Source organism: Latilactobacillus graminis DSM 20719, from assembly GCF_001436415.1.
GTDB lineage: Bacteria > Bacillota > Bacilli > Lactobacillales > Lactobacillaceae > Latilactobacillus > Latilactobacillus graminis.
This window is the reverse complement of record NZ_AYZB01000035.1, coordinates 1-57,671: the sequence shown is the minus strand read 5'-3', so window position 1 is coordinate 57,671 and position 57,671 is coordinate 1. Positions and strand designations below refer to the sequence as shown.

53 protein-coding genes and 1 other RNA gene (1 of these 54 running past the window's edge) are annotated in these 57,671 nt (G+C 41.6%); 36 read left to right on the top strand and 18 right to left on the bottom strand.

The genetic code is table 11. The features are described from left to right. Positions 1 to 91, top strand: partial view of a 2-hydroxymuconate tautomerase gene (locus tag FC90_RS05335; protein WP_319016963.1) — the 3' end only. The gene continues 122 nt to the left of window position 1, outside the view; the window shows 91 of its 213 coding nt (coding positions 123–213); the start codon falls outside the window, past its left edge; it ends in the stop codon at positions 89 to 91. An 83-nt stretch (positions 92 to 174) separates the two neighbouring features. Here FC90_RS05335 and FC90_RS05330 read toward each other — a convergent pair whose 3' ends face one another. Beyond that, positions 175 to 981: a Cof-type HAD-IIB family hydrolase gene (locus FC90_RS05330; protein WP_057908238.1), complete on the bottom strand. Its 807-nt coding sequence runs from the start codon at positions 979 to 981 to the stop codon at positions 175 to 177. 148 nt (positions 982 to 1,129) lie between these two features. Here FC90_RS05330 and FC90_RS05325 point away from each other — a divergent pair, with 148 nt between their 5' ends. From FC90_RS05325 to FC90_RS05315, 3 genes are all read left to right on the top strand, one after another. Then, positions 1,130 to 1,465 carry a metal-sulfur cluster assembly factor gene (locus tag FC90_RS05325; RefSeq protein ID WP_057908237.1) on the top strand — a complete coding sequence of 112 codons (336 nt, stop codon included), beginning with the start codon at positions 1,130 to 1,132 and terminating at the stop codon, positions 1,463 to 1,465. Positions 1,466 to 1,546: 81 nt separating this feature from the next. Next, positions 1,547 to 2,329, top strand: coding sequence for a hypothetical protein (locus FC90_RS05320; protein WP_057908464.1), 783 nt, complete (start codon positions 1,547 to 1,549; stop codon positions 2,327 to 2,329). A 23-nt stretch (positions 2,330 to 2,352) separates the two neighbouring features. Continuing rightward, positions 2,353 to 3,336, top strand: a complete 984-nt coding sequence (locus FC90_RS05315; protein WP_057908236.1) for a hypothetical protein — start codon at positions 2,353 to 2,355, stop codon at positions 3,334 to 3,336. An 82-nt stretch (positions 3,337 to 3,418) separates the two neighbouring features. Here FC90_RS05315 and fni read toward each other — a convergent pair whose 3' ends face one another. The 4 genes from fni to mvk are packed head-to-tail and all read right to left on the bottom strand — an operon-like array spanning position 3,419 to position 7,526. After that, positions 3,419 to 4,468 carry a type 2 isopentenyl-diphosphate Delta-isomerase gene (fni, locus tag FC90_RS05310; RefSeq protein ID WP_057908235.1) on the bottom strand — a complete coding sequence of 350 codons (1,050 nt, stop codon included), beginning with the start codon at positions 4,466 to 4,468 and terminating at the stop codon, positions 3,419 to 3,421. 10 nt (positions 4,469 to 4,478) lie between these two features. Next, positions 4,479 to 5,549: a phosphomevalonate kinase gene (locus tag FC90_RS05305; protein WP_057908463.1), complete on the bottom strand. Its 1,071-nt coding sequence runs from the start codon at positions 5,547 to 5,549 to the stop codon at positions 4,479 to 4,481. Between the two features lie 36 nt (positions 5,550 to 5,585). Then, positions 5,586 to 6,560 carry a diphosphomevalonate decarboxylase gene (gene mvaD, locus FC90_RS05300; protein WP_057908234.1) on the bottom strand — a complete coding sequence of 325 codons (975 nt, stop codon included), beginning with the start codon at positions 6,558 to 6,560 and terminating at the stop codon, positions 5,586 to 5,588. 27 nt (positions 6,561 to 6,587) lie between these two features. Further along, positions 6,588 to 7,526 carry a mevalonate kinase gene (gene mvk / locus FC90_RS05295; RefSeq protein WP_057908233.1) on the bottom strand — a complete coding sequence of 313 codons (939 nt, stop codon included), beginning with the start codon at positions 7,524 to 7,526 and terminating at the stop codon, positions 6,588 to 6,590. 182 nt (positions 7,527 to 7,708) lie between these two features. On the opposite strand from mvk, the gene FC90_RS05290 reads away from it, so the two are divergent. The 7 genes from FC90_RS05290 (at position 7,709) to nth (ending at position 21,221) form a co-directional block, all read left to right on the top strand. Beyond that, positions 7,709 to 11,248, top strand: a complete 3,540-nt coding sequence (locus FC90_RS05290; protein ID WP_057908232.1) for a PD-(D/E)XK nuclease family protein — start codon at positions 7,709 to 7,711, stop codon at positions 11,246 to 11,248. After that, complete coding sequence (addA, locus tag FC90_RS05285; RefSeq protein ID WP_057908231.1) at positions 11,241 to 14,957, top strand: helicase-exonuclease AddAB subunit AddA; 3,717 nt, start codon at positions 11,241 to 11,243, stop codon at positions 14,955 to 14,957. Before FC90_RS05290 ends, addA begins: the two co-directional genes overlap by 8 nt. 64 nt (positions 14,958 to 15,021) lie before the next feature. After that, entirely contained in the window at positions 15,022 to 17,859 is a 2,838-nt protein-coding gene (locus FC90_RS05280) for a helicase C-terminal domain-containing protein (RefSeq protein WP_057908230.1), read from the top strand. A 77-nt stretch (positions 17,860 to 17,936) separates the two neighbouring features. Next, the gene (locus FC90_RS05275) at positions 17,937 to 18,413 is read left to right on the top strand and encodes a cell wall elongation regulator TseB-like domain-containing protein (RefSeq protein ID WP_057908229.1); all 477 of its coding nucleotides are present in this window, start codon (positions 17,937 to 17,939) and stop codon (positions 18,411 to 18,413) included. Between the two features lie 108 nt (positions 18,414 to 18,521). Continuing rightward, positions 18,522 to 19,820 carry an asparagine--tRNA ligase gene (gene asnS / locus FC90_RS05270; RefSeq protein WP_057908228.1) on the top strand — a complete coding sequence of 433 codons (1,299 nt, stop codon included), beginning with the start codon at positions 18,522 to 18,524 and terminating at the stop codon, positions 19,818 to 19,820. Between the two features lie 111 nt (positions 19,821 to 19,931). Further along, positions 19,932 to 20,555: a DnaD domain protein gene (locus tag FC90_RS05265; protein ID WP_057908227.1), complete on the top strand. Its 624-nt coding sequence runs from the start codon at positions 19,932 to 19,934 to the stop codon at positions 20,553 to 20,555. Positions 20,556 to 20,570: 15 nt separating this feature from the next. Then, a complete protein-coding gene (gene nth, locus FC90_RS05260) occupies positions 20,571 to 21,221 on the top strand; it encodes an endonuclease III (RefSeq protein ID WP_057908226.1) in 651 nt (216 codons plus the stop codon). Between the two features lie 51 nt (positions 21,222 to 21,272). Here the strand turns inward: nth and FC90_RS05255 are convergent, their stop codons facing one another. Together FC90_RS05255 and recU are read right to left on the bottom strand one after the other, a co-directional pair. After that, a complete protein-coding gene (locus FC90_RS05255; RefSeq protein ID WP_057908225.1) occupies positions 21,273 to 23,549 on the bottom strand; it encodes a transglycosylase domain-containing protein in 2,277 nt (758 codons plus the stop codon). A gap of 6 nt (positions 23,550 to 23,555) precedes the next feature. Then, a complete protein-coding gene (recU, locus tag FC90_RS05250) occupies positions 23,556 to 24,188 on the bottom strand; it encodes a Holliday junction resolvase RecU (RefSeq protein WP_057908224.1) in 633 nt (210 codons plus the stop codon). A 73-nt stretch (positions 24,189 to 24,261) separates the two neighbouring features. On the opposite strand from recU, the gene FC90_RS05245 reads away from it, so the two are divergent. The 7 genes from FC90_RS05245 (at position 24,262) to FC90_RS05220 (ending at position 29,992) form a co-directional block, all read left to right on the top strand. Beyond that, positions 24,262 to 24,822 carry an SLOG family protein gene (locus tag FC90_RS05245; protein WP_057908223.1) on the top strand — a complete coding sequence of 187 codons (561 nt, stop codon included), beginning with the start codon at positions 24,262 to 24,264 and terminating at the stop codon, positions 24,820 to 24,822. A 61-nt stretch (positions 24,823 to 24,883) separates the two neighbouring features. Then, a complete protein-coding gene (gene gpsB, locus FC90_RS05240) occupies positions 24,884 to 25,276 on the top strand; it encodes a cell division regulator GpsB (RefSeq protein WP_057908222.1) in 393 nt (130 codons plus the stop codon). A 39-nt stretch (positions 25,277 to 25,315) separates the two neighbouring features. Continuing rightward, an RNA gene (rnpB, locus tag FC90_RS09100) (RNase P RNA component class B) lies at positions 25,316 to 25,677 on the top strand. 80 nt (positions 25,678 to 25,757) lie between these two features. Beyond that, the gene (locus tag FC90_RS05235; RefSeq protein WP_057908221.1) at positions 25,758 to 26,906 is read left to right on the top strand and encodes a THUMP domain-containing class I SAM-dependent RNA methyltransferase; all 1,149 of its coding nucleotides are present in this window, start codon (positions 25,758 to 25,760) and stop codon (positions 26,904 to 26,906) included. Between the two features lie 100 nt (positions 26,907 to 27,006). Further along, positions 27,007 to 27,960, top strand: coding sequence for an NAD(P)-dependent oxidoreductase (locus tag FC90_RS05230; RefSeq protein WP_057908220.1), 954 nt, complete (start codon positions 27,007 to 27,009; stop codon positions 27,958 to 27,960). A gap of 333 nt (positions 27,961 to 28,293) precedes the next feature. Beyond that, positions 28,294 to 28,878: a tyrosine-type recombinase/integrase gene (locus FC90_RS05225; protein ID WP_057908219.1), complete on the top strand. Its 585-nt coding sequence runs from the start codon at positions 28,294 to 28,296 to the stop codon at positions 28,876 to 28,878. 76 nt (positions 28,879 to 28,954) lie between these two features. Next, the gene (locus tag FC90_RS05220) at positions 28,955 to 29,992 is read left to right on the top strand and encodes a zinc-dependent alcohol dehydrogenase family protein (protein ID WP_057908462.1); all 1,038 of its coding nucleotides are present in this window, start codon (positions 28,955 to 28,957) and stop codon (positions 29,990 to 29,992) included. Positions 29,993 to 30,045: 53 nt separating this feature from the next. Here FC90_RS05220 and FC90_RS05215 read toward each other — a convergent pair whose 3' ends face one another. After that, on the bottom strand, positions 30,046 to 30,801 hold the full coding sequence (locus tag FC90_RS05215) for a DUF3307 domain-containing protein (protein ID WP_057908218.1): 756 nt from the start codon (positions 30,799 to 30,801) through the stop codon (positions 30,046 to 30,048). After that, positions 30,798 to 31,601, bottom strand: a complete 804-nt coding sequence (locus FC90_RS05210; RefSeq protein ID WP_057908217.1) for a hypothetical protein — start codon at positions 31,599 to 31,601, stop codon at positions 30,798 to 30,800. Before FC90_RS05210 ends, FC90_RS05215 begins: the two co-directional genes overlap by 4 nt. A 159-nt stretch (positions 31,602 to 31,760) precedes the next feature. Between FC90_RS05210 and FC90_RS05205 the strand changes: the two genes are divergently transcribed. From FC90_RS05205 to FC90_RS05195, 4 genes are read left to right on the top strand one after another with little or no spacing between them, the layout of a single operon-like run. Then, positions 31,761 to 32,132 carry a GntR family transcriptional regulator gene (locus tag FC90_RS05205; RefSeq protein ID WP_057908216.1) on the top strand — a complete coding sequence of 124 codons (372 nt, stop codon included), beginning with the start codon at positions 31,761 to 31,763 and terminating at the stop codon, positions 32,130 to 32,132. Further along, a complete protein-coding gene (locus tag FC90_RS09490) occupies positions 32,125 to 32,310 on the top strand; it encodes an ATP-binding cassette domain-containing protein (RefSeq protein ID WP_226789447.1) in 186 nt (61 codons plus the stop codon). Before FC90_RS05205 ends, FC90_RS09490 begins: the two co-directional genes overlap by 8 nt. A gap of 51 nt (positions 32,311 to 32,361) precedes the next feature. Beyond that, positions 32,362 to 32,997, top strand: coding sequence for an ATP-binding cassette domain-containing protein (locus FC90_RS05200; protein ID WP_226789448.1), 636 nt, complete (start codon positions 32,362 to 32,364; stop codon positions 32,995 to 32,997). Further along, entirely contained in the window at positions 32,990 to 33,736 is a 747-nt protein-coding gene (locus FC90_RS05195; RefSeq protein ID WP_057908215.1) for a hypothetical protein, read from the top strand. Before FC90_RS05200 ends, FC90_RS05195 begins: the two co-directional genes overlap by 8 nt. Before the next feature lie 161 nt (positions 33,737 to 33,897). On the opposite strand, the gene FC90_RS05190 is transcribed toward FC90_RS05195, so the two are convergent. From FC90_RS05190 to FC90_RS05155, 8 genes are all read right to left on the bottom strand, one after another. Then, on the bottom strand, positions 33,898 to 34,911 hold the full coding sequence (locus tag FC90_RS05190) for a lipoate--protein ligase (RefSeq protein ID WP_057908214.1): 1,014 nt from the start codon (positions 34,909 to 34,911) through the stop codon (positions 33,898 to 33,900). A 109-nt stretch (positions 34,912 to 35,020) separates the two neighbouring features. Next, a complete protein-coding gene (locus FC90_RS05185) occupies positions 35,021 to 35,227 on the bottom strand; it encodes a helix-turn-helix domain-containing protein (RefSeq protein ID WP_057908213.1) in 207 nt (68 codons plus the stop codon). Between the two features lie 11 nt (positions 35,228 to 35,238). Then, on the bottom strand, positions 35,239 to 35,706 hold the full coding sequence (locus tag FC90_RS05180) for a DUF2975 domain-containing protein (RefSeq protein ID WP_057908212.1): 468 nt from the start codon (positions 35,704 to 35,706) through the stop codon (positions 35,239 to 35,241). Between the two features lie 184 nt (positions 35,707 to 35,890). After that, entirely contained in the window at positions 35,891 to 36,847 is a 957-nt protein-coding gene (gene nrdF / locus FC90_RS05175; protein WP_057908211.1) for a class 1b ribonucleoside-diphosphate reductase subunit beta, read from the bottom strand. A gap of 134 nt (positions 36,848 to 36,981) precedes the next feature. Next, complete coding sequence (gene nrdE, locus FC90_RS05170; protein ID WP_057908210.1) at positions 36,982 to 39,153, bottom strand: class 1b ribonucleoside-diphosphate reductase subunit alpha; 2,172 nt, start codon at positions 39,151 to 39,153, stop codon at positions 36,982 to 36,984. Positions 39,154 to 39,266: 113 nt separating this feature from the next. After that, on the bottom strand, positions 39,267 to 39,497 hold the full coding sequence (gene nrdH / locus FC90_RS05165) for a glutaredoxin-like protein NrdH (protein WP_057908209.1): 231 nt from the start codon (positions 39,495 to 39,497) through the stop codon (positions 39,267 to 39,269). A 319-nt stretch (positions 39,498 to 39,816) separates the two neighbouring features. Next, positions 39,817 to 41,274, bottom strand: coding sequence for a cardiolipin synthase (gene cls, locus FC90_RS05160; protein WP_057908208.1), 1,458 nt, complete (start codon positions 41,272 to 41,274; stop codon positions 39,817 to 39,819). A 73-nt stretch (positions 41,275 to 41,347) separates the two neighbouring features. Beyond that, complete coding sequence (locus tag FC90_RS05155; RefSeq protein WP_057908207.1) at positions 41,348 to 41,743, bottom strand: ribonuclease HI family protein; 396 nt, start codon at positions 41,741 to 41,743, stop codon at positions 41,348 to 41,350. A gap of 77 nt (positions 41,744 to 41,820) precedes the next feature. Here FC90_RS05155 and FC90_RS05150 point away from each other — a divergent pair, with 77 nt between their 5' ends. Further along, complete coding sequence (locus FC90_RS05150; RefSeq protein ID WP_057908206.1) at positions 41,821 to 42,240, top strand: EbsA family protein; 420 nt, start codon at positions 41,821 to 41,823, stop codon at positions 42,238 to 42,240. Between the two features lie 42 nt (positions 42,241 to 42,282). Here FC90_RS05150 and FC90_RS05145 read toward each other — a convergent pair whose 3' ends face one another. Next, the gene (locus FC90_RS05145; protein ID WP_057908205.1) at positions 42,283 to 42,489 is read right to left on the bottom strand and encodes a cold-shock protein; all 207 of its coding nucleotides are present in this window, start codon (positions 42,487 to 42,489) and stop codon (positions 42,283 to 42,285) included. 155 nt (positions 42,490 to 42,644) lie between these two features. Between FC90_RS05145 and FC90_RS05140 the strand changes: the two genes are divergently transcribed. From FC90_RS05140 to pyrE, 13 genes are all read left to right on the top strand, one after another. Further along, a complete protein-coding gene (locus FC90_RS05140; protein WP_057908204.1) occupies positions 42,645 to 44,318 on the top strand; it encodes a formate--tetrahydrofolate ligase in 1,674 nt (557 codons plus the stop codon). A 107-nt stretch (positions 44,319 to 44,425) separates the two neighbouring features. Next, entirely contained in the window at positions 44,426 to 44,881 is a 456-nt protein-coding gene (gene lspA / locus FC90_RS05135) for a signal peptidase II (RefSeq protein WP_057908203.1), read from the top strand. Then, positions 44,874 to 45,779 carry an RluA family pseudouridine synthase gene (locus FC90_RS05130; protein WP_057908202.1) on the top strand — a complete coding sequence of 302 codons (906 nt, stop codon included), beginning with the start codon at positions 44,874 to 44,876 and terminating at the stop codon, positions 45,777 to 45,779. Before lspA ends, FC90_RS05130 begins: the two co-directional genes overlap by 8 nt. Before the next feature lie 168 nt (positions 45,780 to 45,947). Further along, positions 45,948 to 46,490, top strand: a complete 543-nt coding sequence (gene pyrR, locus FC90_RS05125; protein ID WP_057908201.1) for a bifunctional pyr operon transcriptional regulator/uracil phosphoribosyltransferase PyrR — start codon at positions 45,948 to 45,950, stop codon at positions 46,488 to 46,490. A 163-nt stretch (positions 46,491 to 46,653) separates the two neighbouring features. Then, entirely contained in the window at positions 46,654 to 47,958 is a 1,305-nt protein-coding gene (locus FC90_RS05120; protein WP_057908200.1) for a solute carrier family 23 protein, read from the top strand. Continuing rightward, positions 47,951 to 48,868, top strand: coding sequence for an aspartate carbamoyltransferase catalytic subunit (locus FC90_RS05115; RefSeq protein ID WP_057908199.1), 918 nt, complete (start codon positions 47,951 to 47,953; stop codon positions 48,866 to 48,868). Before FC90_RS05120 ends, FC90_RS05115 begins: the two co-directional genes overlap by 8 nt. A gap of 14 nt (positions 48,869 to 48,882) precedes the next feature. Beyond that, positions 48,883 to 50,169, top strand: a complete 1,287-nt coding sequence (locus tag FC90_RS05110; RefSeq protein ID WP_057908198.1) for a dihydroorotase — start codon at positions 48,883 to 48,885, stop codon at positions 50,167 to 50,169. A gap of 8 nt (positions 50,170 to 50,177) precedes the next feature. Next, positions 50,178 to 51,254: a carbamoyl phosphate synthase small subunit gene (locus tag FC90_RS05105; protein WP_057908197.1), complete on the top strand. Its 1,077-nt coding sequence runs from the start codon at positions 50,178 to 50,180 to the stop codon at positions 51,252 to 51,254. A gap of 16 nt (positions 51,255 to 51,270) precedes the next feature. Next, entirely contained in the window at positions 51,271 to 54,453 is a 3,183-nt protein-coding gene (gene carB / locus FC90_RS05100) for a carbamoyl-phosphate synthase large subunit (RefSeq protein ID WP_057908196.1), read from the top strand. A 73-nt stretch (positions 54,454 to 54,526) separates the two neighbouring features. Next, positions 54,527 to 55,312 (top strand): dihydroorotate dehydrogenase electron transfer subunit, encoded by a 786-nt coding sequence (locus FC90_RS05095; RefSeq protein ID WP_083482013.1) that lies wholly within the window; start codon positions 54,527 to 54,529, stop codon positions 55,310 to 55,312. Further along, positions 55,312 to 56,238: a dihydroorotate dehydrogenase gene (locus FC90_RS05090; protein ID WP_057908195.1), complete on the top strand. Its 927-nt coding sequence runs from the start codon at positions 55,312 to 55,314 to the stop codon at positions 56,236 to 56,238. The genes FC90_RS05095 and FC90_RS05090 overlap by 1 nt, the downstream gene beginning before the upstream one ends. Next, a complete protein-coding gene (gene pyrF / locus FC90_RS05085; RefSeq protein WP_057908194.1) occupies positions 56,231 to 56,947 on the top strand; it encodes an orotidine-5'-phosphate decarboxylase in 717 nt (238 codons plus the stop codon). The genes FC90_RS05090 and pyrF overlap by 8 nt, the downstream gene beginning before the upstream one ends. Beyond that, positions 56,947 to 57,585 (top strand): orotate phosphoribosyltransferase, encoded by a 639-nt coding sequence (pyrE, locus tag FC90_RS05080; protein WP_057908193.1) that lies wholly within the window; start codon positions 56,947 to 56,949, stop codon positions 57,583 to 57,585. The genes pyrF and pyrE overlap by 1 nt, the downstream gene beginning before the upstream one ends. The last annotated feature ends 86 nt before the right edge of the window (positions 57,586 to 57,671 follow it).

Genomic DNA, 57,671 nt, shown 5'->3' with positions numbered 1-57,671 from the left:
CGCACCTGCAGAACACGTGCACGTTGTCTTAAACGAAATGCAACCAGACCGCTACTCAGTAGGCGGCGTTCTAAAAAGCGACGAAAAATAGCGTGTGTTCGCCTGCTACAATCAAAAAGCACATTTAATCCAACGAAAAAGCGATTCGACACGTTTAGTCGAATCGCTTTTTGATTAATCCATTTTAAAATATTGGCGCAGGTAATTGGCGACGCCATCCTGAGCATTGGTCAGTGGTGTGATGTCGTCTGCAATCGCTTTGATCGGTGCAATTGCATTTTGCATCGCAACGCCAGTGCCAGCGTACGCCAACATTTCTAAATCATTGCTTTCATCACCAAACGCAATGATGTCAGATTGATCAATATCGTAATGTGCCGCTAATTTGGCGAGCCCAGTTGTTTTATGAATACCGCGATGGACAATTTCTAAAACACTAGCTGGACCGCCCCAAGTATTAACGGAAACATCAGGGAACTCACGCAGTATTTCAGCGCGAAGAGCATTTTGATCAGCACGTTCGACAAAAACCGTCACAGCAGCCGGCTCTTGTTTCAGCGACGCCTGGGTTAAGATTTCATCAGATTTTAAAGTAGTCGGAAAAAAAGATAAAGAATTAGCATAAGCTTGGTCAGCGAGAAACATTGTTTTACCTTCCGCTGCAATCATCTGAATTTTGAAGCGTTCTTTTAATTGAAAGAGCTGAAAAACAATGGCTTTATTAATTGTGTATTGATATTCACCGGCCCAGGTTTGACCAGGAATATGCATCAGTGCGCCGTTAAAATTGACCATTGGGGATGTCAGTCTTAATTGTTGATAGATCGACTCACTTAAGCGATTGGGGCGCCCGGTCACGATGCTAACAATATGACCAGCGTTTTGTAACTCGGTTAACGTTCGTTGGGTTTTAAGAGTAATTTGCGCATCCGGATTGAGGGTAGTTCCATCTAAATCCAGTGCGATTAATTTTTGATGCATAGCGACACCTCCTTTTAAAATCATGTTGCGTCAACACGATATTTTTTTATTCTAGGGGTTGCATGTCTAATTGTCAATGAGTGCCAGTTGTAACTGTTTGGTTGAACCAGTATAATAGAATTATCAAAACGACCAGGGGGCAGTGTATATGGTAGACCAACCGCAAGATGACGCAGTAATTGAAGATTTAAAAGAACGCATTTTAGCCGGACTGGAGAGCGTGATTGATCCTGAACTGGGGATTGATATTGTTAATCTCGGCTTAGTTTACGGTTTAAACCTCGATGAAAACGGCTTATGTACGATTGACATGACACTTACCACGATGGGCTGCCCACTAACTGACGTTTTAACAGATTCAATCCATCAAGCAATGGGGAAGGTTCCAGAAGTCAATGCAGTGAAGGTGAACCTAGTCTGGTACCCGGCTTGGGATACTAGTAAAATGTCTCGTTATGCACGTATTGCTTTAGGAATTCGTTAAACGGCTAACCTTCTCATACCAATTGGCGAGAAGGTTTTTCTAAGCATTTAAGTGAAACTTAATCTAGAAACGGAAACCATTATGATACAGTTAAGCTATCCCGAAAAATTACGCGAGAGTTATCTTTTTTTTGCATCCGTCCCGGCAATTCAAGTCCAGATTCAAGCTGTTTTGACCAGTTTAGCGCAGCTTGAGCAAGGTCGGTTGCCGATACACAATTTACCCATTTTAGGTATTGATACAGCCTTATATTTAGAAACATTATTACAAGCTGAACAAGGCGCTTTTAGCACTGTTCATCCCGCCCAAATGCAACATCAACTGCAGTTAATCGATCACTTACTCCGCAACTACCGTGAATACTTAGAAAATCACTTCGGCATGTGGGCCTATATTACCACCGATTTAACCGCAGCCTTTGTCCGTGAATTTCCCAAGTGGCGTTTTTTAGAAGTGATGGCGGGCAACGGTTATTTGAGTGCTGGATTAAGACAAGCCGGAGCATCCGTTATTTGCACTGACAATTTGGCGTGGACTGCCGAGAATGAAACTGGCCGCCAATTGGTCACGCCAATCATAACCCTTGATGCTAAACAAGCGGTCCAACAATATGCTACACAAGTTGATGCAATTCTAATGTCTTGGTCACCCAATGGGATCCCGATTGATTATGTACTACTGCAACAACTCCGCGAAATGGAACATGCCCCAGCTTTATTCTGTTTAGGTGAACGATTTGGCGCCACCAATAGTCATGCTTTTTGGCGGGCAGCGCGATATCACAATGATGCGCGCTTATCGCGCATTAACCGCCATTTACGGCCGTTTGATTTAATGCGGGATCGTTTTTACTGGATTCAATAGTCTGCTTTAAAGGAGGGCTCATCGTGCGCCTGAAAAAATTTTTATTAGATTGTTTATTAGTTGGCGTAACTGTTCTAGGCATGTTGATGATTAGTCAACGTGCCAAGGCTAATTATAGTCAACGGTTAAATCACAATAGTTTGTCAGAAAACGCCGTGATTTTTAACTCCCACAGTCGCCAATCACTGCAAAAAACGATTCAACGGATCGATGTCGCTCAATTGAATCACTTTCAAATTCAATTCAACGTCAATTCACGTTTTTCGTATATCTATGCGAAAGGGAAGTTATCGAGTGTCCCTTTAAAAGATGGGCGTTTCTTCTCAAGCTATGATTTTAAGTCACAGATTCCAGTCGTCGTTGCCGGTCAATCACGCCTTGATGAGCTCTATAAGCCAGCAAGTCAAACGTACTATCAAGACCACGGCCGTTATTTGTCAGTGATCGGTGTGGTTGGCACGAATCAGGCGACCTCGCTTGATCAACATATCTTTGTATCCACCTCACCGAAATTCGTATTGAACAACCGGCCACTCAATAAGGTGACCATTTTAGTCGACGATCCACAGATAAACGCTCATTTAAAAATATATCAAAAGATTTTTAAAACAGCTCAACACCATTTTTTAACGCCAAAAACAACGCCCTTAATTGGGGTCAATTGGGTTACTCAAAATGCTTGGGTGATTATTGTGATAATTCTCCTCATACTTGGGGCGGTTTACTTAACCTATTTATTTAGCCAAGTGGTAAATGGGTATCATACTCAAAAAGGACTCGGTGTAGGATTATACCGTAAATTTCGTACAGCACAAACCCAAATTTTTAGTTTACACCTAGTTGTCAGTTCTATGATTGGTTTTGCAATCGGCAGTTGGTTTTTCTACTTAATTGGTCGAACTGCAATTTTCTGCGGAATAGTAGGGGTTGACGTCGTGTTAATCAGTCTTTTTTATTATTTACTTCCTAAAAACCGACGAGCAGCACGAACACTCAAAAAAATATGATTAATTAGCAATCATCTAATAATTGTAAAAAAGGCAAATAAAGCCCGGTAGAAAGGTTGCTTTCTACCGGGCTTTTTGTTGTTTAAAATGTTAAATGCCGTTCATCCAAATAGTGACGCAGTTCCGGCGAAAAGATAATCGGTGCGTTCTGTAAGGCTTGAATGTCACGGGCGCCAAGCATTGCCATAATTGCTTGAATCTGTGCCTGCCAAGTGAGCAGATTTTCAGCCATTTGCGTTGGTCCTTCTTTTAAGACCATATGCAAGAATTGACCCGAAATTCCAACGGCACTGGCACCAAGTCGTAGTGCCTTTACGATATCAAGGGGGTTACGAATACCACCTGAAGCAAGAATATTAACCTCACCTTGGAAAGCACGCGATTCAAAAAGAGATTCAACAGTTGATTGACCCCAATCAGCTAAGTAATCATATGCTTTATCATGCCGGCGTTCATTTTCAATTGTGACGAAATTAGTGCCTCCACGTCCAGAAATATCGATAAACTGGACGCCAATTTGTTTTAACTGAGCAATTGTGTCAGCACTCATCCCAAAGCCAACTTCTTTTACAATGACAGGCACACCAATTTTAGCAACAATCGCCGCAATTTTATCTAACCAGTAAAAATCTTGGTCGCCTTCTGGCATAACAATTTCTTGCGGGGTATTAACATGGATTTCTAAAGCGTTTGCTTGCGTCATTGCAACAGCTGTCTTTGCTACGGTTAAATCGTTCCCAGCGCCAATATTAGCAAGTACAAACCCGTTTGGATTAAATTCACGAATAACACTAAAGGTATCCGCTAAAGAAGGATCTTTAATCGCAACGGATTGTGAGCCAGTCGCCATTGGTAAATTAGCAATCTGGGCCACTTGAGCCAATTGAGCGTTAATTTGCTTAGTTTGCTGACTACCACCTGTCATTCCATTAATGTAAAAGGGACTTGCCCAACTAGTCTCAGCAAAATTAGTACTGATATCAACTTCCGAAACATCAATCTCTGGTAAACTTTGATGAATAAATCGTACGCCATCAAAATCATTAGTAGCAGTATCATGGCGGAACTTTTCCGCTAAAAAGACATGTTCATCTTTCCGATGTGATTGAATGGATTGTTTGGCTCTGACCATAGCTAGACTCCTAATCTACGAGGTGAACTGCAAGGTTCAATCGTTCAATTTGATTAGCCCGCCATTTTTCAAAGAGGGCTTGGGTTTCAATACTTCGATCAATAATCACAATCCCACAATCACCGCCGCCAGCGCCAGATGTTTTGGCGGCACCACCAATCGCTTCAGCTAAGGCACCCATTTTTTGCAGGCTAGGGGTTTCAATGGCGACATGGCTAAATTGCGCGAGATTTTGTAAAATTGCCCGATTATGACGTAATTCAGTTTGGATTTGCTGCAAATCAGTATGCCGGAAGCCTTCAATCATTGCTTCTAAGCATGCCTTGCTAGCAGATAGAAAAGCCTGATAGTCATCTTGCCGTTCTTTTTTCGCTAAAGCAATTTTATCAACTAAATGGGAGGTAGACGCTGGCGAACCCGTCCAGCCAATTAAGAGTGATAATTCAACTGGCGGGGTTAATAATTCAATGGCAAGACTCGGCCATGGCATATCAAGTAACTCAGTCAGACTAACCGTGGGCCGAACAGCAGTAAGCCATTGCTTATCAAACGAGCGGTAAGCCACCCAGCCGCCAAAAACGCTTGCCGCGATATCGCCTAAAGAGCCATTGCCTTGCACATCTAAATGTGCGATTGCCGCGAGTTTATAAAGTTGATTATTTGACAGTGACAATTCATAAAAGGCACATAGCGCCTTGACTGTTGCAACGGTGACCGCTGCCGAACTGCCTAAACCGTATTTTTTACCATCGGCGGAATCTAAATCACTATTAACGCGCAAGTGATAGACGCGCAGTGTTTTGCCCGCTTGGCGAGCATATTGTTCGGTTAATTTAATTGCCGATAAAATATAATGGAAGGGATTATCACGATTATCAAAAACCATCTCATCACCTTGGCGTTGCCAATAGAGGGAATTTTCTTGATATTGTTTGGAGACAATACTACCATATTCGTGACTTTCTTCAATTGTGACCGTCACAAATTGATTTAAAGCCACAATAATAGCCGGAAAACCAGTTTCTACTACTGCGTATTCACCAGCAATATACAGCTTCCCGGGCGCTTTAGCCGTTATCAAACCATCAGAACCTTTCACGTTTAACTTAAATTTGTATTATCGATAACTGACACCGGGTCCCGATTGAGCAACAAGGAGTTGTTCAGGACTGAAATAGGGCGCAAGCGCCGCTAAAATCTGGGGTGTTTCTCGGCTGGTACAGATGACCTTCACGTTAGGACCAGCATCCATAGTATAATAGCAAGAAACACCCTGTTGGCGCAAGGTCTGGACAACTTTAATTGCTTGGAGTGTTTCCGGTTCAAAATAAGTGAAAGGCGGTACGGCACTAAGGGTTGTTGCGTGCATTTGCATCGCACTTTGCTCTGCTAATCGACCAACTAAATTTATATCTTTCTTAACGATTGCTGCTTTCATCTCAGGAATCATCGCTTGTGCTGTTTTAACCCAAGCAGAAAAGTAAGGCGATGTTGCGACCGTATTGGCCATGCCAGTTCGACTAGTAATCGATTTGGGGCGATCGTTAAGGACAATGGCGATCATCTGAATATCCCAATCAACGAATTCTTGTACCGGGATAGCGTATGAATCTATATCGTTAGTGCCCCGTTGCCACTCGACAAACCCCCCGTAAATTGATCGTGTTGCTGAACCAGAGCCGCGACGGGCTAATCTCGAGAGATCGCGCTTATTCAAGGTAAGACCGGCTGCTCGAGCGCCTGCAGCTGCTAATGCTGCATAGCCAGAAGCAGAAGAAGCTAATCCCGCCGCATTAGGGACATGATTCATGGTTTCAACCGCCGCGAAAAGGGGCAAGTGTGCTCGTTGTCGAATTAAATCGAGAAACTGACTCATCTGCTTAGCAGTTTTTGCATCGGCTGGTTGGTGATTAAACATAATTTGATCAGCAGTTAAGTCAGTTGAAAAGTGGACCGTCGTATCAGTATAAAAATGATCTAAAGTCATTGAAAGACTACTGTTATACGGAATAATTAAGGTCGGATTTTGTTTACCCCAATATTTCACCAGCGCGATATTTGTATGCGCTCTGGCAGTGACTGATTGTCCCATAATGATTACTCCTAATAAGCCTAATTTTTAAAAATCATGTAGTGGTTGAATCCAAGTTTTAATCGCACCCGCTGCTAATAAAGCTTGTGCTAACTCATTTGCAGCAGTTTGTGAGGCCGCTAGCGCAATAATACACCCACCACGACCGCCACCAGTTAACTTCGATCCCAAACTCCCGTTTTGATTAGCGACAGTAATTAATCGATCAAGCTGTGAATTGCTAACATTTAAAGCCTGTAAGTCAAGTTGGGCATGGTTCAAATTAGCACCCAATGCTGTTAATTTATTTTGTGCGATATTTTGTGCGACTTGCTGTGTAAGTTGGCCCAAATGTTCAATTAACGGTTGCGTTTTTTCAGGATTAGACATCATTTGATTCTGGACACTATTAACTGCTGCCCCTGTTTGGCCTTTTTGACCACTATCGGCAATCACTAGATAGCCCTGTAAGTTGATGGGCAGTGGTTGCAGTGGTTGCCCCTTCACAAACCATAACGGGGTCGTCGCTCCAGCTGTTGCAGCATCAACGCCGCTTGGATTCCCGTGAATTAAATTCTCAGAGAGCGCCGCTAATTTTAATAGCTCTTGTTGACTGAGTTCTTGATGATAAGTCGCAAAAAAAGCCCGAATAATGGCAATTGCAGTGGCTGCTGAAGAACCCATCCCACGCTCGGGGGGTAAATCACTATCAATCTGTAATTCAAAGGCGGTCTGATCTGAATCTAACTTCTGCCACAATTGTTCAATTAATCGCCGAATCCCTTGCATCTGTCCAACAGCCCGTGTCAATGCTCCATTATAATAGGCACTCTTAATCTGTGGTGTATGCAGTGCCGGATTGGGTGTCACGGTTACCTTCACTTGTACCGCAAACACAGGCAGCGCAATCGCTGGTTGTCCGTAAACAACAGCGTGTTCCCCAATTAAAATAATTTTAGCATGACTTTGGCCAACACCAGTCTGCATACAATCACCCTTAATCTCTTTTCTGATTTGAAGATACTCTTACTACTATACTGCAAAATAAAAAGGACTGCCACCTAAATCAAATTGGATTACGGTGAATTGCATCACAACAATCTACTGGGGTTTGACCCATTCAAGTGTCAATTTATGTTAAAATAATGCCAAAAGAGGGGGAAACAGTCATGAGTTTAAAGTTTATTGTTGGGACAGCTAGCTATGACCACCACCAAACACTTGTCAAACAACTTAAAACAGACATAACCACCACTAATCCGGGCCGTTTTTTCTATTTGGTTCCCAACCATATCAAATTTGAATCTGAAGTAGCGCTTCTTAAGGAATTAAAAGATCCGGCCAGCAAATACATTGCAACCACACAAGTCCAAGTGTTTTCCTTCAGTCGCTTAGCTTGGTATTTTATGAAAAATACGCCTTATTACCAGATTCCACGGATTTCAACAGCTGGGCTAAACATGCTCGTCTATCGGCTCTTACAAGAACACGCTGAACAGCTTACGTTATTTAGTGGGGAAGTGAACCAAACTGGATTTGTCGCTCAATTGACTAGCCAACTTTTAGAGCTGAAAGTTGGCTGCATAACCCCTGAAGATTTAATGCAAATTGCCAAACAGCTTGCCCCCGAGCAGGTCGAACTAACTGCTAAATTACACGATCTAACAATCATTGCAACAGCTTTTGAAGCAGCAATGCAAAAAAACTTTATTGAAAATACCGCTCTAATTGATGCTTTAACTGTTTTTTTAAAAGAACAAACTTTACAAGATTGTCACTTTTACATAGAAGGCTTTGCGCAATTTAGTGCACAGGAGCAGGAATTACTAACAGTCTTAATGCAACAAGCTAGCTTAACGGTTGCCTTGATTACCAATCATGTCGATTATCAACGGAAACCGGAAAAAAATAACTTCTTTTACCAAGCAGGGCGAACCTATTATCAGCTATATCAACAAGCTAAGCAAAAACACGTGCCAATCATGACTGATCAGATTGCAACTAAGCAACGTGTTTCACCAACTTTGCTAGCCCTTGATCAATATTGGATCGCTTCTGAAAGTCACGGAACACTGCCCATTGCGCCAACAATTGATTCCAACCAACTGCAAGTTATTGGCGTTGAAAATCGCTATGCAGAACTGCGGTTTGTCGCTCGTGAAATTCGCCGTTTAGTTCAAACTGGTCATTACCGATATCGTGATTTCTTGATTATGACGCGACACTTAGCGCCTTATGAGACGATGATGGCCCCCATCTTTATGGAATATGAAATTCCATATTTCAGTGATCTACCCACCACAATGGCAACTCATCCACTGGTTGCGATGTTGGCGGCCTTATTTAACGTTAAGGACCATTATTATCGTTATGAAGACGTAATGGCGCTCTTGAAGACGGAACTTTTAATTCCCGGTGACTATCAATCAAGTACCACATTTCGTGCCGACCTTGATTTATGTGAGAATTTAATTTTAAAAAGTGGCTATGAAGGCTACGATTGGTTGCGTGATGACGACTGGCAATACTATCGCTTTGGTTCTTTCCAAGATGGCGTGCGGACCACTGAAGATGAAGCCTTAACCAAACGGGTTAATCGTATTCGACATTATATTAAGACTGTACTACCACCATTTTATCAACATTTAGACGCTGCCAAGACAGGGCGTGATGCCGCCCAAGTACTCTATCAGTTTTTAATAGCTCAAGGTGTTGATCACCAACTCTTGAATTGGCGCGATCAAGCGCTAGCGGCCAATCAACTGACCTTGGCTGACCAACCAGAACAAACATGGCAGACGTTCATGCTAATGCTCGATGAATACGTAACATTATTAGGCGATCAGCCTTTTTCAATTATCGACTTTTGGGATTTATTAGCAGCTGGATTTGATACTGCTCAATATGCTAAAATTCCGTCTACACTTGATCAAGTCGTGATATCCGAATCCGGAATGGTTCAGACTAAAAATCGCAAAATAACGTTCATGATTGGAGCAACCGACCAAGTGATGCCCGATCAAATTGAAACAACCACTTTATTATCAGACCACGATCGTCAATTATTAGTCGATCATTTTAAGCCAGAACAAGCCTTAACTGACGACAGTGCAACGCAAATGAGTTTTGAACCTTATTTAAATTATTTAGCTTATTTGAGTAGTACAGAGGGATTATATTTTACCTATCCATTGAATAACGGTGAAGGGGGGAATTTTACATTATCCCCATACGTTGAGCGGATAAAGCAATATTTTCACCTAACTGAACAAACGGTCCTCGCCGACATTAGTCCTACGAGTACCGCACCAATCACCGGTTCTTGGCGCAGCCTGTTAAGTGACCTCATTCAAGTAGCGCGTCAAGCACAAGCCACTCAGATGATAATCCCTGAACGATGGCTCACGGTCTATCGTTTGTTGCAAAAATCGGCTCAAAGCCATTTTTTAACCAATCAACTCCTGCAAAGTCTGACATATCGTAATCAGCCAGTGCCACTAACGAACGAGATTGTGTACGGCCTTTATGGGACGGAAATTCATACTTCGATTTCAAAATTGGAAGAATTCTACCAGAATCAGTATGCGTATTTCTTAAAATATGGTTTAAAACTGAACGAACGACCTATTTTTGAATTGACACCGGCGAATACTGGCGATTTTTACCATCAAGTCTTAGACCAATTTATAAAGCTAATCCAGGCCCAAAGATTGGTTTTATCAAATTTAGATAATCATCAAATTGATGCTTTGACTGACGAAATTTTACAAAAAGCATATGAACAACCCGAATTTAAAATTTTAAATAAATCAGCGCGCATGGGCTACATCCGACAACAATTAAGTCAGACCATTAAACGCGTTAGTCAAACATTGCGTGATCAGAGTCAACGAACAAATTTACAACCACTGGCCACGGAAGTCTTATTCGGACAGGTTGGTGCCCAACAAGGTTTAGCTGGTTTAGAATTCGAATTGTCCAATCAACGACGAATTAAAGTACGGGGAAAAATCGATCGGATTGATCAGCTGATATTGAACAATCAGGCCTATTTAGGCATTGTCGATTATAAGTCAAGTCAACATAGCTTTAATTTTCGCGATGCTTATTACGGCTTAGCCTTGCAGATGCTGACTTACCTTGAGACTGTCTTGCAAGACCAGGCGGCAATTTTACCAACCCACCGTCAGATTAAACCGGCGGGAGCCTTTTATTTACACCTGCAAAACCCGACATTATCGTTGAAACAACTTAATAAGCAAAAACGTGCTCAACTTCAAAATGGGATGCTTGATAAACTATTGTTGGACCAGTTCAAATACGATGGCTTAATTCTTAACGATGAAACTTTACTTGAAAACCTTGACACCGCCATCGAAAGCGGGTATTCACCACTTTTTAATTTTAATCGCACTAAAAGCGGCACCTTTAATTCTAAACAATTGGTCACCCAGGCCGAATTAAACCAATTAATCGCCCATAACGACCAGTTAATCCAAGCAGCAGGGGAAGCTATTTTTGCCGGTGAAGACGCCTTAAACCCAATTATGCGTCCAGACCGTTCCAATGCGCTCACGATGTCCCCATACAAATCAATTTTTCAATTTGACGCTATGTTACCTGAAAATAATTATCGCCAATTAAAGGCCCTCAACAATCAAGAAGTATTAGCCAAATTAAGACACGAGGAGGAGGATTTTCATGAGTGATCGCCAATTTACACCCACCCAACAAGCAGCCGTTGATCATGCAGGCCATGATATTCTCGTCTCGGCTTCAGCCGGATCAGGGAAAACAACCGTTTTAGTGGAACGGGTGATTCAAAAAATTCTCAATGGAACCGACATTGATTCATTGTTAGTTGTCACGTTTACCGAAGCTGCGGCAGCCGAAATGCGGCAACGGATTCAAGCAGCCCTAAGAAAAAAGGCGAGCGAGGTAACTGATAAAGCTGTCCAACAGCGCCTCCGCCAACAATTAAGTCTTGTTCCGACTGCCCAAATTAGTACTTTACATGCATTTTGTTTACAAGTTATTAAACATTTCTATTACGTTATTAAACTTGATCCGGCGTTTCGCCTATTAAGTGATACTGCTGAGCGACTTTTATTAGAAGACCAGGTTTGGCAATTGGTCCGTGAAAAGCATTATCAATCAAATGATGCCATATTTTATGAGCTAGCACAAAACTTCTCTAACGATCGAAACGATGATGGTCTAACCAATATTGTTTTTGAGTTGTTTAATTTTTCAGGAGCTAATCCAGCTCCTGATGAGTGGTTACAGAATTTAGTAGCCCCATATGTAGTCCCCCAAGCTGGCCTGACAGCGAGTTCTTATTTTAAAACTGCTATTTTACCTAAATTAGAAGCAACGTTAGCAACTTGTCTGAAAGACTTAGCCCTAGCTAACACGCTCAGTCAGACTAACGTAAAATTTGCAGTTTATTTAGCCCCTATCGTAACTGCCCAAAAAACACTGGGCGCAATCCAAGCCAATGCGGCCGATTTAACATGGACCCAATGGCGGACAGCTTTATCTGATGCACAATTAGGACCTACCAAACGTACCAAAAAATTAGAGCCGGAAGAACAAGCGGATAAAGATCGAATTAAAACTGCTCTTGATAATGTAAAGGACGCGATTAATGATCTCCTAACAACCTACTTCGTTTTTGACGAAGCACATACTTCCGAAATTCAGCGTCACGCTGGCCAATTAGTGAACCAACTAGTCACTGTTACACGTGATTTTAAACAAGCCTTTCAAGCTGAGAAAAAACGCCGTCATTTACTAGATTTCGGCGATTTAGAACATTTTTGTTTGAGCATTTTGACCGGCCCAAGTCAGGAATCCCAGGCTGCTCGTTTGTTCTACCAAAATAAATTCAGCGAAATTCTCGTTGATGAATATCAAGATATCAACCAGTTGCAAGAAACCATCATTCAGACCATTGCCAGTCAAGAGCCACGTAATGTTTTCATGGTCGGGGATGTTAAGCAATCCATTTATGCCTTTCGCTTAGCAGACCCTAGTTTGTTTCTTCACAAATACCAACAATTTGCCGAACCAGATAATAACAGCGAACGCATCATCCTTGCTGAAAATTTCCGATCACGGCGCAATATCGATGATTTTGTCAATTTAATTTTCACACAAATTATGGATCGCCAATTAGGCCAATTAGATTACGATCGCAATGCCAAATTACAATATGGGGCAACGTATTATCCAGATGATGCACCAACAAGTCCTACAGAACTATTGTTATATGAAGCCAACCCAACGGATGAAGAAGTCACGGGTCGATTAGATAAAGCGGAGGGGCAAATTGCCACGGTTGCCCAACGCATTAAACACATGATCGACAATCATGAAACTATTTGGGATCGTAATACCCAAACGACAAGACCAATTCGTTATCAAGATATTGTCCTATTGACGCCCACTCGTAATAATAACTTAATCATTCTCGATTATTTCCAACGTTTCGGGTTGCCAATTGTGATTAGTGATGCGCAAAATTATTTTCAAACGACTGAAATTCAAATTATGTTGGCATTTTTGAAAATTATCGATAATCCTAATCAGGATATTCCATTAGTCAGCGTTCTCCGTTCACCAATTGTTGGCTTAAATGAAAATGAGCTAGCTCTCATTCGCATCAATGATAAAACAGATGATTATTATCAAGCGGTTTTCAACTACATTGAACATTTTCAAGCCCAAAAAGCCGGGCAACTCGGCCAACAAGTATTGGAGAAATTAACACATTTTCAAATCCTATTAAACGATTTACGGGCAATTGCTCGTAAACGACCACTTGTCGATTTAATTTGGACAATTTATCAAAAGACTGGCTTTTTAGATTATGCAGGGGGAATGCCAGCTGGGCGTCAACGGCAAGCAAATTTGCATGCACTATATGAACGGGCTGCAACCTATGAGGCAAATGGCTTTAAGGGGCTTTTCCAATTCATTCAATTCATCGAACGGTTGCAAAAGCAGGATAAAGACCTAGCCCAACCGACAAGTCTTGCTAATCAAGACGCCATTTCAGTAATGACCATTCATAGTAGTAAAGGTTTGGAATTTCCGGTCGTCTTCTTATTAGACGCCAGCCACCAATTCAATGAACAAGATTTACGGCGAAATTACGTGCTCGATGACCAATCTGGATTAGGCATTGTTTATCTAGACCCTAAAAGCCGCTTAAAAATTCCAACACTACCTGAATTAGCGATTACCACGCAAAAACGGCAAAAATTACGTGCCGAAGAAATGCGAAAGCTCTACGTTGCCTTAACACGAGCCGAACAACGTCTGATTATTGCCGGCAGTTGTGATAACCAAACTAAACTGCTAGCAACCTGGCAAAAAGGGCAGCAAAATACTGACATCCGTTTAGCAGCTTCCGTTCGTCAAGCTAGCACTAATTTGCTTGATTGGATTGGATTAAGTTTGATTCGGCATCCTAGAGCTCGCGATTGGACCGATACGGGAACGCCGTTTTTACCACTTAGTGATGATCCTACCGAATTTAAACTTACCTTTACTAGTGAAGCACGTCTTGGCGAATTACCAGGGACTTTACATCACGATCAAGATTGGGGTCACCAACAACAAGTTGCACTCAAAGCAATCGATTTAACAACGGATTTTGCCAAAGCACTTCAAGATCAATTAACTTTCAACTATCCGGCCAAAGGGGCTACTGAAACAACCGCTTATCAATCAGTTTCTGAGGTAAAACGTCTTTTTGACGATCCAGATAATGATCAATTGGGGCAGCTAAGCTTCAAGGCGGATTCGGCACAGCAAATACATCGGTATGTCACTGATACATTACCACAGCCCCAATTTATGCAAACAGTCCGCCAACCAAGCTCAACCGAAATTGGGACGGCGACCCATTTAGTCTTACAAGAAATTGACCTTCATCACCCCGTGACGGCCAATCAGGTCCAAAGTGTGATTGATCGTTTAATTTTACAGAAAAGTCTAGCACCAAACGTTGCCCAACAGATTAACATTGCTTCAATTACGACTTTTTTTGAAAGTAATTTAGGTCAGCAATTACTAGCTAATCCACAACAGGTTCAACGGGAAGTACCATTTTCCCTTTTATTACCTGCTGCATCCCTGTTTGCGGGACTCCGGTCTCAAGATGAAGATTCGCTTTTAATTCATGGTATTATGGATGGTTATTTGAGTACTGCCGACGAATGCCTTTTATTTGATTACAAAACCGACTTTGTTAATCCAGCTGATCCAAAAGCCGGAATCGCAGCCATCAAAGCCCGGTATACCGGCCAAATTAATCTGTATAGTGCCGCGTTAACCCAAATCACTAACCGACCAGTAACCGGCAAGTATCTGTATCTACTGTCAATTGGGCAACTAGTTGCCATTGACTAGACTGGTTTCTATGTACCATTCATAGTATGATTAATATAATAATGAGTAAAGTATTGGTGACAGTATGAACCAAGAGACAATTTACGCCGTCGTAGATTTAGAAACGACCGGCACAAACATTAAAGAGGGCGACCGTATAATTCAATTTGGTTGTGCGCTTGTTCAGAATGGCAAAATTATTCAAACAATTTCGCAAGATGTAAATCCACTTCGCGAAGTACCGACTAAAATTCAACATCTGACGCATATCACTGCTGATCAACTCGAATTGGCTCCGATATTCGAAGACTTAGCACCAACGCTAGTTGAACTCTTATCCGGTACTGTTTTCGTGGCCCATAATATCAACTTTGATTTACCTTTTTTAAACGGTGAATTAGAACGGGTCGGGCAAAAGCCCCTTAATTTGTCGGGAATTGACACTGTTGAACTCGCGCAGATTATCTTACCCGAAGCCCCCAGCTATCGGTTACAAGATTTAACCCAATTATTAGCAATTGAACACGATAATCCCCATCAAGCTGATAGCGATGCTCTAGTTACCGCCAAATTATTCTTAAAATTAATGGGTCGGCTTAAAGCGTTACCATTAGTAACGTTAGAACGGCTTAGCGACCTTGGTGCTGGTTTATTACGTCAAACTGGTGATTTTTTCACAGTAATTGCTAACCAAATGCACAATCAATCGAGACCGCTACCTAATAACCTCTTAATCCGTGAAAATATTGCGCTGCGTAAACCAGCAGCAGAATCGTTTGAAATCTACCCAGGAACTAGTTTTGCAGCCGATTATCCACTGAACGAATCAGCAAAAAAAAGCTTGTTAAAACCGCATTTAAAATGGCGTAAAGCACAAGCGACAATGATGGACATGATTCATAATAACTTTGAAGCTTCGACACCTGAACCATTGCTGATTGAAGCTGCCACTGGATTAGGTAAGACGATTGGTTATTTATTACCCTATAGCTACCGGATGACCCCTACGCATAAACTGGTTGTCGCAACGTCAACGACTCTATTACAAGACCAAATTTTAACGCAAGCTCGACCATTACTTGAGAAATTAGTGGGTCGTCAAATTAATGCGGAAGTCGTTAAAAGTCCCCGACATTATCTTGATTTACATCGATTTGAACTATCCTTGCGTCTACCACATAAGAATCGAATGGTTCGTTTGTTGCAAATGAAGATTTTAGTTTGGTTAACACAAACCACAACGGGTGATTTAGATGAACTCAACTTAACGAGTTACCAAACACCTTTTTTTAACAACGTTCAACACCGCGGTTTGGCAAGTCTTCAACCACAAGCACCGTTTTATCACGATGACTTCTTACGGCGATTACACAAACGACAACAACAAGCTGAATTACTCGTCACTAACCACGCCTATTTAGCAGAACATGCTGCTGACCACCAAACTTGGGGTGCAAAACCATATCTTGTGTTAGATGAAGCTCAAAATATGATTTTTAACGTTCAAAAAACGGCCCAACAAGCTTGGGAGCTTTCACATTGGCAACTGTGGACGCAAAAGGGGCTCCAATACACTGATTCCGATCAAACCAATAATAGTCTAGTACGGCTATTTCCCGTAAAATCTGAGCAGGCACGGTCACTCAAATTAGTTCACAAAAACTTGAAAAAACTCAATCGGACCGTCGCTGTATTACAAACATATTTAACTACAGCTTTTGTACTGCCACAGCCTAAGGCACACGAGACTTTCAGTGAACGCTATTTAAATCCGGATGAAGTTGTCCAATTTGTAACGGCCTGCCACCAAGACTTCAATCAACTTAATCGACAACTATTAACGATTCAAGATCATTTTCTAACATTGCGATTCTGGCTTGAACAACATCTCGAACAATATACAGAAAGTGATCTCAGTATTTGGCAATCATTTGAAAATGACATTAATCTTTTGCTAGCCGATATTGAAGCCTATCAACATTTTGAACAACTATTCATCACGACAATACCCCAAGAGCGACATGCGTTGATGATCCAGATGACCCAACCCAAACAGCCCAGTCAATTACCCCAATTTAAACTACAATGGCAATTACTATCGGCTGGCTCACAGACGCAACAAATTCTGTCCCATTTTGAACCAGTTACATTGACTGGAGCGACATTAGCGGTAAATGGTCGCTTCGATTATATACAACGTGAACTCGGATTTACCGCGGATCAACCTTTAATAACTAAGAAACTACGTAGTCCATTCCGATTTAAACAACAAGCGCGTTTCTTTATTGCTGAAGACGGTCCAAATCAAAAACAATTAATGCCAAACGAGTATCAACAGGCAATTGCCGAGCAACTACTGACTTTGTTGATCGGCAACTCACATCAAGCATTAGTCCTCTTTAACTCCAACCAGACTCTGGAACGAGTGTACTACGCTCTTAGTCGTGCTGGTCTATCACTTGATCGAGAAATTCTGGCACAAGGAATTACCGGAAGCGCTGAAAAGATTACTAAACGGTTTATGCTTGGTCATGATTCAATTTTATTAGCAACCAGTAGCTTCATTGCCGGAGTTGATTTCCCAGAATCAGCTTTAGAACTCGTAATCTTAGTCCAGTTACCGTTTGATGCACCGAATGCTTTGCAGACGCGGATTCGTTATGCCCAGCTATCAGCCCAAGGGATTAATCCCTTTAAAGCCGAGGCGCTACCAAAAGCAACCATTAAACTCCGCCAAGCCTTTGGTCGATTAATCAGGACGCCTAACGACCGAGGCGTCTTTATCTGCTTAGATGCCCGTTTATTGACGACGCAATACGGCCATCAAATGCGCCGGTCCTTACCAACTAGTTTGCCGCAAAAAGCAGCACCGGTTCAAACTATTCGCGAATTAACAGATTTATTTTGGTTAAATTCGCACTAAGATTGCTTTTTCAACGCCGATCCTAGTTATTTTTTGCTATAATAGGGCTTATTCAAGCAGCAAGGAGAGAAAACAGCGTGCGCAAATATAAGAGGTGGCTTTGGATATTCTTATTGGTGGTAATCATCGGTAGTATGTGGTTTATTTATCACCAAGCTAGAAACCCTGCAGCCACGGCTGAAACCAGAGCAATCAATATTGCTCAAAAATATGCGAAATTACAACATCCCGATGGTTTCTATACTTACCACCGAAATGCAACGTACTATACCGTTAGCGGAAAAGACGTTGACAATCATGGCATCTTCGTTTTAATCAATGAAAAAGGTAATCATGCAACAGTCTACCGACAAAGTAGTGGTATTTCTAAAAATGACGCATTGGAAAAGACTTGGTCAACCAAAAAGCCCCAAAAAGTTTTGAACATTAATTTTGGCTTATATCAGAGCAAACCAGTTTGGGAAATTGTCTATCGGAGTGTTAAGGGACGCCTTTGTTACCTAACACTTGATTTTAAAACCGGAAATACCATCCAACTGATTGAAAATATCTAGGTAGTCTAAATAGGGGGCTGTTGTTACTGACATTTTGTTATATAATACTAATTATCAGTTATTTTGAACTGTTACAAAATCAATAATGCACATAAGGAGACAGAGTTAATGGTTAAAAAAATCAATATTATCGATGCAAAAGACCATGTCGATGAAGAAGTTAAAATCGGCGTTTGGTTAACCGATAAACGTTCCAGTGGAAAAATTTCATTCCTCCAATTACGCGATGGGACTGCCTTTTTCCAGGGAGTAGTTGTTAAAAGCCAAGTCAGCGAAGCTGTTTTCCAATTGGCTAAAGATGTAAAACAAGAAGCAAGCATGTGGGTGACTGGTGTGATTCATGAAGATACACGTTCTCACTTTGGTTATGAAATTGAAATTTCAGCCATCGAATTAATCGGAGACAGTGGTGATTATCCAATCACACCAAAGGAACACGGTATTGAATTTTTATTAGATCATCGTCACTTATGGTTACGTTCAAAGCGGCCATTTGCAATTATGAAGATCCGAAATGAGATTATTCGCGCTTCTTATGAATTCTTTAATCAAGAAGGTTTCATCAAGATGGACCCACCAATTTTGACTGGTAGTGCACCTGAAGGGACGACCGAGTTATTCCATATCGAATATTTCGATAGTGATGCTTACTTAACACAAAGCGGTCAATTATATGCTGAAGCTGGTGCAATGGCTTTTGGTAAAGTCTTCACCTTCGGCCCAGTTTTCCGTGCTGAAAAATCGAAGACTCGGCGGCATTTAACGGAATTCTGGATGATTGAACCGGAAATGGCATTCACAACTCAGGAAGAAAGTCTTGTAGTACAAGAAAAGTATATTGCTTATCTTGTACAAAACGTGATTGATCATTGTGCCTATGAATTAAAACTGTTAGATCGAGACATCGATCAATTGAAGAAATACACAACAACACCTTATCCACGAATTTCATACGATAAGGCTGTTGAAATGTTACAAGCAGCTGATTTTGATATCAAATGGGGCGATGATTTTGGTGCCCCCGACGAAACCTACTTGTCCGACCAATTCGAACAACCCGTTTTTATTTTAAATTATCCTAAAGCAATTAAGCCATTTTATATGAAATCACATCCTACCCGTGATGATGTTTATTTATGTGCTGACCTACTAGCTCCAGAAGGCTACGGCGAAATTATTGGTGGCAGTGAACGTGAAACTAACTTTGCTAAGTTAGAAGCTGAAATCCAAAAGATGGGCTTAGACCTTGAGGAATATCAATGGTATCTCGACCTACGTCGTTATGGTTCCGTACCACATTCCGGGTTTGGTTTAGGTCTCGAACGGGCAATCACTTGGATCTGCGGTATCGATCATCTTCGGGAAGCAATTCCATTCCCACGAATGATTAACCGGATTAAACCGTAATAATAAAAAAAGAGCCCGCTCCTGATTACATAAGAAGGGGGCTCTTTTTTTATTATTACTAAATTGGTTACAATAAAATCATAAAATATTTTTAGAAAAGAAGGCTAGAATATGAAGGAACTCACCGCGTTTTTGCAAGGTGGTCAATTAAGTGTATCTCGACTGCTACTGCAACATTATCAAGCACTTAAGATGTCTTCTGAAGAATTGGTCGTTTATTTGCAACTCAGTGATTTTGCCAGCCAAAATGACGATTTTCCGGATTTAGCAGTGATTGGTGATCGCATGGGAATTGCGCCGAAACAGATTTATAACTTGATTCATCAGTTATTACAAAAAAAATTAATTACGCTCAAATCAACTGTAAATGACACGGGACAAGCAGAGGATCATTATGATTTAACACCAGCTTTAACGAAATTAAGTATTTTGGCTGTCCAAGATACGCAACTTAATCAGCAATCCATGGATTCGCATCAACGGAGCACTGTTTTTAACTTAGTAGAACAAGCATTGGGTCGCCCCTTATCGCCACTTGAATCCGAAATTGTCGCCAATTGGTTAGATTTAGATCACTATCAACCTGAATTAATTCAATTAGCTGTTCGAGAAGCTATTTTGAATCAAGTTTATTCTTTAAAATATGTTGATAAAATTTTACTCAACTGGCAAAAACAAGATATTACTGATAAGACGTCTTTGCAAGCTTACCAAAAAAACCATCCAAGACGTTAGTTAGGAGCTATTTAAATGTTATCAAAAGCGAAAACCCAATGGGCGATGCAACAATTATATGTGCTGCTTCCTGATGCGAAAGGTGCCCTGATTGCTAAATCACCATTTCAATTATTAATTGCGGTCATGCTCAGTGCCCAAGCGACAGATATTTCAGTCAATAAAGTCACACCACAACTATTTGCCGATTTTCCGACCCCAAATAGTTTTGCCAATGCCGATATAACTGCAATTGAAGCGGATATTCACTCAATTGGACTCTATCACCACAAAGCTCAATATATCAAAACTTGCTGTCAGCAATTAATCGACAAATTTGGTGGTCAAATGCCGCACACTCACTTTGAATTAGAGCAACTTGCAGGGGTTGGCCGAAAGACTGCCAATGTGGTTTTAGGCGATGCCTTTCATATCCCGTCATTTGCTGTTGATACTCACGTAACACGGATTGCTAAACGGCTCAATATTAGTCAAGTAGATGCTTCAGTCACCCAAATTGAAATCGACTTTCAAACCAAATTACCTCAAAAAACGTGGATTCAAGCCCATCATACCTTAATCAGCTTTGGCCGCCAAGTCTGTACAGCACGTAACCCACACTGTACCGAATGTCCATTACTCACTATCTGTAAAAGTGGCCAAAAGCGCCTTATAAAGAATACTTAAAGAGCCATTCAACTAACGTTAAACGTTGTGTTGAATGGCTCTTTAAGTGTTCTAAGGGGTGGTGGCTTCTGTATTCCCTGTACCAGAATTAGGTGTTGGCGGTGCCACAGAAGATGATTCAGATTGAGACTGCGAACTTTCGACCGGGGTACTTGATGATGTTTCCGGTACACTTGAAGATTCACTAGGTGTTTCAACAACACTACTGCTTGCATCAGAAACTTCGCTACTTGAACTCACTGGCGTTTCTGAACTAGAGTAGAGGACGCTACTACTTGAAGATAAGCGACCTGAGTAACTAGGAATTGTTGTTGTTCCTTTAATATAGAGTTCACGAACGCCAGCAACATTCTTAGCAACCACATTACTTGGCATTACCCAATTGGAATTCGTACTGTTTTGGGCAAGATAGAGCATCATTGCTTTATAGATATAAGCGGCTACGTTACGTTCAGCCATGGTTAAACCGTTTTTCAATGGCTCATCATAACCAGTCCAAACAGTGATTGAGTAGTTTTTAGTATAACCGGCAAACCAACTATCCTTAGCTAGCGAAGCATCTAAACCAGATTTTGCGATTTCTTCACTTGAATAATCGGTAGTCCCAGTTTTTGCGGCTTGATGGAGTCCTGGAATTTGTGCCAGTGTCCCCGAGCCATTGCGAATAACATCTTTCAACATATCAGTCACCATATAAGCAGTGGAACTCTTCATTGCTTGAGTCCCATCGGTATCGTAGCTATGCGTAATCCCATCGGTTGTTTCAATTTTGTGAATATACGTCGGCGCATAATAAGTACCACCGTTGGCAAATGCACCATACGCAGCAGCTTCATCAACAGTGGAGACATTTCCACCAATCCCATAGGACAGACCTGCATCATCGGGAACGGTAATCCCTAGACCTTTGACAAATTCACGAGCTTTAGTCATGCCTACTGCTTCTAATAGTTCAATTGCAGGGACATTACGAGAGTTTGCAAGCGCATTGCGGGCCGTAATGGTCCCGAGGTAACGCCCATCAAAATCATGCAATTGAATATTAGTCCCCGGATACGTATAAGGAACATCTTGCAGTTTATGAGCAGTTGAATAGTCTAAATATTCAATAGCGGGCCCGTAATCCATCAATGGTTTCATCGAAGAACCATTGCTTCGACCAGATTGAACGGCCCGATTATAACCCAGCTGAACGGCGCCTGTTTTACGACCGCCGATCATAGCCACGATATGCCCGTTATTAGGGTCAGTAATTGAAACTGCTGTTTGTAACTGATCGTCTGGAAATGGAATGCTGGGATCATTATTTACTATATTATATAACTTACGTTGCGCATCCATATTAATATTAGTGTACACTTTTAAACCGCTCGTATATGGATCATAGCCTTTTTGCTTTAAATCGGCGAGGACCTCTTTAACATAGGCATCCGTTGCTTTGGAATCAGTTGAATTATTAGCAACGGCTTGTTGATTAACTAAGCCAGTATTGATTGGCACTTGTTTAGCTTCAGTCGCTTCAGTCGCGGAAATTTTATTATTCCGTAAGAGGGCATCAAGAACTAAGTCGCGCCGTTTTTTGGCTAAATCAGGGTGCCGATAGGGATCATAATTACTGGGTGATTGTGGCATTCCGGCAATTAACGCAAGTTGTGGTAAATCCAATGTTTTCAATGATTTGCCAAAATAATATTTAGCGGCTGTTCCCATTCCGTTGACTCCATTATTCAGATACACTTTATTCATGTAATATTCTAAAATCTGATCTTTTGAATATTGTCGTTCGACTTGAACTGCAAGCCACGCTTCTTGCGCTTTTCGTTTGAATGTTTGGTCACTAGTTTTAGTTGAAAATTTCGATAGTTTAATTAATTGTTGCGTTAAGGTACTCCCACCTTGTAAACCCAGTGGGGATCTACCAGTTACATTAGCAACGGCCGCCGAAGCAATCCGAATCGGATCAATCCCGAACTTTTCTTTGTAGAAACGGCGATCTTCAATTGACACAACTGCATCTTTTAAAGTTTGGGGGATCTGATTGCTTTTGACATATGTCCGACTTTCACCACCAATTGTTTTAAAGGGTTTTCCTTTATCGTCATATAAAATTGTTGCATTCGGGCTTTGTAAATCACCTTGCGATAATTGAGGCGTGTCTTTAGCATAATAAGCAAATACCCCAATTCCAGCAACCAAAAAGACAACCATTAATAACAATAACCACTTTAAAAATCTTAAAAATACCGGTTGATGCTTCTTGCTAATGGGTTTAGCTGTAACTTTATGACGTGCAACCCGCGAATTACTTGTATTTCGATTATCGGACATTATTCATTAAACTCCTTTGTTTTGTTGCATTAATAGCAGATCAACGGCATCTAAGTAGGGGATAATTGGATTAAGTTGATACTTAATTTCAAATCCGTTTTCAATCACATCACTGAGAGGAATGGATTTCCGTGCTCCGTTAACTTGAGCATCCCAGCGGCTGATCAACCTCGTTGCAGGGTACAAAAAAAGCCGCTGTAATGGCACAAATTTCATAATGACAAAACAAATCCCGCCTTGATGCAGGCAAGCTCTGAAATGTTCAATCTGATGTTGATGAAAGTTACGAAAAGGGAAGGCCGTTTTATTTTTCGTCTCCTTAGCTTCAAAATCAAGATAGCGTCTCTGATAAACGCCATTATAATCAGTAGTAGAGGCCTGCTTAAAATAGGCTTCCTTAATGACCGCTTGACTGCGAGCTGGATAATCGACTTTCACAATTTGAATCGGCGTTGGCTTTTTATATATTACAGCAGTTTCATGCAAACGGTAATATTGGTTGCTATGATTAAGTTCTTCTTCTAACGTCATCCCGCGATTACCAAATAAAGTAGTTGCTTTTAGTTGCTGCGCTTGATTTTTAGTTGATTTTGTCTCATTATTTGAGTAGGGCTGTCCGTTAGGATAATGAAAGACCATTGAAAATCACACTCCTGTCCTACTATTATAGCAATCTTTAGTTTAATTGAAAATCATTTGGGAGGGACCAGACTTGAAACGACTATGGGTAAGCGGCTATCGAAGCTATGAGCTCGGTATTTTTGGCGATACCGATGTGAAATTGAAAGTAATTAAATATTCATTAAAAAAACAGTTAACGCAATATCTAGATGATGGACTGGAATGGCTGATTACTGGTGGCCAAATGGGAATCGAGCAGTGGAGCCTCCAGGTGGCGACCGAATTAAAAGCTATTTATCCAGATTTAAAACTAGCCATGATGTTGCCATTTAACGATTTTGGTCAGCAATGGAACGCGCATAACCAAGCCCAATTAAGCCAGTTAAAAGCAACTGTCGATTTTTGCCAACCTGTAACTAATGCACCTTACGCTGGTCCACAACAACTACGCCAATATCAACAGTTTATGCTAAAGCATACGGATGGTCAGCTATTATACTATGATCGTGACGCAACTGGTAAACCGGAATATGACTATCATGCAGCGCAACAATATCAAGAAACGCAAGCTTATCCTATTAATCTAGTTGATTTTTTTGAATTACAGGACCTAGCAACCGAGTTGGCAGAATTAGACGAGCAAAAGTTTTAATTCTTATATAACTTTGCTATAATGAGAATTATAGTACATTTATTCTAAATGAGGTGTCAAAATGGACGATCAAATTGAAATTGAACTAAACCCAACTGATATATTAAAAAAAGAATTTAAAACGAAAATCCGCGGTTATGAACCCGAAGAAGTTGATGGTTATCTTGATTTAGTCATTAAAGACTATCAGACCTATCAGGAAACAATCGATCGATTAACGGCTGAAAATACACGTTTATTTAATAAAGTCGATGAATTAAATCGTCAATTAAGTGCTGCCGATAACGTCAAAGAAAGCACACCACAACAAGCTTCGGCCGCAACGAACTATGATATTTTAAAACGTCTGTCAAATCTTGAACGTCATGTTTTTGGGGCTAAGTTGAGTGAACAAAATTCAGCGCCACAAACAAGAGTACAAAACCAGTCACAATATAATGAGACAAATCTTTAATCTTATGATATACTTATAGACATTGATTTAATATTTGTAAATCTTGAGTAATCGCGGTCTACAATTAGTAGGCTGAGGAAGGTCCATGCCCGCACAAGCTGAGATGCTTGTAGTGTTCGTGCCTGGCCCAATAAGCCAGGGTACCTTAATGGTAACGGCGGAAAAAGCGCTAAAACTTCGGTCATGCGTGAATATCCTTAAATAGTGCCACAGTGACGGAGCGTCTTTGGAAACTGAGGCGGTGGAACGAGGTAAACCCCGCGAGCGAGTAACCCAAACTTTGGTAGGGGCGTCTCATTTATGGAAATGAACTAAAAATGAGAGTTCGTAAGAACAGATAGATGATTACTGAAGGAGCTTTCTTCCTGGGAAAGTTCTGGAACAAAACATGGCCTATAGAGGTTTACAATCAGGTGGCTTGGGCTTTTTGCCCAAGCTCTTTTTATTTAAAATATAATTTCCTAAGGGGATCTTTAAAAACATGACTTACCAACTATATGCCACAATGGCAAGTGGAATTGAATCCATTACGGCCAAAGAATTACAACATCTTGGTTATGAAACACGTTCAGACAATGGCCGGGTGTATTTCGAAGGTGATGCGGCAGATATTGCCAAAGCCAATCTTTGGTTACGCAGTGCTGATCGAGTGAAAATTGTGATTGGCCAATTTGAAGCCAAAACCTTCGACGACCTTTTTGAACAGGTTAAGGCTTTACCGTGGGACGAATTCTTACCATTAGATGCCGCTTTTCCAGTTGCTGGGCGTTCGGTCCGCTCAACGCTGCATAGTGAACCAGACGTCCAAGCTATCACTAAAAAAGCAATTGTTGATAAGTTAAGCACCGTTTATCACCGCCGAACACGGCTAGCTGAAACTGGTTCGGTTTATCCATTAGAAGTCAGTATCTTAAAAGACATGGTGACGATTAGCTTAGATACCACTGGCCCCAGTCTATTCAAACGGGGTTATCGGCTTGAAAAAGGGGAAGCGCCATTAAAGGAAAACTTTGCGGCTTCACTTATTCTACTAAGCCATTGGCAATCGGACATGCCATTTGTTGATCCAACAACTGGTTCGGGAACGATTGCAATCGAAGCTGCCTTAATCGGACATAATATCGCACCTGGATTACACCGTAAGTTTGCCTTTGAAAATTTTGAGTGGATCGATGCTACTATCTTAGCTGATGCCAAGGCTGAGGCTAAAGGCCAAGAAAAAGAGACCCCCCTTGAAATTTTCGGTTATGATATCGATCAAAATATGATTGATATTGCCCGTTTAAACGCTAACGAAGCTGGCGTCTTGCACGATATTGAATTTAAACAATTAGCTGTTAAAGACTTCAAAACTGATTTAACTAATGGGGTGATTATTGCTAATCCACCATATGGTAAACGGCTGAGCGATCAAACTCAAGCACGAGCATTGTACCAGGAAATGGGCAATACTTATCGCCCATTGAAGACTTGGAGTAAATACATTTTAACGAGTGACTTACAATTCCAAGAATCTTACGGTCAACGTGCAACGAAGCGACGGAAACTCTACAACGGTCGAATTCAAACCGATTTATTTCAATATTGGGGACGTCCTGTATGGCCACGTACTGAAAAAATCGCAAAGTAAAAATAAAAGACAATTCCCCCGCTATATTCGGAATTGCTTTTTTATTTGCTCAAAATCCATTATAATTAAGATTACTTCAATAATAAGGTGAGGGATCGACTTGACAGTCATATTAGCAGCAGAATCAATTCCTGAACAACATATTAAGGCACTAACCAAACAAGGGTTAACCATTATTAACCATGCAGATTTGAAAAGAAGTCAATTAGACAAAATTGAAATTATGTTCGGTTGGAACAAAGAAATTGGTCCTCAAATTTTAGCAACGCCTGGGAATCAATTAAAGTGGATTCAAACCGCAAGCTCGGGTATTGATTATTTACCATTATCAACATTGGCAAAACAGGGCGTTCGCGTCTCGAATGCCCGCGGTATGCACGCAAAACCAATCGCCCAGACCGCTTTGAGCTACATACTATACTTTACCCGTGGGATTTATCAAAGTTTACCTGCACAAACAACGCATCAATGGGACCATCATGCTATTGGTGAACAGACAATGAATTTAGAACATCGCACACTCTTGATTTTCGGAACGGGACAAATTGGTGAAGAGATTGCAAAATATGCGCACGTCATGGATATGCACACAATTGGCGTCAATCGTCACGGAAAACCCGTTGCCAATTTTGATCAGATTCTAACTGACACGGATTATCAGCAAGTATTGCCACAAGCAGACTTCGTGGTTAATGTGATGCCGTTAACATCGGTTACTAACCGGTTCTTTGACACCACCTTTTTCTCGCAACTTCATCGTGGGGCTTACTTCTTCAATTTGGGGCGGGGTGCTTCAGTTGACGAAGCAGCTTTGATGCACTACTTACAAACTAAACATTTAGCAGGCGCGGCAATCGATGTTGCCCAAAATGAACCACTAGCCAGTGATTCACCATTATGGACTACACCGAACTTGATTATCACGCCACACGTTTCCGGATACATTGCTGATATCCATGAACGACTATTTAAAATTTTTGAACAAAATTTACCTGGCTATTTGGATAAGGGAGAATTGACCGTCAATTCAGTAGACTTATCAGCAGGGTATTAAAAAAAACAGAGTTAAGCCGTTGGTCTTAACTCTGTTTTTTTGGCTTTTAAAGGTCACTTTTCAAACTCGCATTTTAAGCAACTTTGGTGACCACTTGTCCGATTTTCAATCTGAAACGCGCTTAAAATGCGCCTGTGATGATTGACGTGGAATAAACGTGATCAGACCGCGATTTAGACGTAGCAGCTATTTAATGTATTCGAGCGCATTCTTTTGGTACAAAGAATGCGCTCAAAATCCCTTTAAATCAACAATAATCAAGGGTGCAAAATACAACCGCATGGTTTATAATGATATAGACAAAAAGAATGCGGTCAAAAAGGTGGAAAAAACATGCGAAAATCGCGAACTAAAAAAGGGCAAAAACTAAATGTTCAACCGTTACGGACAAAAGACGAGATTGAAGATATGAAAGTCATCTTACGCCATTCACAAATGGGGAGCCGTAATTATTTATTATTTTTACTCGGCATTAATACTGGCTTACGATGTTCTGATATCGTGCAATTAAAAGTCAAAGATGTGATCGAAGATAATCCCGTCATCGTTGAACAAAAAACGGGTAAGTGGCGACAAATTAGTTTGACCAGTTTACGGCCGTACATCAGTGCCTATATTCAAAATAATGAATTAGTAGGTAATGATTGGTTATTTCCAAGCCGTGTCGGCGATAACCACATCACTGTCAACGGGGTTTATCGCTTGTTAACTGAAGCCGGGAAGAAGCTCGGTCGCAATGATATCGGCACTCATACGATGCGTAAAACTTACGGCTACTGGTTCTATAAACAATTCGGTGATGTTCGATCATTAATGATTGACTTTGGTCATTCGACGCAAGAAACAACGCTGCATTATATCGGTATTACTCAAGATGAAGTGTTGAGTAAGAAACAGCAATTGGCGATTGGCCTTTAAAAAAAGCTTGCATTAAAGTAATGTCTAAGGTGTATAGTAAAGACAATATAATAGGAAGAGATAGGTGATTACAGTTTTGAAAACAGCTACTTTTATGGGTCCTGGTCAAATGACCATTACCGAAGCACCAAAACCAACGATTGAAAAACCAACAGATGCAGTTGTTCGAATTATCCGTGCGTGTGTCTGTGGTTCGGATTTATGGTGGTACCGCGGGATTTCAAAACGGGAAGTGGGCAGTTTTACCGGTCACGAAGCAATTGGCGTCGTTGACGCTGTCGGGACTGACGTAAAAAATGTTAATGTCGGTGATTTTGTGATCGTGCCATTTACCCATGGTTGTGGACACTGCGCTGCTTGTATAAACGGTTTTGAGGGCGATTGTACCAACCGCGAGAATAATCCTGGTGGCTACCAAGCCGAATACCTCCGTTATCATAATGCAAACTGGGGACTGGTTAAGATTCCTGGCCAACCAAGCGATTACTCTGATGAAATGCTCAATAATTTATTGACGCTTTCTGACGTTATGGCGACTGGCTACCACGCTGCCGTTAGTGCTGAAGTTAAACCTGGTGACACAGTGGTTGTCATGGGCGATGGTGCTGTTGGTTTGTGTGGGGTGATTGGAGCTAAATTACTTGGCGCTAACCGGATTATTGCGATGAGTCGTCATGCAGATCGCCAAAAATTAGCCCTTGAATTCGGTGCAACGGATATTGTTGCTGAACGTGGTGATGAAGCCGTCGCGAAAGTGATGGCACTCACCAACAATGCAGGGGCCAATGCCGTCTTAGAATGTGTCGGAACCGAACAATCTGTTGAAACAGCTGTGGCCGTCGCTGGGGCTGGCGCCATTATTGGACGTGTTGGGATTCCACAAAAAGCTGAAATGAATACAAACGCCTTATTCCGTAAAAATATCGGACTCCGTGGGGGCGTTGCAGCAGTAACTACCCATGATAAAGCGCGGTTACTTGATGCTGTTTTAAAGGGTGAAATTAACCCTGGTCAGGTTTTCACACAACGCTTTACATTAGATCAAATTCAAGCAGCGTACGCTGCAATGGATGAACGAAAAGCCATCAAATCGTTATTAGTAATTAGTGATTAATTTTAAGAAAATTCAAAAGCCGTCCGGAGAAGTTATCCGAACGGCTTTTTATGTCAAATTAATTTAAGTAAGTAACCACCTAAGCAACCAAAGATAAGACTTAATAAACTACCGATTAAATAGTATTCTGCGAAATGATGTTGATTGGCTTCAATGGCGCGAAAACGTGTCAGGGCTTTGATTGCTACTACAACCGCAATACTCGCAACATTATTCGTATAAAATAATAATAAAATCGCCAAACGCTCAAGCCGACCAATATGTCGCCCCAATTGTGCCCGGTCTGGCAAACGTTCCGCATTTAGATCTAAACTTTTTAAAAATAAACTAATGAAATAATCAGCAAAATATAACGTACCAATCGTAACGCTTGCGGCTAATAACCACCGACTCATAGTCGTTGTTTGCCAATTAGTCATCAATAATCGACTAACCATCCCAATGACCAACAGGTGTAAAAGCTGATCGAAGATGTAACTAATTAGGGGAACTTGATTGGTTTTTAATCGTAAGGTCCGTTTTAAAATAGGCTGACAATTCTGCTTAGTGACGTCGATTAGCCAGTGGGTTATCACAGCAATTATTAAGCTAATCACGAATATTTCAATCGATGGCCAACTTGAAACCCGCATCAGTTTTCCGACTAACCAGATGCCGATAGCCACTGGAACTTGAGTCAATGCATGACCCAATAACGGGTACCATTTAGCAGCTAGTTTCATCGAGCGCTTGCACCGGGCCATCTGATCAGATTGGATTAAAAAATCTGTGCAGAGATGGGCTAACAGTAAAATCGCCAATAACGTCATGCGGTCACCACCACCAGGTTCCTTAGTTGCGCACGAATGGTTGTTAACGTCTGTTCAATCAGTGGATAATCCATCTGATTAAGTAGGCGGCTAATTTTACTGGAAGCCACAGCGCGCGCTTTTTGTTGCGTATAATCCACTTGGTACGTTGTCACCCCATATGCTTCCCATAAAATTTGAGCCAATTCATAGCGTTTTAAGGTTGGCTGCGCATAAAGTAGGGCAAACGCCTCTTTCCGCAGTTCGGTATTTAATAACCGTTCATAAATTAAATACAACAAAGCACTGATGCCGTTAGCGACTTCTGCGGACTGATCAGTGACTAATTGCCACTTAAAAAGTGAGGTTGGAAATGGATAGCCAAGGGGTAAAGTTGCCCCTTGCATTAACCGTTTTGCTTGGTTAACTGCCGTCAAGGCATTAACAATTACCGAACCATTAACGCGATTGACATCTTGATAATCCGTTTTTTTAACAGTTGCTAGCGTTCCTAATCCAACACCAAAATAAAATTCGGGTAAGTCTGCTGACCCAAAAAGTGGTTGCCAAAATTGTCTAAAGGCCACACTGCGTAAATAGGCGTTACAAAAGATAAATAAATCTGCCAACTGGGCTTGATCCGCCGCTTGAAAACCACCTAATAAACCATCACCATCTTTTACCATAAAAGGTGTGAGTAAGTCTGGAAAACGGGTATTTAGTTTTTTCTGTAAGTGCTGTAATAAGGTTAAAACCTGGGCTTGATCAGTAAAATTCGTCCGACTACCAACTAAATCGATAAAGCAATAAGCAGCACGCATAATGAACCCCCTCTAAAAACATTTGATTATAAGCACATAATAGCTGAATATATCCTAAAAATCAAATGTTTATGGATGAGACTTGCCTTTTTCATCAACAGTGATATAGTTAACTACATAAGTAACTAACTTAATCGACTAACGAAATTAGGTGATCCTTTGTTTTTTGAATTTAATAACGACATTCCAATTTATCGACAGATTGCCGATCAAATTGAAGAAGGCATTTTTACCGGTGTTTTTCCGCCGGAAAGTCAAGTGCCTTCAACAACCGAGATTTCAAGGCAATTTAATATCAATCCAGCAACTGTTTTGAAAGGGATGAATCAACTTGTTGAAAAAGGTTTAATTGAAAAAAAAAGAGGGCGCGGGATGTTTGTCACCACAACAGCACCACAGCAAATTAATCAACAACGGCAAGCTGAATTTTTCGACCATTATGTCGCAGCGTTCATCACAAAAGCACAACAACTGCAATTATCAAAGGACGACTTAGTTGCACTGATTGAAAGGGGCTATCAAAATGACTGATTTAACGACTAACCATCTGATTAAACAATTCGGGAATCGCGTTGTACTAGACGATATTAATTTAACCTTAAAACCAAATACGATTTATGGCTTGCTAGGGCGAAATGGTGCTGGTAAAAGTACTCTATTAAGCATTCTAGCGAACCAAATTACTGCTACCAGCGGCACAATCAGTTGACATAAAACGCCGTTAACCGGGCGAGATCATCCTTTACAAGCCATTTACCTCATGTCTGAACAAAACTTATTCAATAAGGAAAACCGGCTTAAAAAGATTATGAAAGATACTGCCTTATTACAAGGGACCTTCAATCAAAGCCTTGCCAATCAAATGTTAGCTGACTTTGAGCTCAATCCTAAACTAAAGCTCAATCAACTTTCAACTGGGTATCGAACGATTTTCAAAACAATTGTTGCCTTATGTGTGCCAGCCGATTACGTTTTTCTAGATGAACCGATTTTAGGATTAGATGCTAATCACCGCGTGTTATTGTACCGCTATATTTTAAAAGCTTATGAAAATCGGCCCCGAACATTTGTTTTATCAACTCATATTATCGAAGAGGTTGCTAACTTGATTGAACACGTTTTGATTCTCAATCAATCTCGAATGATCATCGACGACGATTTAGAAACTGTCCTTGCCCAGAGCTATCAAATTAGTGGCCCTAAAGAAGCTGCCTTGGCATATTGCCAAGACTTATCAATCTTAGCCAGTGAACAAATCGGAACACTCTACACCAACTATCTCTATACAGAGTTACCCCCAGACCGAGTGATTCCTGATCGGGTAACCATTAAACATATCGATTTACAAACATTTTTCATTAAATTAACCGAAAAGGGGCGTGAACAGCATGTTTAAAGCAATGTTACGCTATCGACTAACAGCAATTTGGAAAACATTGCTAATCGCATTAGCGATTGGCGCTATCGTAACAACCGCCAGTGAATTAATTTTAAGTACGCAAGCATTTAGTATGGAACTGCTAGGCGCTAGTTTAGCAACAACCGGTTTAATCGTCACGCAGCTATGTCTCATCATCCTTTCGTTTACTATGACTCGACCTTATTTTGAATTTGGCATTTTAAATGGCGTTTCCCGCAAGATTAATTATGCAACGCATCTAGTTAGTTTATTTGGAAGTCAGCTTGTTACCTTCATGATTTTTTATCCCACAACAGCTGCTGTTTTCCAATCATATCTCAAAGATAATATGAATCTATTTGATCCTTATCTCATGTTCATCATGATTATAGGGGCTTGGATCTTGATTGCTAGCGGGATTGAGATTAGCAGTTTTATTACTTTATTCGAACGTAAAATCTGGTGGATTGTGATTACCTTATGGGTAGTCCTAGATATGCTTTTTGAACATTATGTTCATCCAATTATTAATTCAATCTTACCAACTTGGACCAAGCTCACAGCGCTCAACTTCAATAAAGCTGATCTTATGACAGCTGCTAAGATGGTTGTACTGAGTCGGTATTTCTGGCTAACGTTTTTCACTAGTGTTATTTTCCCGTTGTTAGTCGCTTGGATTTGTCAATACTACATGCAAACTAAAAAAATCGCGCTCAAGTGGCGTCGCTCAGCCTAATCAAATATTAATCTGTACCAAAGAGACTGTCGATATGTTTCACCACTTTAGCCTCAGTATTCAACGCAATTGAAGCGAATTTAATCCTTAACTAAATTATGAACGACCTAATCGCTATACGCCAAAAAGAGCAGTAACCACCGATCGGTTACTGCTCTTTTTTATTGTGCTAATAATTCAATTAATTCAGTCTTTGAAATTCCAGTAAAGTAGGGCGTCGTGTCGATTGGTTCAAGGGTGCTTGCTAAATGTTCGCGGTCATAAACCGTGCCGACTAATTTTTCAGCCAATTCATTGGCATCACCGGAACCGAAGAAGTCGCCGTAGAACTTGACATTGGCAATTTTCCCATTTTCAATTAACAAGCGCGCATCAATCGTCCCGAAATCGAAGTGTTTGCGCTTTTGAATCGTTGATTTAGGTGATTTGCCATAGACCCAGTTCCAATTACTGTAGAGGTCGTTAAAAATCTGATCAATGGCTTGCTCATCTTCGGCCGTTAATTGATATTCGCGGTCGGTAATGTCAGCCAGTTGATCGGCGTGCATCAAGTTCAATAATAAGACGTCTCTAAACTCCTCTGTCGACATATTTTGGTATTCGGGGTTAACGTGATCTTTTAAGTTTGTGACGCGTTGGCGAATCGATTTAATCCCTTTGGAAGCAATCTTATCCGCAGGGACGTTCAACGCTTGGGTCAAAACATCTAAATCAACATCCCATGAAAGGGTCCCATGTGAGAATGTTTTACCGTTTTTTGTATACATCGCATTACCAGAGAATTTCTTACCAGCCACTAACATATCATTGCGGCCAGAGACTTCAGCTGATGTTGCGCCCATTTCGTGAAGTGCATCGACGATTGGTTGAGTAAAGGATTTGAAATCCCCAAATTGTTCTGAATCAGCATCGACAACGAAGCTAAAACAAAGGTTGCCGAGATCTTGATAAATGCCACCACCGCCAGATAAGCGGCGGGTCACCGTGATGTGATTCTCTTCAACGTATTTTTGATTAATTTCTTCATACGTATTTTGATTCCGACCCACAATAATACATGGTTTTTCAATATAGAAAAGCAATAATGGTTCATCAAAGTTCTTTTGATTCATTAAATATTGTTCGGTTGCTAAGTTTCGGCGAATATCATTAGACTTCATCACAACGTAATACATCAGCATAAAACCCCTTTCATAATTACTACGGATTCATTATACTACATATCATAGCAGTCAGTGTACTGAAGCAGCTAAAAAGCAACACCTAACAAAAGGGCCCCTATCATTAATCATCGCCATATTCTAAAATATCACCAGGTTGGCACTCTAGCACGCGACATAACTTCTCGAGCGTCGAAAAGCGAATCGCTTTGGCTTTACCGGTTTTTAATTTTGAGAGGTTCGCAATTGTTATATCAACTGCTTCTGCAAGGGCCGTGACACTCATTTTCCGTTGGGCGAGTATGACATCTAAATTCACACGAATTGGCATCGAATCCCCTCCTAAACCGTCAAATCAATTTCAGTTTGCAAGTCGATCGCACTTTTAAAAAGCGCTTCGACAATCTGCATCAAGATGAGAATCGCAAACGGGATAAAAACTAGTCCTAATCCAAGAAACATCAAGCCCGGAGCATCTTCGAGTTGCGCAATCCGATAGAAAAAGGGGAGGGCGAATAGTGCTGTCAAACTTGCGACCAAGACTGCACGTCTAATTGCGGTTACATAAAGTAGTGTGCGTGGTAAAAAGGCTTGATGCCGTTCAATTAAGCGTAGAATTTGTACCAATTTAACCAACACAAACCAGATGCTGGCTGTCACACCATAGGCAGCAATCGCCAACATCCAAATTGTCGCTGGATATTCTAAATGTTTAGTGGTCACAATTTGGACTGTCACTAACAGGCTTAACAGACCAAAGACAACCGCAATCCCAAGTAACGCCATTCTAAGTGTCCATTTTTTTAACATTTATCTTGCACCTCACTTTTTAGAATAGTTTAATTATAGCTTATTTTTATCGAAAAACAATTAAATTTTATCGAAATTCGATAAAATTTAATTGTTTCATCCTGAGATAACTACTAGCTAACCTCCCCATAAAAAATAGCGCATCGCACTAATTTAAGTACGACGCGCTATTTTTATTTAATCCTTAATCAAAGTCATAATCGCTATCTGACATGGCTTCGACATTCCCTAAACGATAACCATTCCCAACTTGAGAGAAGAAATCATGGTTCGCTGTTGAAGTCGACATCCCGTTCAAGATGACGGGATTCACATCTTCGGCACTATCAGGGAAGAGGGCCCCTTGACCGAGGTTCATCAAAGCTTTGTTAGCGTTATACCGAAGATAAGTTAAAACTTCTTCCGTCCAACCAGTCCCGTCATAAACTTCGTGGGTGTATTTTTCTTCATTAGCGTATAAGTCATATAGTAAATCATACATCCAGTTTTGTAGTTCTTCTTGTTCTGCCTTATCAAGTTCATTAAAACCAAGTTGGAACTTATAACCAATGTAAGTCCCATGGACCGATTCATCACGGATAATCAACTTAATAATTTCAGCGACATTCGCCAATTTGTTATTGCCTAAGTAGTAAAGTGGGGTATAGAAACCAGAATAGAAGAGGAAGGTTTCTAAGAAGACACTAGCAATTTTTTGTTGCAAGGGGGTACCATTTTGATAGATGTCGTTAATCTTATTAGCTTTGTATTGTAGAAATTCGTTAGAGTTGGTCCAATCGAAAATTTCATCAATTTCAGCCGGGGTATTTAACGTTGAGAAAATGGATGAATAACTTTTCGCATGTACCGATTCCATGAACTGAATATTATTTAAAACCGCTTCTTCATGCTGAGTGCGAATATTAGCCTTTAAACTTGCCATCCCATCTTGTGATTGTAAAGTATCTAGCAAGGTTAAGCCACCAAAAACATGGCCCACAATCCATTTTTCGTTATCCGGTAAACTACGCCAGTCATCTAAGTCATTGGAAAGGGGGATCCGGGTATCTAACCAGAATTGTTCGGTCAATTTTTCCCAAGTCGCTTTATCGATTTGATCTTCAACTTGATTCCAGTTAATTGCAATATAATTTTCTGCCATGTTCTGAACTCCTTTAAGTATGTAGGCCAGCTGACAGGCAGCTGGGGTGGAACTTGAAACGTGTGTCAGCAGACATACGCTTACGTTTGCCTGTGCTAATCCACAGAGCATAAACGCCTATTACGTACTCTGCTCTAGATGACGCAGCTTTCACACGCATTTGCGCCGACTTCACTTTCGTCGTCAGTGTAAGTCCGAATGTAGTAGATTGATTTAATCCCTTTGTGGTGTGCATAATTTCTTAAGATATTTAAATCACGAGTCGTCATCTTATCAGTGCGGCCTTCTTTCCATTCGTAAAGACCAGCTGGAATCGTAGAGCGCATGAAGAGCGTCATGCTCATCCCTTGATCAACATGTTTTTGAGCTGCGGCATAGATGTCAATTACTTTACGCATATCAATGTCGTAAGCCGATTCGTAGTATGGCATTGTATCGTTTGAAAGACCTGGCGCGGGGTAGTAAATGGTGCCGATTTTCTTTTCTTGGCGATCTTCAATTCGATTGACGATTGGTTGTAAACTAGCAGAAGTATCATTAATATATGAAATTGAACCATTGGGGGCAACCGCTAAACGGTTTTGATGATATAAACCGTCTTGCATGATAGCTGCCTTCAAGGCTTGCCAATCAGCTTTGGTCGGAATCATAATGTCTTTGAAGAGGGCTTTAACTTTGTCTGTCTCAGGGGCCCAATCTTGGGTTAAGTATTGATCGAAGTAACTGCCATCAGCATATTTACTTTTTTCAAAGTTAGCAAACGTGGTCTTACGTTCTCTGGCAATTTTGTTCGAAGCAACCAATGTCCAATAGTTCAAAAGCATGAAATAATTGCTAGTAAAATCGATTGATTCTTCTGAACCATACATCATGTGGTTTTTAGCAAAAAAGGTATGCAACCCCATTCCGCCTAAACCAATTGTATGCGCTAATTCATTGCCATGAGCCACAGAAGGGACCACATCGATGTCAGAATGGTCTGTGACATAGGTTAAGGCCCGGACCATTGCTTCAATTGAACCGCCAAAATCAGGCGAAGTCATCATATTCGGAATATTAGTTGAACCGAGGTTACAACTAATATCGGTTCCTAAAACATCATATTCCTGCCGATTATTAATTTGTGATGGCGTTTGCACTTGAAGCACTTCAGAACAAAGGTTACTCATAATGATTTTGCCATCAATTGGATTGGCCGCATTGGCCGTATCGATATTTACAATATATGGATAGCCAGATTCTTGTTGTAACTTGCTAATTTCATTTTCTAAATCACGGGCTTTAATCTTTGTTTTCTTAATATTATCATTGGCGATTAAGTTGTCGTATTCTTTGGTGATATCAACATATGAGAACGGCACGCCGTACTCTTTTTCAACCCCATAAGGACTGAATAAATACATATCAGCATCTGCTTTAACCAAATCATAAAACTTATCCGGGACAATTAAACCCAGTGAGAGAGTCTTTAACCGGTACTTTTCATCAGCATTTTCTTTTTTTGCACCTAAAAAAGAAACAACATCAGGATGGAAGGCGTTTAAATAAACCACACCAGCGCCTTGCCGTTGACCTAGTTGGTTTGAATAAGAAAAAGAATCCTCCAATAATTTCATTACTGGTAAAACCCCACTAGCTGCACCATCGATGCCTTTGATTGGATCACCAGCACCCCGTAAGTTTGAAAGGCTAATCCCAACACCGCCACCAATTCGCGACAACTCAAGGGCCGAGTTAATTGTGCGCCCGATTGAATTCATATCATCGGTTGTTTGCAATAAAAAACAAGACACTAATTCACCACGTCGCGCACGGCCTGCATTCAAAAAAGAAGGCGTTGCTGGTTGATAACGTTGATGAATCATTTCATCTGCCACTTGCATCGCCAATGTTTGATCGCCATCAGCAAAGTAGAGAGCATTCACGAAAACGCGATCTTTAAAATCTTCAAGGTAAAAGCCATTATCATTGGTCTTCAATGCATATTGTGCATAAAACTTATAAGCAGCCATAAATGATTTGAAGTGGAAATCTTGATTCTTTAAATACTGATCCAGTTTTTCCATGAATGGCAGAGGATACGCCTGCAGAAAATCAGCTTCATAATAGTTTTCAGCTACTAAATAATCCAAACGATCTTGTAGCGACTTGAACGTCAACATATTGGGTTGGACATTTTGTGCTAAAAAAGCCTCGAGAGCTTCTTGATCTTTTTGTAATGGAATCTGACCATTCACCGGAATATTAATTTGGTTATTCAATTCATAATAGGTTACATCTTCAGTTTTAATCTCTTTTAAAGACATGCTTTGCCACCACTTTCTAATCATCTTACCCACTTTAGGTTTAAAAAAAGGGAAGACCGACTCTCTGAGCACCCAGAGTCGGTCTCACCAATAAAATTCAGCATCTTTGGTCATTAAATTGCTAATTTTTGTAATTCAGCTGGTCTAAACCCTGAGAAACTTTCAAGACCATCTGCTTCTAAGACTGGGACTGCTTGGAAACCTTGTGCCTTTAAATAATCAATATATTGCGGTTCATCGTTGATATTATGTTCAATAAAACTGACGTTATGCGTTTCTAAAAAATGTTTTGTCATGCGGCATTGAGGACAACCGTTTTTTGTATATAAAGTAATATTTGCCATAATCGTTAACTCCCTTGTAATCTCTTTATCAATAAAAATAGTATACCGTTTCGAAATCGAAGATGCAATTAATAAACACCATATATTGTGATTAAATAAAAAACAGCCACTAATTATAGTGGCTGTTCCCGAATGCTCGTTTAATTACTCTGGCCAATGTTCCTGTTTTTAAGTTAACCATATTTTGAAATAAAGTCAATCCCCTTACAACCATAGATTCCACAAACAGCACGTCTAACAATGCCGAATTGAACTTAAAAAAATTTAAATTGAAATTAATTAAGCATCACACCCTTTTAAAAAAATAATTAGCAATTTTTTATAAAATTGGCGAAAGCAGTCGGGAAAATTTTTGCTTAAATTTTAACCAAGCCGACTGTTGTGCAATTGCTTCATCTGTTAAAAGGGAAGCCTTTTCCATATCCGTACGGTAAATCTTCTCCAATTGTGCAGCGACTTCTGGATCATAAATAAAAGTATTGGCCTCGAAATTAAGTTTAAAACTACGAATATCCATATTAGCCGAACCGACCGTACTAATATGTCCGTCCATTACCACCGTCTTAGCATGTAAAAAACCATCCTCATAGCGATAAATTTTAACCCCTGCTGCGTGTAAGAGCTGACTATAATACTCTGTTGCCCGGAAGATAAAGGGGTGATCAGGCATATTAGGAGTCATAATCCGGACGTCAACACCGGACATTGCTGCGGTGGTCAGCGCATCAATAATGCTATCATCCGGGACTAGATAGGGCGTCTGAATCCATAGACGTTTCTTGGCAGTACTGATCATCTTCAAATAGCCAAGTTTAATTTGCTCATCCAGCTTATCGGGACCACTTGAGACAATTTGCATGGCTGCTGACCCACGATTTTGGACTTGGTCCACTGGAAAAAGTTCTTCTGAATAGGTCAATTTAATAGCTGGTTCCACACTGGCATTCCAGTCCATCATAAAGCGGACCTGTAAAGCTAATACCGCATTCCCCGTGATCCGTAGATGAGTATCCCGCCAATGTCCAAATTTCGGACTCCGCCCCAAGTATTGATCCCCGACATTAAAACCACCAATATACCCAATCTTACCATCAATTACTACAATTTTGCGATGATCACGGAAGTTTAAGCGAAAATCAGTGATGGTGTGTTTAGAACTAAAAAACGTTCGCGCGTGTCCACCGACATCTTCAAGCGCACGCCACCATTTTTGCGTTGCGCCTTGTGAGCCCCAAGCATCATAGACAACGTTGACCGAAACGCCTTCTTGGGCTTTTTGAATCAACAGTTGCTGTAGTTCATTGCCCAATCGATCATTATAAATCGTATAATATTCAATATGAATACTTTTTTGCGCCTGTTTGATATCGGCAAAGAGGGCGTCGAACTTTGTTTGACCGTCAGTATAGATTTTGACATGGTTATTCTTTAAAACGGGGGCATTGTTAATGTTTAAAAAGAGATTCACCATTTCAGAAGCTTCGCTGGAAAGCATTTTTTTCGGAAGGAGGTCATTTTTATAATTTTCTTTACGCTGAATATCGACCAACGCAGAAAGGCCATCATCAATTTGCGATTGACTTTGAAATATCTTTTTTTGTGATAACCCTCGGCCGGTAAACATGTAAAGAATAAACCCACCAATCGGGATTAAAATTAATACCAATAACCATGCCCAAGTAGCAGCAATGTCACGAGGTTGTCTCAAAATCGTAATCACTGCCAATAAAGCATTAATGAAGATAATAAATGAAATAATTTCTGTAATTAAAACCATCCAGTCGGTCCTCCGAGTTTCTAAAGTTATTCATTAGTTTACTAAAACCACAGTCAAAGTGCTAGTTTACCCATCAGCAAGTGGTGATTTTGGGCAGTCCTTGTTGCGCTAAATGGTGCGCACCCCGATTTTGCCGTTCTGGCACCCATTGGTGAAGTACCATTATATACGCCTTTTCTTCGATTAAAATCTGATCGACTGCCGCTTGGTAATGTTTCGCGTACCGTTTTTCCAAACTTTGAAAAACAAGCTTGCTATCAACGTTGATTTGCAAACGCCCTTGGTTTAAACCCAGCTCTGTTAATTTTTTCAAACCAATGAGGACCGCAGCAAATTCCGCGGCGTGATTCGATTGAACCGGTAGTGGGGCTTGAAGTTGGTATTGCCGTTCCGGTGTCACAATTAAAATACCCGCAGCACTTGGCCCCGGATTGCCACGCGTAGCCGCATCAGTATAAAGTTTAATCATTCTTAAAATTTACCGCCTTTCACTGACAGCAACGTCAGGTTAATGGTATGATACAAAGCGTAAAAAGGAGTGTTCCTATGCAAAAAACAACCACCGTATTTTACCAACCAAATTATGCCCACTTTGTGACGATGTGGTCTTGGATTGGCTTTGTTTATACGCTCGCATTAATTGTACAACTTGAACTCATTGACTTAAACTGGCAGTCGTGGCTGATCGGCTTAATTGCTGTCTGTTTGACAGTTTGGGCAATTAGCGGGCATCGTGTAGTGCTTGATGAAACAACCATCACGCTCAAACACCCACTTTCTAAATATCATCGGACCATACACCGTGAAACGGTCACCACTATTATTGTACAAAAACATGGGTTCCTTATTAATACCAACGAACTCGATTACCAACCAACACAATTACTTCTTAGTCGTTCAGCCCAAGAAAAATTAATCACGCAACTAAATCAAACTGGTTGGCCATTGAATACTTCATCTAAATAAAGAAAAGGGTCAGCATATTTAAAATGTGCTGACCCTGTTTTTTTATGCTGTTATCTTTTGTACGTTCGCTGCTTGCAAGCCACGAGCGCCTTCTTTAATCTCAAATAATACCGGCTCATCTTGATTCAATGATTTATAGCCGTCAGTTTGGATTGCAGTAAAATGAACGAAAATTTCCTCGTCATCTCCGTAGCTGATGAAGCCATAACCCTTAGCATTGCTAAACCATTTAACAATTCCTCGTTCCATCACAATCCCTCCTTGAAGTGTTACTCAGTAATCCATGCTTATTTTACCACGCACAATCCAGTGTGTCGAAGAATATCTTTTTAAGTATCCAATCTGCCAATTCTGCATAAAATCAGCTATACTAAGTATTACATAAACAAAAGGAGCTGGACGATATGTCAGATATTCAAATCGCACAGGAAAATGAAGCTAAGGAAATGCAACCAATCACGACAATTGCCGAAAAAATTGGATTACAAAGCGCTGATTTAGAACAATATGGTCCCTATAAAGCAAAAATTAACTTTGCTGCCATTAAGCGATTAAAGGAACAGCCAGACGGAAAACTTGTTTTAGTGACTTCGATTAACCCGACACCAGCCGGGGAAGGTAAATCAACAGTTACGGTAGGCCTTGGTGATGCATTACGGCAACTAGATCAAGCCGCTATCATCGCTTTACGGGAACCTTCTTTAGGACCAGTCATGGGGATGAAAGGGGGCGCAACAGGCGGAGGATACGCACAAGTCGTCCCAATGGAAGACATTAACTTACATTTCACTGGTGATATGCATGCGTTAACAGCCGCTGTGAATACCTTAGCTGCCTTAATTGATAATCATATCCAACAAGGAAATGTCCTTAATATCGATCCACGGCGTATTATTTGGAAACGCGGCTTAGATATCAATGACCGGGCGCTGCGCCAAGTTGTTATCGGCCTTGGTGGCCCAGTACAAGGAGTGCCTCGCCAAGACGGCTTCGACATCACAGTTGCTAGCGAATTGATGGCTATTTTATGTTTAGCAACTGATATTAACGATTTGAAACAGCGAATTAGTCAAATCGTGATCGGTTATACCTATGATCGTCAGCCGATCACAGTTGCCCAATTAGAGGTCACCGGGGCAATCGCAATGCTGCTAAAAGACGCACTCAAACCAAACCTGGTCCAGACCCTTGAACATACGCCCGCTTTGATTCACGGTGGGCCATTTGCCAATATTGCCCATGGCTGTAATAGCGTTCTAGCCACCCAAGCCGCATTGAAACTCGGAGATATCGCGATTACCGAAGCAGGGTTTGGTGCTGACTTAGGCGCTGAAAAGTTCCTAGACATTAAGGTCCCCCAACTGGGCAAAACGCCTGACGCAATTGTAATTGTCGCAACTGTCCGTGCCTTAAAATATAATGGTGGAATGCCTTTGGCGGATTTAACCACTGAAAATCTTGGAACACTTGAAAAGGGTTTTAGTAACTTAGCCAAACATATTACCAATATGCAACGCTACGGCGTACCGGTCGTCGTTGCAATTAACGAATTTACAACTGATACCGATGCCGAAATTACACTGTTACAAGAAAAATGTGCTGCCATGAACGTCAAAGCAATCCTAACCAGCGTCTGGGCACACGGTGGCCAGGGCGGAATCGATTTGGCGCATGCTGTCTTAGCGGCTCTAGAACAACCACAAGACTTCCATCCCTTGTATGATCCCAAAACAAATATCAAAGCAAAGCTAACGACCATTGTCACTGAGATTTATGGTGGCCACGATGTTGTGTTTGAAGGAAAAGCCATCAATCAGCTTAAAGAGATTGAACAAAATGGTTGGGATCATTTACCAATTTGCGTTGCTAAAACCCAGTATTCGCTTTCAGACGATCCCAAAGCACTCGGCGCACCAACTGGGTTTACTGTTCACGTCCGTGAATTATTACCCAAACTTGGAGCTGGCTTCATTGTCGCTATGACAGGTACAGTTCTAACCATGCCAGGTCTGCCAAAGCAACCAGCAGCCTTAAAAATGGATGTCACCGAAGATGGTTTAATTAGCGGTCTGTTTTAAATTGGCGGCAGTTGTCAAGTAGCTGTTTCTGTCCATCAGTTCGAAAATAGATTGACAAGGTTGCTTTTTTTAAGGAGAATGATAGATTGTACGAATAGGAGGGTGTTATGTTAATCTATATTATTTTAGCTGCAATCATCGTCCTTGGTGACCAACTTTTAAAAAGCTGGATTGTCGCTAACGTCGCTTATGCAGTAACCAAACCGGTTTTGCCAAATATCTTAAGCTTAACTTACGTTCAAAATGATGGCGCTGCTTGGAGCATCCTAGCCGGTCAGCAGTGGTTTTTCTACCTCGTCACACTTGTCGCCCTTGGGGTAATTGGCTATTTGTTTTATACATCTGACCGTTCTGAAAAATTTTACCGCATCGGGCTGACGTTGTTGTTAGCTGGGACAATTGGTAATTTTATTGATCGTCTCCATCTCAAATACGTGGTCGATATGTTCCAACTTGAATTTGTTAATTTCCCCATCTTTAATGTTGCAGATCTCGCCTTAACAATCGGCGTTATCTGTGTCTTTATTGCTATTTTGTTGAAAGAGAAAGTGACTCATGACTGAAATAAAAAAAATAACCATTACAACCGAATCCGGCCGAATCGATAAAGTACTGACTCAATTGCTGCCTGATTACTCCCGTTCACAAATCCAACAGTGGTTAAAAAAAGACCTGGTCCAAATCAACGATCAGCCTTGCAAGAGCAATCGCAAGGTAGTCACTGGGGATGTGATAACCATCGCAATTCCAGAACCTATGACCCTTGATTTAACCCCGGAAGATATCCCGCTCGATATTGTCTATGAAGATGATCAAGTTCTTGTGGTTAATAAGCCCCAGGGAATGGTCGTTCATCCATCAGCAGGCCATCCTAATGGCACACTAGTCAATGCCTTATTAGCTCATACGCCGCTTTCAGAGATTAATGGTGTTTTTCGCCCTGGAATTGTTCACCGAATTGACAAAGATACATCCGGACTTTTAATGGTGGCTAAAACCAATGCAGCTCACGAGTCTTTATCTGCCCAACTGAAGGCTAAGGAAAACTTGCGTGAATACATTGCATTGGTCCATGGTACAATTGAAGAAGACGAGGGAACGATTGATGCCCCAATTGGACGTTCAAAAGTTGATCGGATGAAACAAGCCATTGTTAACGACGGCCGACCAGCTGTCACTCATTTTACCGTCATCGAACGTTTTACTGATTTTACATTGATCAAATGTCGTTTAGAAACGGGGCGTACGCACCAAATTCGCGTCCATTTAGCCTATATTAATCGGCCGGTTGCTGGCGATCCAGTCTATGGTCCTCGCAAAACATTGCCTGGTAATGGCCAGTTCTTACATGCGGCTGTCTTAGGTTTTAAACATCCTACAACTGGAGAAATGATGCGTTTTGAAGCGCCATTACCACCAATTTTTGCCAAAACCCTCCATCAATTACGCGATCAGCATTGACAAAACAGATATTATCCGTTAAGCTACTAATAACTTAATAGAAACCTTTAAAATCGGTCCTGTGAGGCCGAGAAGGTACGGTGAAAGCAACGCTAGACGTCAAGTCGCTAACTGTAACCTCTCGACCTTATCGGTTGAGAGGTTTTTTGTTTGAAAGGAGCACTTCAGATGGCCAAAGAAATTGTCGATAGTACTACAATGAAACGCGTTTTCACACGGATTACGTACGAAATTATTGAACAAAATAAGGGGATTTCTGACTTAGTCCTAGTCGGTATCAAAACTCGTGGGGTGTTTATTGCGCAACGAATCGCGCAACGTCTAGCTCAGCTGGAAGGCATCACACTCCCAGTTGGTGTTTTAGACATTACTCTCTATCGTGATGATCAACACGATCTCAATACTCAAAACGAACCGCTTATTAATGGCAGCGATATTCCCATCGATATCACCAACAAACACGTGATCCTCATCGACGATGTCCTTTACACTGGACGGACTATCCGGGCAGCACTCGATGCATTAATGGACCTTGGCCGGCCGAAGAAGATTTCCTTAGCGGTTTTAGTTGATCGTGGCCACCGTGAATTACCCATTCGCCCTGATTTTGTTGGTAAAAACATTCCAACTGCGCTCAATGAGCAAATCCGCGTCAATATGGAAGAAATTGATCAACATGATGGCATTACCATTGAAAAATTAATCAAATAACGAACGACCGAACCATTTAATTGACTCCAGAGAGAGCAAAAGGGTTTGTCTACACTTAGTGGCACCTAATTAGGCGCGCAAGTTCACTAAAAGACACACCACCCAATCTCTGGGAAGTGTGTCTTTTTTGGTTTAAAAAATCGTCAACATGGAGGAATTATTTATGGCTACAACACCTTACCGCAACCCAGACGTGGTTTTAGACGTCAATGAACGACCAAGCACTGGCAAATGGATTGGTCTATCAATTCAACACATGTTTGCCATGTTCGGTTCAACCGTCTTAGTGCCAATTCTTGTTGGTTTAAACCCCGGAATTGCCTTATTCAGTTCTGGAGTGGGGACCTTAATGTATCTCTTAATTACCAAAGGGAAAATCCCTGCTTATATGGGTTCCAGCTTTTCCTTTATTGTGCCAATGTTGGCGTTGATGAAGACAACTGGCTATCCGGGAATTGCACAGGGGACAATGGCCGTTGGTGTCGTCTACCTAATCGTCGCTGTTTTAGTTAGTCGAATCGGTTCACAATGGATTGACAAAGCATTGCCCCCAATTGTAGTTGGTCCAATCGTCATGGTAATCGGATTGTCACTTGCAGGTACAGCCGCTAAACAAGCAACCATCAATCCGCAGGGCAATTACGACTTGAAGTTCTTCGCAGTTGCTTTATTAACGTTGCTGATAACCATTGGTTTTAATATGTATCTCAAAGGGTTTATGAGTTTAGTGCCAATCTTGCTGGGGATCATTGCCGGCTATATCATTGCGGTTTTTTTGGGAATTGTTGACTTCCAACCCGTTTTAAACGCACCTTGGTTTAAAATCCCTGATTTCCAGGTACCGTTTGTCACTTATAAGCCAGGCTTATATTGGGGAGCGATTTTAAGCATGGTCCCCATCGCGTTTGTCACAATGACTGAACACATGGGCCATATCATGGTCTTAAACAAGTTAACCAAACGGAACTACTTTAAAGATCCTGGTTTACACCGGACCTTAGCCGGAGATGGTACCGCATCAATTATCGCGGCTTTTGTCGGCGGACCACCAGTGACGAGTTACGGTGAAAATATCGGCGTTTTAGCTATTACCAAAGTGCACAGTGTTTGGGTTCTGGGTGGAGCGGCTTTTTTCGCCATGATTTTTGGCTTCATTGGCAAACTCAGTGCACTGATCCAAAGTATCCCGGCACCAGTTATCGGAGGTATTAGTTTCTTGCTCTTTGGGGTCATCGCATCAAGTGGCCTCCGTGTTTTAATCGATCAACAAATCGACTTCGATAAAAAACGAAACCTCATGATTGGCTCATCCATCTTAGTAATTGGGATTGGTAATGCTTATTTACAGCTTGGACAATATCAATTTTCAGGACTCGCCATTGCTACCGTACTTGGCATTGGCTTGAACTTAATCTTACCAGATAAAGCAAAAAGTGAAATCGAATTGGAGGAACAACAAAATGGATAATTATAATGCACTCGTTTCAGTTGAACAGCTCACAAATAAGCTAGTCACAAACCTGATTGACCGGGCTATCGCTTTTAAAAGCGGTGCAACTACTAAACTAACTCGGCCGGTCTATGCCATGAATTTGTTCTTCGAAAATAGTACCCGCACTCATACCAGTTTCGAAATGGCTGAACGAAAACTCGGAATGACTGTTTTAGACTTCAATGCCCAAGCCAGTTCAACCTCGAAGGGAGAAACTTTGAGTGATACCCTCAAAACCGTCCAAGCAATCGGCGTCGATGTTGTCACTGTCCGTCATCCTCAAAATGATTACTATCAACCGTTACTAGCAGACAATCGATTCCAGATGACACTGGTCAATGCTGGTGATGGTAGCGGGCAACATCCATCCCAATGTTTGTTGGATCTAATGACCATTTTTGAAGAATTTGGCCATTTTACTGACTTAAAAGTTGTTATTTGTGGCGATCTACGGCATTCCCGGGTTGCAAGATCTAATATGCAAGTATTAAGTCAACTTGGCGCAATCCTTTATTTTGCCGGACCAGCCGAATGGTTCGCACCAGAATTTGCACATTATGGTCAAGTTGTCGATTTGGAGCGCATTTTACCAGAAGTTGATGTTGTAATGTTACTCCGGATTCAACACGAACGCTTTGCCGCAGACGCGACCCTTTCAGACGCCGCTTTTCATACCCAATATGGATTAACCATCGCCCGTGCCGCACAACTAAAGCCAAGTGCCATCTGGCTACATCCAGCCCCGGTTAATCGCGATGTTGAAATTGCAACTGAACTTGTTGAGGCTCCACAATCACGAATCTTTAAACAGATGACCAACGGGGTTTTTATGCGCATGGCAATTATTGAACACTTGTTAGAACAACGTCATTTGATTCAACATTAGGAGGCGAATCTACAATGTATCAACTGATTAAAAACGGTCAGGTTTTAATTGATGGTCAACTCCAAAAACGTGATATCGCCATCGATTCAAACGGCCAGATTGCAGCGATGGCCCCAACTATCACCACACTGCCAGCTAATCCACGCGCAATTTATGATGCCCAGAATAATTTCATCAGTCCTGGGTTAATCGATAGCCACGTACACTTTAGAGATCCCGGTTTTACGACGAAAGAAACACTTCAAACAGGTAGTGCCGCAGCGGCCCATGGAGGGTTCACTAGTGTGATCGCCATGCCAAATTTATCGCCGGTTCCTGATAATTTACCCAATTTTGAACAACTTATCGTGCGTAATCAAGTGGAGTCCAGCATACACACGTATCAGTTCGCCCCGATTACACAGGGATTGGTACAACCAACACTCGTTAATCTATCAGCGTTTAAAGCATCGGGAGCGGTTGGTTTTACCAACGATGGCCACGGTGTTCAAACAGCACAAACGATGTACCAAGCAATGCAAAAAGCAGCCCAAATCGGACTTCCAATCGTTGCCCACGTCGAAGATGAATCACTAGTCAATGGTGGCGTCATTAATGCTGGGCCGGCTGCCAAGCGACTTAGTGTACCCGGAATTTCAAATGTGAGTGAATCTGCCCAAGCCGCTCGTGATATCGAATTAGCACGAGCCACCGGCGTTCATTATCATATTTGTCATATCTCAACTAAAGAAACGGTTAATCTGGTACGACGTGCTAAACAAGATGGTATCAATATCACTTGTGAAGTGACACCACATCATTTATTACTGGACGAGACCGCCATTACCAGCGACAACGCACTGTTCAAAATGAACCCCCCTTTACGTAGTCTTGCAGATCGGCAAGCCTTGTGGTGCGGGTTAATTGATGGGACAATTGACATCATTGCCACCGATCATGCTCCACATACTACATCTGAGAAACAACAGTCGTTATTGCATGCACCATTTGGTATAGTAGGGAGTGAAACGGCCTTTAGCTTGCTTTACACCACTTTGGTTGTCAATGGGCCGTTTAGCTTAGCCCAATTGATTAGTTGGTTAACAGCTAAGCCGGCCAATATATTCAAATTACCCCAAGCCGGTCAGCTAGCAGTCGGCCAACCCGCCGACATCGCTGTTTTTAATTTAAATGACACCACTACGATCGACACCACTACTTTCTTATCAAAAGGTCATAATACACCTTTTTTAGGCACAAAAGTACAAGGGACAACAATGTTAACCTTGGTAACAGGGCAGACTGCATATCAAAAGGAGTGAATTAAGCTATGAAACGTTACCTCATTTTAGAAGACGGCACCATCTTTGCCGGCACTGGTTTTGGTGCACCAATCGTTTCAACTGGCGAAATCGTTTTCAACACCGGGATGAGTGGTTATCAAGAAACAATCACCGATCAATCATACAATGGTCAAATCATTGCCTTTACCTATCCTTTAATTGGTAATTACGGGGTGAACCGGGATGACTTCGAATCAATCAAGCCCACCTGTAAAGGAGTGGTGGTTCACGAAACCCCGCGCTTAGCCAACAATTGGCGGATGAATATGAGTCTTGATGATTTTTTGAAACAAAAGAATATTCCCGGAATTACTGATATCGACACGCGGGCACTCACGCGGCGCTTACGCGATAAGGGTACCATGAAAGCGAGTATCGTGGATGCTGCTGATGATCACGCATTTGATCAGCTGAAAGCTTTAGTATTACCTAAAAACCAAGTCCAACAAGTTTCAACCGCCAAACCTTATCCAAGCCCTGCCAGTGGGCGCAACATCATTGTCATCGATTTCGGCTTAAAGCACAGTATTCTTCGGGAATTATCCAAGCGCAATTGCAACATTACCGTCTTGCCTTATAATACATCGGCTGCTGAAATTCTCAGCCTTGATCCAGACGGGGTGATGTTGACCAACGGACCCGGTGATCCGGAAGACGTTCCAGAAGCCATCGAAATGATTAAGGGCATCCAAGGTAAAGTTCCCATTTTTGGCATTTGTCTGGGCCACCAACTTTTTGCGCTCGCTAATGGTGCTAAGACCTACAAAATGAAGTTTGGTCACCGTGGATTCAACCATCCGGTGCGCGAAGTGGCCACCAAGCGCATCGATTTTACCGCACAAAATCATGGTTATGCAGTCGCAGCAAATTCAATTGATCCACAAAACTTGCTAGTTACACATATCGAAATTAATGATCAAACTATCGAAGGACTACGCCATCGTCAATATCCTGCCTTTTCAGTACAATTTCATCCAGATGCAGCCCCTGGTCCTCACGACGCAGTACATCTTTTCGATGAATTTATCGACATGATTGACAATTTCAATTACCGTCAAAAATAGAAAAGGGGCTTTATTGATGTCAAAACGCACTGATATTCACAAAATTTTAGTCATTGGTTCTGGACCAATCGTGATTGGTCAAGCTGCAGAGTTTGACTATTCTGGCACGCAAGCTTGCTTAGCACTTAAAGAAGAAGGCTACCAAGTTGTCTTAATTAACTCTAATCCAGCGACTATTATGACTGATAAAACTGTCGCTGATACGGTCTATATCGAGCCAATTACCATCGATTTTGTTACACAAATTTTACGTAAAGAACTCCCAGACGCCATTTTACCAACGCTAGGTGGCCAAACAGGTCTAAATATGGCCTTAGAACTTGCAAATAACGGTATTCTAGCTGAATTAAATATCGAATTACTGGGGACCAAGCTGAGTGCTATCGATCAAGCAGAAGATCGCGAATTATTCAAAAACTTAATGAATCAATTAGACGAACCGATTCCAGAATCCGCAATCGCACATTCATTAATTGAAGCCCAGGCTTTTGTTCAAAATAATGGTTACCCAGTTATCATCCGTCCGGCATTTACGCTTGGTGGCACAGGTGGGGGGATTGCTGAAAATGCAAGCCAGCTCAATCAAATTGTCAAAAATGGTTTGAGCTTATCTCCAGTTGGACAGGTCCTGGTTGAACAAAGCATTGCTGGTTACAAAGAAATTGAATTTGAAGTCATGCGTGATAGAAACGATAATGCCTTGGTCGTCTGCAACATGGAAAACTTCGATCCTGTCGGTATTCATACCGGTGATTCCATCGTTATAGCACCCGTTCAGACACTGAGTGATCGTGAAGTCCAACTACTCCGCGATGCTGCCCTTAAAATTATTCGGGCCTTGAAGATTGAAGGGGGCTGCAATGTACAACTAGCACTCGATCCAAATAGCGATCGTTACTATATTATCGAAGTTAATCCCCGCGTAAGCCGCTCATCAGCTTTGGCATCCAAAGCAACTGGTTATCCAATTGCTAAGATGGCTGCTAAAATTGCGGTTGGGCTAACTCTTGATGAAATCAAAAATCCAATTACTGGGACAACCTTCGCCCAGTTTGAACCGATGCTTGATTACGTCGTTGTCAAAATTCCGCGGTGGCCCTTTGATAAATTTAACAAAGGCGACCGACGCCTTGGAACCCAGATGAAGGCCACCGGAGAAGTAATGGCAATTGGTCGCAATATTGAAGAAGCTTTGCTAAAGGCAGTTCGTTCACTTGAGATTGGTGTCGAGCACCTTGAAATTAAAGCCTTAAATGGCGTTAACGACAATGATTTAATTCAACGCATTATCCATCCACAAGACGATCGGCTCTTTTATCTGGCAGAAGCATTGCGGCGCGGATATCCAATTCAAGAATTAAGTGAATTAACGAAGATTGACCTATTCTTTCTTGATAAAATTAGCCACATCGTTGAAATTGAAGAGCAATTACGGACGGATAAGGGCAATTTAGACTTGCTGATCCTTGCTAAGAAAAATGGCTTTGCAGATACCAAAATTGCCAGTACCTGGCAACTAACTGCCACACAGGTACGCAAAATACGACAAGAAAGTGATATCCAACCAGTTTACAAAATGGTTGATACTTGTGCAGCCGAATTTGAATCACAAACACCGTATTATTATGCAACCTACGAACAAGAAAATGAAAGTTTGGTCAGCACAAAGCCTTCAATTCTAGTAATTGGCTCCGGCCCCATTCGAATTGGGCAAGGCGTTGAATTCGACTATGCGACAGTCCACTGTGTACAAGCCATCCAAAAAGCAGGCTATGAAGCAATTATCATGAATAGTAATCCAGAAACTGTTTCAACCGATTTCTCAATTTCAGATAAATTATATTTTGAACCACTTACGTTAGAAGATGTCTTGAATGTTGTCGACCTTGAAAAACCAGAAGGCGTTATCGTCCAATTCGGTGGTCAAACAGCGATTAACCTTGCTGAACCGCTCGCTGAAAATGACGTCAAAATTCTTGGAACCAGTGTTGCTAACTTAAATCGGGCTGAAGATCGCGATCAATTTGATCAATTAATTGCAGAGCTCGGCATTCCACAGCCAACTGGGGCCACAGCCACTAATACCACAGATGCCCTAAAGATTGCCGCAGAGATTGGTTATCCCGTTTTAATCCGACCTAGTTTCGTGCTAGGTGGACGGGCGATGGAAATTGTGCATACTGCAGAAGATCTAGCGCATTACATGCAAGCAGCGGTTAAAGTCTCTGCAAATCAACCAGTTTTAATCGATCGCTACTTACTCGGTAAAGAATGTGAAGTTGATGCCATTTGTGATGGTCAAGAGGTCCTCATTCCAGGCATCATGGAGCACATCGAACGGGCGGGAGTTCATTCCGGCGACTCGATGGCCGTTTACCCACCACAAAATTTAACTGATGCCCAGACCCAAGCAATTATTACGTATACAACTAAGCTCTGCCTTGCACTCGAATGCCATGGCCTTTTAAATATCCAATTTATTATTCAAAATGATGAAGTCTACGTCATCGAAGTCAACCCCCGGGCTAGCCGTACTGTACCATTTTTAAGTAAAGTAACGGGTATCTCAATGGCCCAGCTGGCTACGCAAGTCATCTTAGGTAGCACTTTAGCTGAATTAAAGAGTCCTACTGGTTTATTACCAGCTGGCCCACTCATTCATGTAAAAGCACCAGTTTTCTCATTTTCAAAACTAACGCGTGTCGATAGTTTACTCGGGCCAGAAATGAAATCTACTGGCGAAGTCATGGGGACCGATATAACACTTCAAAAGGCACTCTACAAGGCCTTTGAAGCCAGTGGCATGCATCTTCCTAGCCATGGCAACGTCTTAATAACGGTGACCAATCAAGATAAGCAACAGGCGTTGACATTAGCAAAGCGCTTCCGCGAAGTTGGTTATCAAATTATCGCCACCCCTGGGACAAGTCAAACACTCCAATCGGCTGCAGTGCCCGTCCAACCGGTAGCCAAAATCAACGCCACAAGCGGAGACTTACTTGACAAGATCAAGGCGGGACATATTCAACTGGTCATCAATACCACCGGTTTGAATGAAGCCCCACAAGTTGCTAAAGATAGTATTGTAATCCGCCAAACAGCAATTGAACATGGTATTCCATTGATGACATCCCTTGATACAGCCGATGCCATCCTAACAGTCTTAGAGTCGCAATCCCTTTTAACGCAACCACTCTGATAATAAGTAGCGTCTAGAGCCCTTTGTCTAAGGCTCTTTTATGGCATAAAATTTAAAAGGAGGCCACTGGCTATTGTCTTTAGAATATTTGTTAACAATTACCAAACAAACTGAAATTATACCGGGTATCTACGAGTTATGTCTGTATGGTGATATCACCCAACAGCCTATTAAACCTGGTCAATTTGTTGATATCAAAATCCCTGACGATGCACACTTACTCAGACGACCATTTGGCATCGCCCATGTCGACCGGCAAAATAAGACAATCACCTTGTTATATCGTGTCGTCGGTAAAGGAACCGCCTACTTAAGTCGCTGCCCCTTAAAAACCGAATTATCCGTCCTAGGACCACTGGGTAACGGCTATCCAAGCGATCATTTAATGCCGGGCCAAAATGCCTTAATTATTGGGGGTGGAACCGGCATCCCACCATTGTATGAATTGTCGCGCCAATTGGTCGCCAAAAATATCAATGTCCATCACGTCTTTGGTTTCGCAAATCAAGCCGCCATATTCTATGAGGCTCCCTTTAGAGCGTTAGGCCCAGTATCTTACGCAACCAATGATGGCTCATATGGTTACCATGGGCACGTTGGATTACTGCTTGACGCACAATTTGCCGATGCTGTGTCGCACTACGACGCAGTCTACGCATGTGGACCAAAGGGCTTATTAATGGCCGTTGATAGTCGCTTTAGTAAGCATCCGCATGCTTATATTTCATTAGAAGAACGGATGGCTTGCGGGATTGGTGCCTGCTATGCCTGTGTTACAAAACTAAGACGCAACCCAGATATTCAACTTAAAATTTGTGATGATGGGCCAGTCTTTAAAACAAACGAGGTGCTTATTTAATGACAGACTTGACGATTTCTTTACCCGGTTTAGATTTGAAAAATCCCATCATGCCTGCTTCAGGGTGCTTTGGTTTCGGCCAAGAATATGCACGTCACTATGATTTAAACAAACTTGGGGCCATTATTATTAAAGCGGCCACTAAGGAACCTCGACTCGGTAATGCCACTCCGCGCGTTGCTGAGACACCTAGTGGCATGTTAAACGCAATTGGCCTACAAAATCCCGGTATTGAAGTAATTATGAACGAAAGGCTGCCGTGGTTAGCTACGAACTACCCAGATCTTCCCGTCATTGCGAACGTGGCCGGTAATACTGAAGCAGATTATGTCGCTGTTTGCCAACAGATTAGCCAAGCACCTAACGTTCATGCCATCGAACTTAATATTTCATGCCCAAATGTTGCTCATGGTGGTCTTGAATTTGGAACGTCGCCAGAAATTGCGGCAAAATTAACCAAAGCCTGTGTTGCTGTCAGCCAAGTACCAATTTATGTTAAGCTATCACCCAACGTCACGGATATTCGGCCCATCGCCTTAGCCGTTGAAGCGGCAGGCGCCGCTGGGTTTTCCTTGATTAATACGCTAGTGGGGATGCGCATTAATCCTAAAACCCGCCAACCGATTCTCGCCAATCAAACTGGCGGCTTATCCGGCCCGGCCATCAAACCCATTGCCATTCGCCTAATTCATCAAGTACGTTCAATTTCACAACTGCCAATTATTGGAATGGGCGGAGTGACAACCGCGGCTGATGCGCTTGAATTAATGGCTGCTGGGGCTAATGCCGTTGCAGTTGGCACCGCTAATTTCAGTGATCCTTTTGCCTGCCCCAAACTAATTGCCGCACTTCCAGAGGAACTTGCAAAATATCAATTGAGCGATTTATCCTCCTTTGATCTACGGCGGGACCTAATCCATGACTAATCCATTGATTATCGCCTTAGATTTCCCTAACTGGCAGGCAGCCAACGATTTTTTAGCGAGATTTTCACCTGATGAACCTTTATTTGTTAAAGTAGGGATGGAGCTTTTTTACCAAGAAGGGCCCCAACTGATTCAAATATTAAAATCCCGTGGTTACGGAATTTTTCTCGATTTAAAACTCTATGATATCCCTAACACGGTTCAAAGCGCATTAACCGTGATTGGACAACTTGGTGTCGATTACACAACAATTCACGCAGCTGGTGGACTTGCCATGCTCCAAGCTGGCGTCGCAGGAATTAAAAAAGGGGCCGCACTCGCTAACGTTAAACCGGCCAAACTACTGGCAATTACCCAACTTACTTCAACCAATGAAGCCCAAATGCAAGCCGAACAGCTTATTTCTGCCAGTTTGCCAGAAACGGTAGTCCATTACGCACAACTTGCACATGCGGCTAATTGCGACGGTGTCGTTTGTTCGGCACAAGAAATCACGGCAATTCGACAGCATACGTCACAGGATTTTCTCTGCGTAACACCTGGGATTCGGCCAATCACTAGTCAGGTCAATGATCAAAAACGCGCAGTCACACCACTAGCAGCCGCCCAAGCTAAAAGCTCAGCAATTGTTGTTGGGCGACCAATTACCCAAGCAGTCAATCCATATCAAATTTATCAAACGATTAAATCAGAATGGGAGTCCTTTTAATGACCACAATTGCTCATCAAGTCGCACAAGCATTAATTGACATTCAAGCCGTTAGCCTTAGTCCTAACGAACCATTTACTTGGGCCAGTGGTTTGAAAAGTCCCATTTACTGCGATAACCGGCTTATAATCGGCTATCCTAAAATTCGGCAGTTAATTGCGAAAAACATAGCCATTGCTATTAAAACTCAATTTCCTGATGTTGAAGTAATTGGGGGAACTGCCACTGCTGGTATTCCACATGCTGCGTGGGTCGCAGCTGAACTTAACTTACCGATGATTTATATCCGTAGTAAACCTAAAAACCACGGCCAAGGCCGCCAAATTGAAGGACCTTTCCAACCTGGACAAAAATTAGTCCTTATCGATGACTTAATCTCGACAGGTGGAAGTGTCTTACAGGCAGCTACAGCAGCTCAAAAAGAGGGCGCAAAAGTACTTGGAATTTTCGGGATTTTCTCATACGAACTTGCTGCTAGTCAAGTGAACTTTAAACTGGCACATATTCCGTTAGTTACTTTATCCAACTTTTCAACATTATTAACAATCGAAACGGCAGCTGATCATTTATCCACCGCTCAAAAGATGTCCTTAAACGAATGGCGCCAAGACCCACAAGCCTGGTCTGACACACATTAGAAATAATTACCTAAATAACCCCCGCGATTGTGTACTAGGCCCTGTCAAGTTGACGGATGAAATAATATAAAATTTAATATGTTTCT

What these genes read in the sequence shown, in the direction of transcription:
- FC90_RS05155 (WP_057908207.1), bottom strand. Translation starts at nt 41,743, where the DNA reads ATGATTAAACTTTATACTGATGCGGCTACGCGTGGCAATCCGGGGCCA.
- FC90_RS05115 (WP_057908199.1), top strand. Translation starts at nt 47,951, where the DNA reads ATGGATAATTATAATGCACTCGTTTCAGTTGAACAGCTCACAAATAAG.
- FC90_RS05130 (WP_057908202.1), top strand. Translation starts at nt 44,874, where the DNA reads ATGACTGAAATAAAAAAAATAACCATTACAACCGAATCCGGCCGAATC.
- FC90_RS05200 (WP_226789448.1), top strand. Translation starts at nt 32,362, where the DNA reads ATGTCTGAACAAAACTTATTCAATAAGGAAAACCGGCTTAAAAAGATT.
- FC90_RS05235 (WP_057908221.1), top strand. Translation starts at nt 25,758, where the DNA reads ATGACTTACCAACTATATGCCACAATGGCAAGTGGAATTGAATCCATT.
- FC90_RS05215 (WP_057908218.1), bottom strand. Translation starts at nt 30,801, where the DNA reads ATGACGTTATTGGCGATTTTACTGTTAGCCCATCTCTGCACAGATTTT.
- pyrR (WP_057908201.1), top strand. Translation starts at nt 45,948, where the DNA reads ATGGCCAAAGAAATTGTCGATAGTACTACAATGAAACGCGTTTTCACA.
- FC90_RS05195 (WP_057908215.1), top strand. Translation starts at nt 32,990, where the DNA reads ATGTTTAAAGCAATGTTACGCTATCGACTAACAGCAATTTGGAAAACA.
- nrdE (WP_057908210.1), bottom strand. Translation starts at nt 39,153, where the DNA reads ATGTCTTTAAAAGAGATTAAAACTGAAGATGTAACCTATTATGAATTG.
- gpsB (WP_057908222.1), top strand. Translation starts at nt 24,884, where the DNA reads ATGGACGATCAAATTGAAATTGAACTAAACCCAACTGATATATTAAAA.
- nth (WP_057908226.1), top strand. Translation starts at nt 20,571, where the DNA reads ATGTTATCAAAAGCGAAAACCCAATGGGCGATGCAACAATTATATGTG.
- FC90_RS05105 (WP_057908197.1), top strand. Translation starts at nt 50,178, where the DNA reads ATGAAACGTTACCTCATTTTAGAAGACGGCACCATCTTTGCCGGCACT.
- FC90_RS05190 (WP_057908214.1), bottom strand. Translation starts at nt 34,911, where the DNA reads ATGTATTACGTTGTGATGAAGTCTAATGATATTCGCCGAAACTTAGCA.
- FC90_RS05120 (WP_057908200.1), top strand. Translation starts at nt 46,654, where the DNA reads ATGGCTACAACACCTTACCGCAACCCAGACGTGGTTTTAGACGTCAAT.
- nrdF (WP_057908211.1), bottom strand. Translation starts at nt 36,847, where the DNA reads ATGGCAGAAAATTATATTGCAATTAACTGGAATCAAGTTGAAGATCAA.
- lspA (WP_057908203.1), top strand. Translation starts at nt 44,426, where the DNA reads ATGTTAATCTATATTATTTTAGCTGCAATCATCGTCCTTGGTGACCAA.
- FC90_RS05150 (WP_057908206.1), top strand. Translation starts at nt 41,821, where the DNA reads ATGCAAAAAACAACCACCGTATTTTACCAACCAAATTATGCCCACTTT.
- pyrE (WP_057908193.1), top strand. Translation starts at nt 56,947, where the DNA reads ATGACCACAATTGCTCATCAAGTCGCACAAGCATTAATTGACATTCAA.
- FC90_RS05290 (WP_057908232.1), top strand. Translation starts at nt 7,709, where the DNA reads ATGAGTTTAAAGTTTATTGTTGGGACAGCTAGCTATGACCACCACCAA.
- FC90_RS05265 (WP_057908227.1), top strand. Translation starts at nt 19,932, where the DNA reads ATGAAGGAACTCACCGCGTTTTTGCAAGGTGGTCAATTAAGTGTATCT.
- FC90_RS05280 (WP_057908230.1), top strand. Translation starts at nt 15,022, where the DNA reads ATGAACCAAGAGACAATTTACGCCGTCGTAGATTTAGAAACGACCGGC.
- FC90_RS05090 (WP_057908195.1), top strand. Translation starts at nt 55,312, where the DNA reads ATGACAGACTTGACGATTTCTTTACCCGGTTTAGATTTGAAAAATCCC.
- mvk (WP_057908233.1), bottom strand. Translation starts at nt 7,526, where the DNA reads ATGCAGACTGGTGTTGGCCAAAGTCATGCTAAAATTATTTTAATTGGG.
- FC90_RS05140 (WP_057908204.1), top strand. Translation starts at nt 42,645, where the DNA reads ATGTCAGATATTCAAATCGCACAGGAAAATGAAGCTAAGGAAATGCAA.
- pyrF (WP_057908194.1), top strand. Translation starts at nt 56,231, where the DNA reads ATGACTAATCCATTGATTATCGCCTTAGATTTCCCTAACTGGCAGGCA.
- FC90_RS05210 (WP_057908217.1), bottom strand. Translation starts at nt 31,601, where the DNA reads ATGCGTGCTGCTTATTGCTTTATCGATTTAGTTGGTAGTCGGACGAAT.
- carB (WP_057908196.1), top strand. Translation starts at nt 51,271, where the DNA reads ATGTCAAAACGCACTGATATTCACAAAATTTTAGTCATTGGTTCTGGA.
- FC90_RS05320 (WP_057908464.1), top strand. Translation starts at nt 1,547, where the DNA reads ATGATACAGTTAAGCTATCCCGAAAAATTACGCGAGAGTTATCTTTTT.
- asnS (WP_057908228.1), top strand. Translation starts at nt 18,522, where the DNA reads ATGGTTAAAAAAATCAATATTATCGATGCAAAAGACCATGTCGATGAA.
- FC90_RS05225 (WP_057908219.1), top strand. Translation starts at nt 28,294, where the DNA reads ATGCGAAAATCGCGAACTAAAAAAGGGCAAAAACTAAATGTTCAACCG.
- addA (WP_057908231.1), top strand. Translation starts at nt 11,241, where the DNA reads ATGAGTGATCGCCAATTTACACCCACCCAACAAGCAGCCGTTGATCAT.
- FC90_RS05330 (WP_057908238.1), bottom strand. Translation starts at nt 981, where the DNA reads ATGCATCAAAAATTAATCGCACTGGATTTAGATGGAACTACCCTCAAT.
- FC90_RS05145 (WP_057908205.1), bottom strand. Translation starts at nt 42,489, where the DNA reads ATGGAACGAGGAATTGTTAAATGGTTTAGCAATGCTAAGGGTTATGGC.
- nrdH (WP_057908209.1), bottom strand. Translation starts at nt 39,497, where the DNA reads ATGGCAAATATTACTTTATATACAAAAAACGGTTGTCCTCAATGCCGC.
- FC90_RS05185 (WP_057908213.1), bottom strand. Translation starts at nt 35,227, where the DNA reads ATGCCAATTCGTGTGAATTTAGATGTCATACTCGCCCAACGGAAAATG.
- recU (WP_057908224.1), bottom strand. Translation starts at nt 24,188, where the DNA reads ATGGTCTTTCATTATCCTAACGGACAGCCCTACTCAAATAATGAGACA.
- mvaD (WP_057908234.1), bottom strand. Translation starts at nt 6,560, where the DNA reads ATGGGACAATCAGTCACTGCCAGAGCGCATACAAATATCGCGCTGGTG.
- FC90_RS05110 (WP_057908198.1), top strand. Translation starts at nt 48,883, where the DNA reads ATGTATCAACTGATTAAAAACGGTCAGGTTTTAATTGATGGTCAACTC.
- cls (WP_057908208.1), bottom strand. Translation starts at nt 41,274, where the DNA reads ATGGTTTTAATTACAGAAATTATTTCATTTATTATCTTCATTAATGCT.
- FC90_RS09490 (WP_226789447.1), top strand. Translation starts at nt 32,125, where the DNA reads ATGACTGATTTAACGACTAACCATCTGATTAAACAATTCGGGAATCGC.
- FC90_RS05180 (WP_057908212.1), bottom strand. Translation starts at nt 35,706, where the DNA reads ATGTTAAAAAAATGGACACTTAGAATGGCGTTACTTGGGATTGCGGTT.
- fni (WP_057908235.1), bottom strand. Translation starts at nt 4,468, where the DNA reads ATGGTCAGAGCCAAACAATCCATTCAATCACATCGGAAAGATGAACAT.
- FC90_RS05325 (WP_057908237.1), top strand. Translation starts at nt 1,130, where the DNA reads ATGGTAGACCAACCGCAAGATGACGCAGTAATTGAAGATTTAAAAGAA.
- FC90_RS05255 (WP_057908225.1), bottom strand. Translation starts at nt 23,549, where the DNA reads ATGTCCGATAATCGAAATACAAGTAATTCGCGGGTTGCACGTCATAAA.